The 57,671-nt window shown below is 52.1% G+C and carries 50 protein-coding genes and 1 riboswitch (1 of these 51 running past the window's edge); of the genes, 14 read left to right on the forward strand and 36 right to left on the reverse strand.

What is annotated here, in order from left to right; translation table 11 throughout:
• Positions 1-32 precede the first annotated feature (32 nt).
• From ACFQ03_RS07120 to ACFQ03_RS07150, 7 genes are all read right to left on the reverse strand, one after another.
• Positions 33-677 (reverse strand): M56 family metallopeptidase, encoded by a 645-nt coding sequence (locus ACFQ03_RS07120; protein WP_379287106.1) that lies wholly within the window; start codon positions 675-677, stop codon positions 33-35.
• A gap of 3 nt (positions 678-680) precedes the next feature.
• Entirely contained in the window at positions 681-1,058 is a 378-nt protein-coding gene (locus tag ACFQ03_RS07125; protein WP_144933729.1) for a BlaI/MecI/CopY family transcriptional regulator, read from the reverse strand.
• Positions 1,059-1,283: 225 nt separating this feature from the next.
• Entirely contained in the window at positions 1,284-2,015 is a 732-nt protein-coding gene (gpmA, locus tag ACFQ03_RS07130; RefSeq protein WP_144933728.1) for a 2,3-diphosphoglycerate-dependent phosphoglycerate mutase, read from the reverse strand.
• A 260-nt stretch (positions 2,016-2,275) separates the two neighbouring features.
• Positions 2,276-4,183: an ABC transporter permease gene (locus tag ACFQ03_RS07135; protein ID WP_144933727.1), complete on the reverse strand. Its 1,908-nt coding sequence runs from the start codon at positions 4,181-4,183 to the stop codon at positions 2,276-2,278.
• Entirely contained in the window at positions 4,158-4,928 is a 771-nt protein-coding gene (locus tag ACFQ03_RS07140) for an ABC transporter ATP-binding protein (RefSeq protein WP_144933726.1), read from the reverse strand. The genes ACFQ03_RS07135 and ACFQ03_RS07140 overlap by 26 nt, the downstream gene beginning before the upstream one ends.
• Positions 4,929-5,015: 87 nt before the next feature.
• The gene (locus ACFQ03_RS07145; RefSeq protein WP_379287110.1) at positions 5,016-6,113 is read right to left on the reverse strand and encodes a sensor histidine kinase; all 1,098 of its coding nucleotides are present in this window, start codon (positions 6,111-6,113) and stop codon (positions 5,016-5,018) included.
• Positions 6,110-6,817 (reverse strand): response regulator transcription factor, encoded by a 708-nt coding sequence (locus tag ACFQ03_RS07150; protein WP_144933779.1) that lies wholly within the window; start codon positions 6,815-6,817, stop codon positions 6,110-6,112. Before ACFQ03_RS07150 ends, ACFQ03_RS07145 begins: the two co-directional genes overlap by 4 nt.
• Positions 6,818-7,003: 186 nt before the next feature.
• Between ACFQ03_RS07150 and ACFQ03_RS07155 the strand changes: the two genes are divergently transcribed.
• From ACFQ03_RS07155 to ACFQ03_RS07170, 4 genes are all read left to right on the forward strand, one after another.
• Entirely contained in the window at positions 7,004-7,390 is a 387-nt protein-coding gene (locus ACFQ03_RS07155; RefSeq protein WP_144933724.1) for a VOC family protein, read from the forward strand.
• Positions 7,391-7,531: 141 nt separating this feature from the next.
• Positions 7,532-7,915 carry a hypothetical protein gene (locus tag ACFQ03_RS07160; protein WP_144933723.1) on the forward strand — a complete coding sequence of 128 codons (384 nt, stop codon included), beginning with the start codon at positions 7,532-7,534 and terminating at the stop codon, positions 7,913-7,915.
• A 31-nt stretch (positions 7,916-7,946) separates the two neighbouring features.
• Positions 7,947-8,369, forward strand: a complete 423-nt coding sequence (locus ACFQ03_RS07165) for an SRPBCC family protein (protein WP_379287112.1) — start codon at positions 7,947-7,949, stop codon at positions 8,367-8,369.
• Between the two features lies 1 nt (position 8,370).
• On the forward strand, positions 8,371-8,748 hold the full coding sequence (locus tag ACFQ03_RS07170; RefSeq protein ID WP_144933778.1) for an ArsR/SmtB family transcription factor: 378 nt from the start codon (positions 8,371-8,373) through the stop codon (positions 8,746-8,748).
• 101 nt (positions 8,749-8,849) lie between these two features.
• Here the strand turns inward: ACFQ03_RS07170 and nagZ are convergent, their stop codons facing one another.
• Positions 8,850-10,157 (reverse strand): beta-N-acetylhexosaminidase, encoded by a 1,308-nt coding sequence (gene nagZ, locus ACFQ03_RS07175; protein ID WP_379287115.1) that lies wholly within the window; start codon positions 10,155-10,157, stop codon positions 8,850-8,852.
• A gap of 158 nt (positions 10,158-10,315) precedes the next feature.
• Here nagZ and hfq point away from each other — a divergent pair, with 158 nt between their 5' ends.
• From hfq to ACFQ03_RS07195, 4 genes are all read left to right on the forward strand, one after another.
• A complete protein-coding gene (hfq, locus tag ACFQ03_RS07180; RefSeq protein ID WP_144933720.1) occupies positions 10,316-10,573 on the forward strand; it encodes an RNA chaperone Hfq in 258 nt (85 codons plus the stop codon).
• 200 nt (positions 10,574-10,773) lie between these two features.
• Positions 10,774-11,481, forward strand: a complete 708-nt coding sequence (locus ACFQ03_RS07185) for a response regulator transcription factor (protein WP_144933719.1) — start codon at positions 10,774-10,776, stop codon at positions 11,479-11,481.
• Positions 11,478-12,833, forward strand: coding sequence for a sensor histidine kinase (locus ACFQ03_RS07190; protein WP_144933718.1), 1,356 nt, complete (start codon positions 11,478-11,480; stop codon positions 12,831-12,833). Before ACFQ03_RS07185 ends, ACFQ03_RS07190 begins: the two co-directional genes overlap by 4 nt.
• A gap of 215 nt (positions 12,834-13,048) precedes the next feature.
• Complete coding sequence (locus ACFQ03_RS07195) at positions 13,049-15,397, forward strand: Ig-like domain-containing protein (RefSeq protein WP_379287118.1); 2,349 nt, start codon at positions 13,049-13,051, stop codon at positions 15,395-15,397.
• 79 nt (positions 15,398-15,476) lie between these two features.
• On the opposite strand, the gene ACFQ03_RS07200 is transcribed toward ACFQ03_RS07195, so the two are convergent.
• Positions 15,477-15,752 (reverse strand): DUF1294 domain-containing protein, encoded by a 276-nt coding sequence (locus tag ACFQ03_RS07200; RefSeq protein ID WP_144933716.1) that lies wholly within the window; start codon positions 15,750-15,752, stop codon positions 15,477-15,479.
• Positions 15,753-15,898: 146 nt separating this feature from the next.
• On the opposite strand from ACFQ03_RS07200, the gene ACFQ03_RS07205 reads away from it, so the two are divergent.
• Positions 15,899-16,399 carry a cation:proton antiporter regulatory subunit gene (locus ACFQ03_RS07205; protein WP_144933715.1) on the forward strand — a complete coding sequence of 167 codons (501 nt, stop codon included), beginning with the start codon at positions 15,899-15,901 and terminating at the stop codon, positions 16,397-16,399.
• A gap of 91 nt (positions 16,400-16,490) precedes the next feature.
• On the opposite strand, the gene ACFQ03_RS07210 is transcribed toward ACFQ03_RS07205, so the two are convergent.
• From ACFQ03_RS07210 to glnA, 8 genes are all read right to left on the reverse strand, one after another.
• Complete coding sequence (locus ACFQ03_RS07210) at positions 16,491-17,702, reverse strand: cation:proton antiporter (RefSeq protein WP_379287120.1); 1,212 nt, start codon at positions 17,700-17,702, stop codon at positions 16,491-16,493.
• A gap of 12 nt (positions 17,703-17,714) precedes the next feature.
• Positions 17,715-18,209, reverse strand: a complete 495-nt coding sequence (locus ACFQ03_RS07215; RefSeq protein ID WP_144933713.1) for a cation:proton antiporter regulatory subunit — start codon at positions 18,207-18,209, stop codon at positions 17,715-17,717.
• A gap of 331 nt (positions 18,210-18,540) precedes the next feature.
• Positions 18,541-18,891 (reverse strand): hypothetical protein, encoded by a 351-nt coding sequence (locus ACFQ03_RS07220; protein ID WP_379287122.1) that lies wholly within the window; start codon positions 18,889-18,891, stop codon positions 18,541-18,543.
• A gap of 158 nt (positions 18,892-19,049) precedes the next feature.
• Entirely contained in the window at positions 19,050-19,910 is an 861-nt protein-coding gene (dapF, locus tag ACFQ03_RS07225; protein ID WP_144933711.1) for a diaminopimelate epimerase, read from the reverse strand.
• Positions 19,911-19,929: 19 nt separating this feature from the next.
• Entirely contained in the window at positions 19,930-21,177 is a 1,248-nt protein-coding gene (locus ACFQ03_RS07230) for an LL-diaminopimelate aminotransferase (RefSeq protein WP_379287125.1), read from the reverse strand.
• Positions 21,178-21,288: 111 nt separating this feature from the next.
• On the reverse strand, positions 21,289-22,761 hold the full coding sequence (locus ACFQ03_RS07235) for a glutamate synthase subunit beta (RefSeq protein ID WP_379287127.1): 1,473 nt from the start codon (positions 22,759-22,761) through the stop codon (positions 21,289-21,291).
• A gap of 460 nt (positions 22,762-23,221) precedes the next feature.
• Entirely contained in the window at positions 23,222-27,856 is a 4,635-nt protein-coding gene (gene gltB, locus ACFQ03_RS07240; protein WP_379287129.1) for a glutamate synthase large subunit, read from the reverse strand.
• A gap of 304 nt (positions 27,857-28,160) precedes the next feature.
• Positions 28,161-29,501 carry a type I glutamate--ammonia ligase gene (gene glnA / locus ACFQ03_RS07245; protein WP_144933707.1) on the reverse strand — a complete coding sequence of 447 codons (1,341 nt, stop codon included), beginning with the start codon at positions 29,499-29,501 and terminating at the stop codon, positions 28,161-28,163.
• Positions 29,502-29,912: 411 nt separating this feature from the next.
• Between glnA and ACFQ03_RS07250 the strand changes: the two genes are divergently transcribed.
• Positions 29,913-30,236, forward strand: coding sequence for a MerR family transcriptional regulator (locus tag ACFQ03_RS07250; RefSeq protein ID WP_144933706.1), 324 nt, complete (start codon positions 29,913-29,915; stop codon positions 30,234-30,236).
• Positions 30,237-30,486: 250 nt separating this feature from the next.
• Positions 30,487-31,905, forward strand: coding sequence for an ammonium transporter (locus ACFQ03_RS07255; RefSeq protein ID WP_379287453.1), 1,419 nt, complete (start codon positions 30,487-30,489; stop codon positions 31,903-31,905).
• A 165-nt stretch (positions 31,906-32,070) separates the two neighbouring features.
• On the opposite strand, the gene ACFQ03_RS07260 is transcribed toward ACFQ03_RS07255, so the two are convergent.
• The 7 genes from ACFQ03_RS07260 to ACFQ03_RS07290 form a co-directional block, all read right to left on the reverse strand.
• Positions 32,071-32,574: a pyridoxamine 5'-phosphate oxidase family protein gene (locus ACFQ03_RS07260; RefSeq protein WP_379287131.1), complete on the reverse strand. Its 504-nt coding sequence runs from the start codon at positions 32,572-32,574 to the stop codon at positions 32,071-32,073.
• A 304-nt stretch (positions 32,575-32,878) separates the two neighbouring features.
• On the reverse strand, positions 32,879-33,073 hold the full coding sequence (locus tag ACFQ03_RS07265) for a hypothetical protein (protein WP_144933705.1): 195 nt from the start codon (positions 33,071-33,073) through the stop codon (positions 32,879-32,881).
• 317 nt (positions 33,074-33,390) lie between these two features.
• Positions 33,391-34,578, reverse strand: coding sequence for a phosphonate metabolism protein PhnM (phnM, locus tag ACFQ03_RS07270; RefSeq protein ID WP_379287133.1), 1,188 nt, complete (start codon positions 34,576-34,578; stop codon positions 33,391-33,393).
• Positions 34,579-34,856: 278 nt separating this feature from the next.
• A complete protein-coding gene (locus tag ACFQ03_RS07275; protein WP_379287135.1) occupies positions 34,857-36,509 on the reverse strand; it encodes an MDR family MFS transporter in 1,653 nt (550 codons plus the stop codon).
• A gap of 4 nt (positions 36,510-36,513) precedes the next feature.
• Positions 36,514-36,954, reverse strand: coding sequence for a MarR family winged helix-turn-helix transcriptional regulator (locus tag ACFQ03_RS07280; RefSeq protein WP_144933702.1), 441 nt, complete (start codon positions 36,952-36,954; stop codon positions 36,514-36,516).
• Between the two features lie 517 nt (positions 36,955-37,471).
• Entirely contained in the window at positions 37,472-37,705 is a 234-nt protein-coding gene (locus tag ACFQ03_RS07285; RefSeq protein ID WP_144933701.1) for a hypothetical protein, read from the reverse strand.
• Entirely contained in the window at positions 37,702-38,142 is a 441-nt protein-coding gene (locus ACFQ03_RS07290) for a GNAT family N-acetyltransferase (protein WP_379287138.1), read from the reverse strand. Before ACFQ03_RS07290 ends, ACFQ03_RS07285 begins: the two co-directional genes overlap by 4 nt.
• 375 nt (positions 38,143-38,517) lie before the next feature.
• Between ACFQ03_RS07290 and ACFQ03_RS07295 the strand changes: the two genes are divergently transcribed.
• Positions 38,518-39,102 (forward strand): hypothetical protein, encoded by a 585-nt coding sequence (locus ACFQ03_RS07295; protein WP_144933699.1) that lies wholly within the window; start codon positions 38,518-38,520, stop codon positions 39,100-39,102.
• A gap of 1,385 nt (positions 39,103-40,487) precedes the next feature.
• Here the strand turns inward: ACFQ03_RS07295 and ACFQ03_RS07300 are convergent.
• From ACFQ03_RS07300 to ACFQ03_RS07345, 10 genes are all read right to left on the reverse strand, one after another.
• Complete coding sequence (locus ACFQ03_RS07300; protein WP_379287141.1) at positions 40,488-41,354, reverse strand: MetQ/NlpA family ABC transporter substrate-binding protein; 867 nt, start codon at positions 41,352-41,354, stop codon at positions 40,488-40,490.
• Positions 41,355-41,390: 36 nt separating this feature from the next.
• Entirely contained in the window at positions 41,391-42,050 is a 660-nt protein-coding gene (locus ACFQ03_RS07305) for a methionine ABC transporter permease (RefSeq protein ID WP_379287143.1), read from the reverse strand.
• The gene (locus ACFQ03_RS07310; protein WP_379287145.1) at positions 42,037-43,053 is read right to left on the reverse strand and encodes a methionine ABC transporter ATP-binding protein; all 1,017 of its coding nucleotides are present in this window, start codon (positions 43,051-43,053) and stop codon (positions 42,037-42,039) included. Before ACFQ03_RS07310 ends, ACFQ03_RS07305 begins: the two co-directional genes overlap by 14 nt.
• A gap of 73 nt (positions 43,054-43,126) precedes the next feature.
• A riboswitch (SAM riboswitch) is annotated at positions 43,127-43,247 on the reverse strand.
• Positions 43,248-43,494: 247 nt separating this feature from the next.
• Positions 43,495-44,358 (reverse strand): MBL fold metallo-hydrolase, encoded by an 864-nt coding sequence (locus ACFQ03_RS07315; RefSeq protein WP_379287148.1) that lies wholly within the window; start codon positions 44,356-44,358, stop codon positions 43,495-43,497.
• Between the two features lie 31 nt (positions 44,359-44,389).
• Positions 44,390-44,869: a MarR family winged helix-turn-helix transcriptional regulator gene (locus tag ACFQ03_RS07320; protein WP_379287150.1), complete on the reverse strand. Its 480-nt coding sequence runs from the start codon at positions 44,867-44,869 to the stop codon at positions 44,390-44,392.
• Positions 44,870-44,983: 114 nt separating this feature from the next.
• Positions 44,984-47,113: an MMPL family transporter gene (locus tag ACFQ03_RS07325; RefSeq protein WP_379287152.1), complete on the reverse strand. Its 2,130-nt coding sequence runs from the start codon at positions 47,111-47,113 to the stop codon at positions 44,984-44,986.
• A gap of 78 nt (positions 47,114-47,191) precedes the next feature.
• The gene (locus ACFQ03_RS07330; protein ID WP_379287154.1) at positions 47,192-48,340 is read right to left on the reverse strand and encodes an NAD(P)/FAD-dependent oxidoreductase; all 1,149 of its coding nucleotides are present in this window, start codon (positions 48,338-48,340) and stop codon (positions 47,192-47,194) included.
• 40 nt (positions 48,341-48,380) lie between these two features.
• On the reverse strand, positions 48,381-49,094 hold the full coding sequence (locus tag ACFQ03_RS07335; RefSeq protein ID WP_379287156.1) for a methyltransferase domain-containing protein: 714 nt from the start codon (positions 49,092-49,094) through the stop codon (positions 48,381-48,383).
• A gap of 30 nt (positions 49,095-49,124) precedes the next feature.
• A complete protein-coding gene (locus ACFQ03_RS07340) occupies positions 49,125-50,255 on the reverse strand; it encodes a type III polyketide synthase (protein ID WP_379287158.1) in 1,131 nt (376 codons plus the stop codon).
• Positions 50,256-50,441: 186 nt separating this feature from the next.
• Positions 50,442-51,326, reverse strand: coding sequence for a metallophosphoesterase family protein (locus ACFQ03_RS07345; RefSeq protein ID WP_379287160.1), 885 nt, complete (start codon positions 51,324-51,326; stop codon positions 50,442-50,444).
• A 325-nt stretch (positions 51,327-51,651) separates the two neighbouring features.
• Here ACFQ03_RS07345 and ACFQ03_RS07350 point away from each other — a divergent pair, with 325 nt between their 5' ends.
• A complete protein-coding gene (locus tag ACFQ03_RS07350) occupies positions 51,652-52,725 on the forward strand; it encodes a M42 family metallopeptidase (RefSeq protein ID WP_144933688.1) in 1,074 nt (357 codons plus the stop codon).
• Between the two features lie 583 nt (positions 52,726-53,308).
• On the opposite strand, the gene ACFQ03_RS07355 is transcribed toward ACFQ03_RS07350, so the two are convergent.
• Positions 53,309-54,376 carry a hypothetical protein gene (locus ACFQ03_RS07355; protein WP_144933687.1) on the reverse strand — a complete coding sequence of 356 codons (1,068 nt, stop codon included), beginning with the start codon at positions 54,374-54,376 and terminating at the stop codon, positions 53,309-53,311.
• A 436-nt stretch (positions 54,377-54,812) separates the two neighbouring features.
• Between ACFQ03_RS07355 and ACFQ03_RS07360 the strand changes: the two genes are divergently transcribed.
• Positions 54,813-55,820 (forward strand): LLM class flavin-dependent oxidoreductase, encoded by a 1,008-nt coding sequence (locus ACFQ03_RS07360; protein ID WP_379287162.1) that lies wholly within the window; start codon positions 54,813-54,815, stop codon positions 55,818-55,820.
• An 855-nt stretch (positions 55,821-56,675) separates the two neighbouring features.
• On the opposite strand, the gene aroC is transcribed toward ACFQ03_RS07360, so the two are convergent.
• Positions 56,676-57,671, reverse strand: partial view of a chorismate synthase gene (aroC, locus tag ACFQ03_RS07365; RefSeq protein WP_144941804.1) — the 3' portion only. Its footprint extends 60 nt past the window's final position; the window shows 996 of its 1,056 coding nt (coding positions 61-1,056); the start codon falls outside the window, past its right edge; its stop codon occupies positions 56,676-56,678.

The following is a 57,671-nucleotide window of genomic DNA, read 5'->3' on the forward strand; positions in this document are numbered from 1 at the left end:
GAGGTTCCTTCGGGGTTCGCGTTCCAGGCATCTTAAATGACTGCCCACGCTAGCTTGACACTGACCCAAACATCTCCGCGTTTGAAATGAACCAGCTCGTGCTGCAAAATGAGCTCAAGCTGATCTGCCGGGAGATTTCCCGCCGGAAGCAAGATGACCGGACGGGCAAAGCCCATCAGCATCGGACTGGAAATGCCGGGACAGACCTTCAGCCCAATCTGCCGCCGGATTCCCAGCTTCGTTTGAACATCCTGCAGTGTGCTCAGGACTAGCGGAGCAGTGATCTCGTCGCTCCAGCGCTTGACCATTCTCAGAAAACGTCTGTGTCGAACGGCATGATAAGCGATAAATACGATCGCTCCTACAAGCCATAGGCTACCGGCAAGGACAGACCACGGAATGACGAGCGAGGTAACCGTCGCGGCAGAAACCGCATGTTCCCCGAAGGAACCGCTCGCCGCCTTCAGCCCGGGGATCAGCGTATTTATATTAATAGCCGATTCTTGCGGGTGGATCCGGAATGGAATAATCAGTCCGACAACAATGACTAGCCACGCATAGTAGAGTCCTTTAGCCGTAAATTTCTTGGAGAGCAGAGGCGCAATAGCCATATACACAAGAGCAATAGCCGACATGGCCAGCGAACTCTCAAGTAATGAAATCAATAAATTTTGCAAGAATTACTCCCTCCGTTCCTTGGCCCATTTCAGCAAATCATCCAGCTCTTTGTCCGAGAGCTGTTTCCCGTTGTACAGCGTATTGACAAAGCTCAGGAATGAATTCTCGTGGTATTGCTTCATAAAATTTTCCGTTTCCAAGGCAAGGTATTCCTCTTTACGGATCAGCGGATAATAAGTGCGCTCTTTCCCCTCCTTTTCGGTTTGCAGAAACCCCCGTTCCACCAAACGCATCATAAGTGAAATAACCGTGGGGGCTTTCCATTTCCGCTCGTTCCCGAGCTGTTCCATAATCATCGCGGTAGTGATAGGCGGTTCGTTAGCCCAGACGACCCTCATAATTTCAAATTCCGCATCGGGCAGCCTCTTTATATTTTTCATGTCTTCCAACTCCTTTTTTGACAATTGTCTTTTTTCATATTTTACACTTGTCAAAAATAATAGTCAATACGTTTGGCGAATATTTTCTACATTTGTCTAATATAAAGGGGCATAGGTGGTGTCACAGCAAATCCTGCTCTCCCTTCCCAACAAAATAAGAGAGGAAGATGGCTCGCGCCTCTCCCTCTCCGTTAAAACCTATACCTTTGTAAATAGGAAATTGTTTTAAAGACTTGCCGAAACCGTCCCTTCCGGGAGCTCCCCGTCAATCCCCAGATAATAGTGCCTGATCGGCCTAAGGTCCTCATCCAGCTCATACACTAACGGAACCCCTGTCGGAATATTCAACCCGACAATTCCATCGGCCGGGATATTGTCCAGATATTTGACCAGCGCCCTCAAAGTGTTCCCATGGGCGGAGATAATGACTCTCTGTCCTTCCCTAAGCACGGGGACTATCGTTTCGTGCCAATACTTCAGCACCCGCTCTTCCGTATCCTCCAGATTCTCGGTCAAGGGAAATTCCCCTTCCTTCAAATCCTTATATCGGGGATCGGCCGCTTCATATCTATCGTCCTTCATATCCAACTGAGGAGGTCTGACGGAGACCGATCTTCTCCACAACTGCACCTGCTCCTCCCCGTATTGAGCAGCCGTCTCCGCCTTATTGAGACCTTGCAGGGCGCCGTAATGTCGCTCATTCAGCATCCACGACTTGGCAACCGGAATCCACATGAGATTCATCTCATCCAGGATGATCCATAGGGTTCTAATCGCTCTCTTAAGCACGGATGTATAGGCCCTGTCGAATACAAATCCGTTCTTCGCCAGGATTCTGCCCGCCTGCCTCGCTTCCCTCAGCCCTTGTTCGGATAGATCGACATCAGTCCAACCGGTAAACCGGTTTTCCAGGTTCCATATGCTTTGGCCGTGACGAATAAGTACCATTTTTATCATAGCGGGTCCTCCTTCCATCCTTTTCCTTATTATAACCCTTTTTCATCCATTTTTCTTCTAAGCCCGACTTCTGGAAGACAAGAGTGGACTTTTCGCTGCTGGACTTTTGGTCCATAGCGAATGTCCAGTTACTCGAGACCGTTTGGGCTCCCAATCGCTGTTATCCTCGGACCTTCTCCAGTTCCAAAACGTTCTTCTTTGCTCCTTCTACACCTTACCAGGATGCTGTAGCTGCCGACAACCTACCACAAGATTTCCGTTCACACCAGCTTCTGGTACAAGTGCCCCAAATACCGCCAGCGGATGACAAAGAAATAAACCAACTGCACCAGGACGAAGGAGGAAAAAACGATCAAAGAATTGTAAGCAATGGAATAATCGACCAGAAACTGCAGAGCCATGAAGGCCACCCCGCTGTGAATCACAGCCAGCACAATCGGCAGGAAGAAGAGCAGAAGAAGCTGCCTTGTGACCATTCTTCTTAACTCGGATTTGCTCAGCCCAATTTTCGAAATCATCTGGTACTGACGCTCGTCTCTTTCCAAATCGGCATACAGCCGGAAGTAGATGAAGCTTGCGGCAAAAGTGAAGAACACGACTCCCACCAGCACACTGACAATGAGCAAAATGCCGTTGGATTGCTTGGAGCTCAGCCATTCGAATACCAGAGAGGATAAATAGTAATCCGCTTCCGGGTCCGGCGGGATCCGTTCTGCCAAAGCTAGGGCAACCCCTCTGGACTTCTGCCACTGATCCACTGCGAAATAGTAATACTCCTGAAGGCCGGATGATTCGGATATTCGGTCATACAAGGAATCCGCAACGACCACGATATTTCTGAAGGAAGGCAGGACCATGTAGGGCGCTGCTTTCTTGACGGTCAAGGAAATATCCAGTTTTCCCTGCATTAATGTCGCGGAAACCGGCAACCTGTCATTTTTCTTGAATCGGTCCTTCTCCGCTATCGTGCCCGGAACCAATATGGCTTCCTCTTCATTCAACGATTCGGCGGGATAACCGAGAGCGACCGCCAGCTGATTGTACTCGCTCAGCTTCAAGATGGTCTTTCCATTTTCAGTATAATCCGGAACGACCTTAGCTTCCCGATAGGACAAATTAGCGCCCTCCAGTTGGTCCTTGATTTCCTGAAGATGCTTCTCTTTCAAGCGGTTATCCGGACTGCTGGAATAGCTGTAGGCGAACGGGTTCGTCATCTCGGCCAGCCCCGGATCGGCGATCGCCAGGCTGGTGCCGATGCCGGTAAATGCGGAAGCTGAAATAACCGCTACGATGAAGAACATGACCGCATTGTCTTTCATCCGATAGCTTAATTCCGAGAGAGTCAGCAGATTGATTTTATTAAAGAACAACCGTTCCTTCTTCTTCAACGCCCGGATCACATAAACACTCAATTGAGTGAACAGAAAATATGTCCCCAGCACGACAAAACCTACCCCTGCCGCCAATAGGATCAGGGAAAACAATCTTTGCACCGCGAACAAAAAGACCATTGCATACCCTGCGCCAATCAGTAAAACAGCGAGCAGCGACAAGATCAGAGAAGCTTTGGGCTCCGGCTTGGGCTTCTCATCGGATCGAATCAGCTCCGTCAGCTGCACCCGCGTTCCCGTTCGCGAAGTGAACAGCGAAATCAGAACGAACAGAAGGAAGAACGCCCCGGCTGTCGTCCATACGGCTTGAATTGGAATATAGAAGGCCAGCCCTTTCTCAATATACAGAATGCTCGCGCTGATTAACAAAATAAGCTTGGAAAAGACGAGACCAATAAGTATTCCCGTAATGATCGCGGCCATCCCGATCATCATATTTTCTATGAAAACAAGCTTGTTCAACTGCTTGGGAGACATTCCGAGCGTCATCAGAATGCCGAATTCCTTCTTGCGGATCTTCAGAAATGCACTGACCGAATACAATAGGAAGAAAAAAGAGAAAATGAAAATCAGGTATTGGGACACTCTCATTCCCATCGTCGCCAATTGGCTCATCGTTTTACTTGTGGAAGCCAGCTCACCCTGCAGATTCGGATGGAACAGAAGCAGGGCATACGTAAAAAAAATCATGACCGAAAAGGCGCTGCTCAAAAAATGGGCCAGATAGGTGCGCTTGTTGCGCATGATGTTATTAAACGCGAATTGGCGAAAAGTCATGCGCATCCCCTCCCAGCAGCGATAAAACGTTAATTATTTTCTGATAGAAGGAGGAACGGTTGTCCCCGCAATGGATCTCGTTGAAGAACTGTCCGTCTTTAATGAAGACGACGCGATGGCAGTAGCTGGCGGCAATCGGATCATGAGTCACCAGCATCATCGTCGCTTCCTCCTCCCGGTTTAATTTGGCCATCAGCTCCATAACGTCGCGGGCGGCCTTGGAATCGAGATTTCCGGTCGGTTCGTCGGCCAGCACCAGCTTGGGGGAATGGATGAGGGCCCGGGCAATCGCCGTCCGCTGGGCTTGTCCTCCCGAGATTTCATAGGTTCGTTTGTCCAAGATGGATTCAATTCCCAGCTTTGCCGCCATCACGGCCACTCGCCGGTTCATTTCCTTCACATCTACCCCGTCAAGGGTCAGGGGCAGCACGATATTTTCTTTAACCGTCAAGGTGTGCAGAAGATTGAACGATTGGAAAATAAATCCCAGTTCACGGCGGCGGAAATACGCCAGCTTCTCTTTGGATAATTGGTGAGGGTTCTTGCCTTCAATCCGCACCTCCCCCGACGTAGGAAAGTCGATCGTGGAGACCAGGTTCAGCAAAGTCGTCTTTCCGCTCCCCGACGGTCCCATAATTCCGACAAACTCCCCTTTATCAATCGTTAAATTAATGTTGGAGAGGGCCTCATAAGGCACCTTGCCCGGATAAATTTTGCTCAGATCATGCACTTTTAATATTTCCATAGCTGTTAGATCTCCTTACCTTTTACCGTTCTGCTTACAGTTTACTCCAGCCTTGCCGTCTTTCCTATCGCATTGTCTTTCATTAATCTAACAACTTTGTAAGATTACGCGCAGTGAAGGCCAAATCCGCACCATTCTCTCCGGCAAAAAAAAGAACCCCGGCTCCAAAATGGACTGGGATTCTCTCCGACGGATCGGCTGTCCTCCAGTACCCCGGGCCTCCCTAATGGGAAGCATGGGGGAAAGTGATTCGGACCGGATGTCAATCTCATGGTTCAGCTTGTCTACCACCTGCTTCACGAGATAAAGTCCCATACCGGTCGATTCTTTAAAGAGCCGGCCATTCTCTCCGGTGTAGAACGGATAGAACACGCGCGACAGATCCGATGCCGGGATGCCGACTCCGCGATCCCTGATTTCGAGATGGACCGCCCGCCCCTCGGAGGAAGCGGCGACGGTGATCTTCTCCCGGCTGCCGGCCGAATATTTGATGGCGTTGGACAGCAGCTGCTGCAGAATAAAGCGAAGCCACTTGGCATCCGTTTCCACGATAAATCGGGAATCGACCTGGATTTCCGGATACACATAGCTGCGGATGAACAAACGTTTATTTTCGCCGATCACGTCATTGACGATCTCGCGCAGCGACACCTTGTCAACGTGAAAATCCTGCTCGAATGTTTCAAGCCTGGCCATGTACAGCACCATCTCCAGTCCCGCCCGCATCCGGTCCGTTTCCTCCGAAATACTTTCGAGCCGCGGGTCCTCCTCATTCTGAATGATCAACTCAATGACGGACAAAGGGGTTTTCATCTGGTGAACCCATTGATTCATAAAGGTTAGGTGGTTTTGCTGCTTTCTTTCCCACGTTTTTAATTGCTGCTGGTAGTTGCGGTACAAGGAATTCAGCAGCTGCCCCAGCGCCTCCGGCACTGGGGCAGAATCCAGTTCTTGAATAGATTCGCTCAGCGATGTTTCGGGACTCGATAACCGTTCATAAAACCTGCGATGGCTGTAGTACCGGAACACCAAGTAGCCCGTTAACAGAAACAATCCCAGAAAAACGGCATACAAGGCGGTGGACAGATGGTCGTAACCGTCAAACCAGTAGACAAGAAGGACAACGAACAATTGAACGATCGTGAAGCCGATCAGAGGTAGGTGCTCCCGCAAAAACAATCTCATGTCCGTTCTTGAGCCTCCCACGTCTTGTTCAGACGATAACCTACTCCGCGGACGGTTTCCAGAGCTTCCTCGATGCCGAGCTCCGTCAGCTTTTTGCGTATGCGCGTTATATTGACGCTGAGCGTATTATCGTCCACATAGGTATAGTCGTCCCAGAGCTTGTCCAGGATCATTTCCCGGCTAACGACACGCGGACAGCGCTCCAGCAGTGTTTCGACCAGAACCGTCTCCTTTCTCGTCAGCGGAACCATGCGCCCCTTCAGATGCAGCTCCATCCTCTCCGGATAAAGCACTAGGCCGTCCCTGTCCACGGTCCTTTCGCTCATCTTGACCGCATAATCGCCGTATACACGCCGAAGCTGGCTGCGGATTTTGGCCATGACGACCTCATAATGGAACGGTTTGGTAATATAATCATCCGCGCCGTTCTCTATCGCTCTGACCTGATCCATCTCCCCGTTTCGCGCAGAAATAAAGATGATCGGGCAGGTCGAGACGGTTCGGATCTGGCGGCACCAATAATACCCGTCGAAGCTCGGCAAATTAATGTCCAGCAGCACCACATGGGGCTCCGTCTCTTGAAATTGCTCCAGAACGCGCTGAAAATCTTTAACGACGATCCCCTCGTCCCCATATTTTTGAATATAGGACTGCAGAAGCTCGGAAATTTTGGGATCATCCTCCACAATCATAATTTTGTACATCATTTACTCTCCCTTCCCGACAGGGGCTTGGATGGCTAACCGGATATCATCCGGCTAGCCACAGCCGCAGCCAGACTTTAACACCCGAAGCAGAGATAAGCCTTCAGCCTTCTCCCTTTGGTTTCATTATAACGCTATGATAAACTTAGGAATAGCTGCAGCCTATATGAGAAAAGGGGATTGGCTATGAGCAGATTGAGTCCGTATATCTATTGCGAGGATGCCAGAAAACAAGCCGATTTTTATGCAAAAGCACTGGGCGGGGAAATTGTGAGCGTACAAACCTTCGAAAATTGGCCCGACGCTTCCCCGGAAGAGAGAAGCAGAGTGATGCACCTCGTGCTCAAGGTCGGCGAGCTGCAGATTTTTATGGCCGACTCTTCCCCTATCCGCTCCGGAAATCAGATTGATCTGGCACTCGAACTGCAGTCGGAAGCCGAAGCGAGAACCGTATTCGAGCGGCTATCCCGGGATGGAAGGGTCATTTTCCCTCTGAAGTTAATGCCTTGGGGCTCGATGCTGGGCCGCGTCGAGGATCCGTTCGGAGTCCGCTGGCAAATTGCAGTAAAATAAACGCTTTTTTTTGAAATACGCGTTCCCCCGCTTGAATGGATTGGTGCCCTGCCCATTAGGGTAAGGGCCTGAATTTTCCTTTGACATGAAACCAAAAGGTTTCATATAATGATTTTTAAGCCAATACAGGAGTTGAGCTAAATGAATGAAGAGCTGCTGAAGAAATTACGTTATAAAAGCGGACAAGCTGCCGCTGTTCTTAATTCCCCGCCAGGATTCAGTCTTGGAAATGAAGCGAGCGACAGCACGGACGGCATCTGTGATTTCGTGCTGCTGTTCGTGAACAACGCCCGGGATACGGAGGAATGGCTGCCGCGGGTTCTTCCGATATTGAACGAGGACGCCCTGTTCTGGATCGCCTATCCCAAGCAAAGCTCTAAGATCAAGACCGATATTAACCGGGATACATTAAACGCTATCGTACAGAATAGCTCCGAGTACAGAGCGGTCAGCAATGTATCGGTGGACGAAACTTGGTCGGCCTTGCGTTTTCGCCCGCAGAGCAAGGTAAACACCAGAAAGTAAGATACTTATTTGATGATGGGAGGACTTAAACATGACCAAAAATTCTAATGCCCTGCCCGATATCCGTAAAACACAGATTTTTAACGCGCCTATTCAGAAAGTATGGGAGGCCGTTGCGACTGCAGAAGGCATGGCCTCCTGGTTTATGCCGAATGATATGCAGCCCGTCGTCGGCCATAAATTTCAAATCAACGCGGGTCCGTTCGGCATGTCGCCCTGCAAAGTAACGGAAGCGGAGCCGCCCCATCGCCTTTCCTTCCGCTGGGGCAAGGATTGGACCCTAACCTTCGAACTGAAAGAGCTGGACGGCAAGACAGAGTTCACTCTGATCCATTCCGGGTGGGATACCGAAACCGTTACCGAATTCGGCGAATCCCACGCCTTGGTCCACGACCGGATGAGCGGAGGCTGGACCGGATTGGTTAAGAAGCTGGGCGAGTATGTCGAGGCTTGACATGACCTCTCCGAAAGTGGATGTTTTCCAAGCCATTGCCGATCCCACCCGGCGCAAGCTCCTCAGACTGATCGATGACCGGGAGATGGCCGTGACGGCGATTAGCGGACACTTTCCGATAAGCCGGACGGCCGTTTCCAAGCATTTGCGCATTTTGGCCGATGCAGGGCTCGTCAAGGAGAGGAAAGTCGGGCGGGAGACACGATACCGTTTTGAGCCGGAGCCGCTTCTCGAATTGAAGCGCTGGCTTGCTTATTTTGATCGGTTTTGGGATAACAAGCTGTCCGTGCTGCAGCATTATGTGGAGTCCGATGGATCCGCCTCCACCCCGTCCCCCGCACGGCTGCAAGCATCTACGGATAAGGAGAAGAAAGAGTAAACGGAAAAGACAGTCCACGCTTTCTACGGATTACCCGATAGTATTAGCGCCGGACTGTCTTTTTCTATCTGTGTCGTCGAATTATACGCCGCAAGCAAGCACTATTCTTTAGCCGTCTTCGTGCTGAATTGATTGGTCATCGTCCGGATCTGACCGTTAAGGACACTAACATCCGGCGTTTCTGCAGGTTTGTCCTCCAGGTTGTATTTAGCCTTCAACCGAACAATTCTCAGCACGCTCTCGTTGATCCGTTCCTCGGTCAGCTTGCCTTCGGCGACACTTTGCTTTATGGCGGCGATCACGGCATCGACATTGGCATACTCGTGGGCAACCAGCAATATATCCGTCCCTGCCTGGACAGAGAGAACGGCGGCTTCCCCGATGCCATACCGATTGACGATTGCCCCCATAGTGAGGTCATCCGTCAGAATTACCCCATCGAAGCCCAGCTTATCGCGCAATTGTCCCGTCACTACCTTCTCTGACAAAGAAGACGGATTCTGCCCGTCAATCTCGGGAAACAGAATATGCGCCACCATGACGGCGTCCGCTCCTTCCCGGATGGCCTCCGCGAACGGCTTCCATTCCAGACCGGCCAAATCCTGCTCGCTCTTCCTGATGACCGGCAGGTCGAGATGGGAATCGGTCTCTGTATCTCCATGCCCCGGAAAGTGCTTGACTACCGGGATGATCCCGGTCTCCGCCATCTTCTTCATTACCTCGAGCCCCATGCCGGTTACGGTCTCAGCGTCAGAACCGAAGGAGCGGTCTCCAATAACCGGATTCTTCGGGTTATTGTTAATATCCAGCACCGGGGCAAAATTCATATTCAACCCCATTGCTCCGACCTCTTCGCCCAGAATCCTTCCGAGCTCTCCGGCCGCTTCCGGGCGGCCCCATCGTCCCACCTCCTGAGCGGTCGGCAGTTGATCGAAGCCTGGAAGCCGGCTTACCCGCCCCCCTTCCTGATCAACGGACAGAAGCAGCGGAACCGGATGGCCCTCATTCCATTGCTTGAGCCGGTTGCCGAAGCTAACGACTGAAGCCGGGTCGGATAAATTGTTTTTATAAAAAATAATGCCCCCGACATGCTGCTGCTTGATCATTCTTTCGTCCCGGGCCGAAGGGACCGTCCCATCGACACCGGCAATGATCATCTGTCCGATTTTTTCGTCCAGTGTCATCCGGTTCACAATGCCGGCAAGCCCCTCCTCCTCTTCTGCCTCAGCAGAAGGGCCGGGTACGGGTTCGGAGCTGGGCTCGGGTACCGGGGACGAGGATGGTTCGGAGGATGGTTCGTAGGACGGTGTCGGCGGTCCGGAAGGGGCCTGGCCGGCTTGGGCACATCCCGACAGGAGCAAGATCATTATTAAGGAGGCCGCGCATATTAACCATGTCCGTTTTTTCATGTCAATCACCTGCTGTTCATAATTTTTATCATCATACCACAACAGGACTTCCTGTCCCAATCCAAGGTTGTATATAAGGCGTTAGACTCTTGTTCCGCAGCCTCCGTTCTATGGTATGATTAGATTAAAATCCTTAAAGAGAAAGAGGGATTAAACCAATGCAGGAACTTGATCAAAGAACCAGGCCTCTGTTTGACCAGAATCTTTATCTGAACACCTTGCGTAAAAAGAATACGAAATGCACCATCATCACCGTGAATGGGGTACAGCTAAAGGGAACGATCACTGCTTTTGACAAATATGTCATCGTTATCCACGACTCCTTCGGCAAGCAGCAAACCTTGTATAAATCGGCCCTGTCCACCATTATTCCGGAAGTTCCCGTCGAACTTCAATCCGGATCCGATTGCAGTTAATATTATACGCAGCCACCGGCAGAAACCTACCGGTGGCTGTTGTTTTTTCCGGCACGGTGACCTGGCTTTGAAAAGCTCCCCAATCGCAGAAGAACGATCAGATGTAGAAAAAGTGTAGAATTCGCCTCCAATCCCTCCCGCCCATTCTTCCATCTGTTACAATAAACATGATTTTACTGACTACGGAGGACTGAATAGGAATGTCTCAGTTTATTGCAATTGTTGACGACGAGCTTCATATTCGGCAAATTGTTGAAGCCTATTTGCAGCGGGAAGGGTATCGCACGATCGGTGTTTCATCCGCGGAAGAAGCGCTCCAGCTGCGTAAAGTAATGCCCCCCGATCTGTGGGTGCTGGACATTATGCTGCCCGGCATGGATGGCTATGAATTCTGCCGGCAGATCCGGAACGACGACGAGGTGCCCATCATCATGATTTCCGCCAAGGATGAGGAAGTGGACAAAATTATGGGACTGGAGCTGGGAAGCGACGATTATTTAACGAAGCCGTTCAGCCCGCGCGAGCTGGTGGCCAAGGTCAACCGACTGCTGTTCAGGTGGTCCATGCAGCAGGCGAATCCCGGCACGGGATGCGCGGCTTCCCCGACAACTCTGGTGGTTGGGGCTCTGCAAATCATTCCAGAAGAAAGAAGAGTATATTGGCACGGCTCCGAGCTCGAGATGACAGCGAAGGAGTTTACCCTGTTGTACATATTGGCGGAAAGACCGAACCATGCTTATTCCCGAAGCGAGCTGTTAAATGAAGTCTGGGGTGCAGATTATTACGGCAGCGACCGGGCGGTCGACGATTTGGTGAAACGGATACGCAAAAAAATGGATAATCTCCCGCTGGATACCGTGTGGGGTTACGGATACAGGCTGCGTTCCACAGAGGAGGAGCCGTCATGAGGCTGCTGACTCGCCTGAATCTAGCATTCGGTTTACTCCTTCTTTTTCTCCTTATCGTGACCGCTTGGTTAATGAGCACGTTATTGTTGGATATCCTGATCGACAGCCAACGGAAAGAAATGAGGGAACAAGGCCGGGCTGTCATGCTGCAGTATATGGGGACCGGGTCCTCCCACAGCAGCGGTACGAATAGAACCGTCGATTTGGTCACGCAGATCGTTTCGCCGAATGCCCATATGGCCTTCCTCTATTCCAACAATAATGCCATTTCCCTGCCCGTCTCCAACGAAGAGTACACGGAGATTATTCAGAATGCCCGGGAGCTGGCTCTAGGAGAAGGCAATGTATGGAAGGGCCAGCAGAACACATACCTGATTGAGACGATCCAGGCGAACGATTATTCGGACAAGCTGGTCGTCGCTGCTCCAATGGACCGGTTGAAATCGATCCAATTCAGCTTCATCCAACGAATGGTCCTCATCTTCGGGTTGGGTGCCTTGTTCGCGCTGCTGCTCAGCATATTCATTACAAGGCGGCTGGTCACTCCCCTGTCCACTCTGCGGGATGAACTGCACAAAGTGCAGAATCGCCGCTTCTCCGAGGTTCAGATGGTGAAGGCGGGCGGAGAAATCGGGGAGGTCGCCGCAAGCGTCCATAAGCTGGCTGCCGAGCTGGACGGGTATCATCGGACGCAGAAGGAATTTTTCCAGAATGCTTCACATGAACTGAAAACTCCATTGATGAATATTCAAGGTTATGCGGAAGGAATCCGGGACGGCGTCTTTAAAGAGGAGCAGGCGAAGCACGGATTGAACGTCATCGCGGAAGAGTGCGAACGACTTAAGAAAATCGTGACGGAAATCATGCTGCTGGCCAAGCTCGATATCGAGGACGGAATCTTCGCCCATACGGAAGTAGCGATCCATCAGGTCGTTGCCCGAACGATAGAAAAGCTCGATCCTCTTATCATCCAAAACCGGATTGCGGTTGAATACAGAGAGGATGATACATCGCTTGATGCTATCATCTATGCCGATCCGGACAAGCTAATTCAAGCGTTGCTGAACGTAATCGCCAATGCGATCCGGCACGCCCGTTCGTCTGTCGTCATCCGTTCCTTCTGCAAGGATGGCAGCATCGTCATTGAAGTGACCGACGATGGGGAAGGAATTCCGGAAGATATCGTTCCGAAGCTTTTTTACCGTTTTGTCAAAGGACATGACGGGGAGAACGGGCTGGGGCTCGCGATTGCCCGCGCCATTGTCGAACGGTGCTCGGGAAGCATCACCGCCGAGAACCGACCGGAAGGAGGAGCCTTGTTCCGTCTCTCCTTCCCCCTGCAAAATAAATAGGCGGATGTTTTTTTCCTGAAAGAGCACAGCGTCACCGCGGAATCATATGGGAGCGTTTTACACAGTTTTTACATGCATTTCCCATCTGGAAACCCCAATTTGTTCCTTCTCATTTGCCGATATAAACCATGATTCGGATTTCAGCTCCCCCGCCCGCTCCATAATTCCGAATCCTTATCCCGGCTGCATATTAATTATCAAGGAGGACAATGACGTTGAGGCAAGGAAGATTGCAAAAAATCGTTCAGGTTGTATTATGTATGACCATGCTTTTCTATTGCATGGGAGCAGGCAGCATAATGGCAGCGGAGGAAATCTCCCGGCTCGTTCTGTCCAAGAACGAGCTGACAATGGAGATCGGCGACACCCAATCGTTAACGGCTACCGCAGTCTATGTCAACGGCAAAACGGAAGAAGTGACGATCAAGACGGATTGGGAGAGCGAAAATCCGGAAGTGGCGTCGGTCTACGCCGGTACCATTACGGCAAAGGGCGAAGGAACCGCTGTCCTGACGGCGACCTATCAGGGGAAGACAGTCGTCGTCAAGGTAACGATTCACAAGAAGGTCAAGGCTTTGACGAAGGATCGTCATTCCCTGCAGCTTCGTACCGGCGTTAAAGAGCAGGTGGAGTTAACTGCTTTTTACAGTGACGGGACGAAGGAGGTCGTGACTGAGAAAGCCGAATGGAGCGTCGACAATTACGAGGTCGCGACAGTCGTCAACGGTACGGTGGAAGGACTGGGCTCGGGGACGGCCACCGTTGTAGCCAAGTTCGGGAGCCGTTCGGTCTCGATTCCCGTCAGCGTTGAGCTGGTCCGCCGGCTGGATGCGGACAAACCCCAGGTCTCCCTGCTTGTCGACGGCACGGAGAGAATAACGTTGCAGGCCACCTTCCCCGACGGCACGGTCGAGGATGTGACCGAACAGGCGGAATGGTCCAGCAGCAACGAAACGGTGGCCGACGCCATCCGCGGCGAGATTACGGCTTACGCTCCCGGCGAAACCGTTATTACGGCGAAATACGGAAGCAAATCGGCATCGGTCAAAGTCGATGTCGACTCGGCCAAGAAGCTCGAGGTGGATCGGCAAAGCTTATTTATGAGGGTAAACAATACCGAGCAGCTTACTTTAAAAGCCACTTATGCCGACGGTCGAGTCGAAGATATCACGAATGCGGCGAAATGGACCTCCAGCGACGAAAAGATTGCCTTTGTCAGCAAAGGGAAAGTCCATGCCTCTGCTCCGGGCGAGGTTATCATCACCGCCCATTTCGAAGCAAAGTCGATTGATATCGCGATTGATGTGGAAGTTCCGCGTCTTCTGGAGATAGACCGGGAGTTTCTTTCCTTGCAGAAGGGCCAATCCGAACCGTTAAAGCTGTTCGCCACCTATCAGGACGGAACCCGGGAAGACGTAACGAACAAAGCGGAATGGAAGTCGGATAAGGAAGCAACCGCATTTGCTGCAAAAGGCGTGGTTACCGGTAAACGCTCCGGAGAAGCTACGATAACCGCGAAGTATGGTAATAAAACGGCATCCATCGTCGTAGACGTAGATATTCCTAGAAAACTGACGACAGACATCGATTCCCTCGCCCTGCAAAAAGGAGATACCCATCAAGTTACGGTACATGCTGTTTATGCAGACGGCCGGATGGAAGAGGTTACCCATCAGGCTGAATGGTCGGCCGGCTCCGACTCCTCCGTGGAAGTCCGCAGAGGGCTGATCACCGCAACGGACAGCGGAGAAGCCAAAGTAACCGCCACATACAGCGGCAGGACGGTTACCATTCCCGTCTTTGTGGACGTCGTTCAGGAGTTGAGCGCAGACCGGAAAACCTTGATGCTGAATCAGGGGCAAACCGGTTATATTAAATTGACGTCCACCGATAAGGCCGGCAATGTCCGGGATGTTACCCGCGATGCGGAATGGTTATCCAGCTCTCCGAAATATGCCGATGTTAGCAAAGGTGCGGTTACGGCCTTCGAAAGAGGCAAAACGATCATAACCGCCAAGTACGGAGGCCAGTCCGTCACCATTGCGGTAGATGTCGATATCATCACGAAGCTGACCGCCGATACCCGGGCCTTGTCTCTGAAATCCGGCGATCAGAAGCAGATCGCCGTGACGGCTACATTCTCCAACGGATCCGAAAGAGACGTAACGGCAGAGGCAGACTGGAAAACCTCCTCTTATAAAGTTGCTGACGTCGACCATGCGGGGCAGGTCACCGCTGCCGGATACGGGAAAGCGAAAATTACCGCCTCATACGGCGGCAAATCTATCTCCGTTCAAGTCGACGTAGATACTTTGAAATATTTAAAAACAGACGTAGTGCAGCTGGAATTGAAAAAAGGCCAAACATACTCTGCCAAGGCCACCGCTACTTATGCGGACGGCACGGATGAGGATGTGTCCGTCGAAGCTTTATGGCAATCTTCAAAATTAATAGTAGCGGATGTTAAAGACGGAATCATTCGGGCGAACGGGCCGGGCAAAGCGACGATCACAGTGAAATTCGCAGGCAAACGGACGAAAATTATCGTGACGGTTACGGATTAGCGGTGAAAAAAACTCCCCTTCTCGCTTCGGCGGCAAGGGGAGTTTTGATGTGTATGAAGAGACCGGAGCTCCGGCCTAATCAAACGCTTAATATTAGCCTCCAGACTCCATAAACGCAAACAGCGTTCACCGCAATCAGCAGAGGAATCCCGATCACGAAGGAAGAATGCTTCGTCTTATGACGAAACCTTCTCATCCCCAACCACGACCCGACCGCACCTCCCGCCAGAGCCAGACCGAACAGCCTTCTTTCGGGAATTCTTCTCTTTCCCTTGCCGGCCAGAGCCTTGTCCCGTCCCATTGACCAATAGCCGAGCCCGTTGACCAGCAGCAAATAAATAATCAATAATTTCATTCTTCCGCCTCTCCCCCTTAACCCTCTCGCGATTTATGCTAATCGATTTCGCCGGGCCTTGCAACTGGCTATCGCTCGAATCGGCAAGCTCATGTATAATAGAAACCACATTTGTAAAGCAATAGGAAGAAAAGGAGGTCCAACCATTGAATATCAAAGAAGTCGATTTGCCGGGAATCGGCCGTAAATTTCAACTGCAAACCCGTACCGGAGATTCCGTGGTCGTCGTCATTCATGACAACGGACTGCGCGAAATATATCACTTTGGCGAAGATGAGCAGGAAGAATGCTTGTCCAACATCTCCCTAGAAGACGACGAAGCGAGGCAAATGGCCGCAATTATCGGCGGCATGAGCTATAAGCCCAAGGCTTTGGAAGAAATCGAGATGTCCCTGGAGGACCTTGTTATTGAATGGTTTAAAATCGAACCGGATGCCGCCTGCGTAGGCCAAACGATCGGCGAGCTGACGATCAGACAAGCTTCCGGTGCCGTCATCATAGCGGTTATCGATAAGACACGACATACCAAGGTAATCAATCCCGGACCCGAGCATGTGCTAACCGCTCATTGCACCCTCGTCGCTACCGGCGAAAGAGAGCAATTAAAGAAACTTAGAGCCCTGCTGCAGCTCAAGAAGCAGCAATAGCCCTGTCCCACGCCAAAAGGCCATGTGATGCCCCTATCCATTCCCGGGGACCGCATGGCCTTTGTTATTAGTTGTGTTATTCAACGGGTTGCTATTGCCCCGGCTGCTCTGTTTTATTGCCTCTGCCGAACAGCTTAACCGCCAGGTTGTAAATCCGTTTGGATTCCTTCGTCAAGAGCGGTCCAAGTATGGCCAGAAGCAGCACATACAGCACCGCGAACGATTGGACAACCGGAAGCAGTCCGCCCGCTTTGCCAATATTGGCCATAATGATGGAGAACTCTCCGCGTGAGGATAGGGTCAGACCGATATTGACGGAAGCTCGCGGCGAGATTCCGGCGATTTTGCCCGCCAGCATGCCGGCAACCAGATTTCCGATAATCGTCAGCACCACCGCCAATATTGCCATGCCGACCGCTCCGCCCAGGGATGCTGGGGCGATCGTTAATCCGAAGCTGAAGAAGAACATCGCCCCGAAGAAATCACGGAAGGGCAAGATGAGCTGCTCGATCCGCTTGACGTGAACCGATTCAGCCAATACGAGCCCGACCATCAGAGCACCGATAGCTTCGGCCACATGGAACGTTTCCGAAAATCCCGCAATGAGAAACAGTGCGGCCAGAATGACCAATAGGAATAACTCGGGCGATGATATATTCAGCCCTTTATCCACATACTTGATGACTCTGCGTCCTACAATAAGGAACAAGAGAATGAAGATAAGAGCCGATAACGATGTCAGCATCACCCCCAGGAAGGAGGTCGCTCCGCTTAACACCAACCCCGACAGAATCGAAATATGAACGGCAATAAACAAGTCATCGAACATGATCATTCCCATGATGATTTCCGTTTCCCGGTTGGCCGTCCGTTTAAGGTCCACCAATACTTTGGCTACAATGGCCGTGGACGAGCTGGTCATGATTCCCGCGATGACCAAGGTTTCCTTGAGCGGCATACCCATCATCCAACCGAGAAGAAGTCCGAACAGGAAGTTAATAATAATATAGAACAGCCCGCCAATGACAATCGATTTTCCGGATTTCATCAGCCGCCCCACCGAAAACTCCAGCCCCAGATAGAAAAGCAGGAACAGGACGCCAAGCCGGCCCATAAAATCAATAAATTCGGAGCTTTCAATAAACCGGAAATCAAAAATCCATACGTGGGGGGCATGCGGGCCGACAGCCATCCCGACCAATATATAGAAGGGAATGACCGAAAAGCGAAGCTTCGTTGCGATCAAACCTACCGTTGCCACCAATAAAATAGCCAATCCTACTTCAAAAATGATCGTATCCATAATTCCCCCCTGTTATTCGTCTCCGTTTAGCAAAAACCTCTTCAGCTTCTTGATATGTTGTCTTTCTCCCGCGACAATTAGAGTGGAATCTGCCTTTAGTGGATAGTCTGGTCCCGGATTAATATATTTATTATGATTCTTCTCTACGACCGCCAGGATGGATGCGCCCGTCCTCTTGCGCACATCGAGGTCTCCTATGCTGGACCCTACGCAACGGGCATCTTGCTCGATCTTGTACCACTCGATGACCAGATCGTCGAGTGCGACATCGATCGTTTCCAACGCACGGGGGCGATAAGTCATTCCTCCTATGATCCCTGCAATCATTCTGGACTCCTCATCATCCAATGTAACCATAGAGATACTTTCTTCGGGATCCTTATAGTCGAAGTGAAACAGTTCTCTTCTCCCATCGTCATGAATAATGACAACCAGCTTGTCACCGGAGCGCGTGTCCAGTTGAAACTTGCGGCCAATTCCAGGCAAATCAGATTCACGGATATTCAAAATGATAGTCCCTCCGCTTTCTTTATTCACAATATAAGTCGGGTTTCCCGGCTTCGTAAGGTGATTTTTTATAACGATCGAACTTTACAACACGATTCCATCGGATTTCACAAAATGGGTCTGTCCGACAAAATATGAATTAGATTCATTATTTCATTTATATAAAGGCCAAACTGCATAAATTATTCACAAATGTCTTAACTAGTTTTGAAAATAGGCGCACTTAATTAGCCCTCCCCTTATATCCGTCTACAGGCGGAATCGGAGGTAAAGAAAGCTTGACTGAAGTTTGTTTGGTTAAAATAATTAGCGAGGTAGATAGTTAACGTGATTAAACAACGTAAGTCGAGGTAAATTTAATAGGCATTAGAAATATGCCCTTTATAGCAAGGGGAATGAAACGAAACAAATAAATTATAGGCGGCAAAGCCAAAACCAGCAGCAATAGAGGGAATAGCGGAATCCAGGACAGCCATTTATGAACCCATAGGAGGCCGACCTTGGCGGTATTTCGGGTAGTTATAATCGAATGCTCTTTAATGGAAGAGACGAGTGTCGGAGATTCTTCAACCAAAGGATGGCTGGTATCCACAAACAAAGAGGAGGAAATAAAAGTAGTCAACAGGACGAATGCTAAGATCAAAAAGTAACTGCGGAAGCTGACTGTGGCGGTTGATCTCATTAGCGTACCTCCTGTTGGTCATTTTCATAGCTATCTGCAAGAACGGGAAAACGAATATCCCGTCCCCAATTCATTGAATTCTAATAGTAAAAGCAGGGATATGCACAGAACAAATAATTTCCCCCAATAATTAAAACTATCATGCATATTGCAACCAGTCAAGTCTTCTGCGCGGGAAAGAATTCGCCGTCCAGAATAAACTCCGCCGGTCCCTTCATATAAATATGTGAATTTTCAGACCACACAATTTCCAGATCGCCACCAAGCAGGTGGACAGTGATCGGGGTGTTCCGCTCCAGCAGCCCGTTCAAAATTCCGGCAGCAACCGCCGCACAGGCTCCGGTGCCACAAGCTTGCGTGATTCCCGAGCCCCGCTCCCATACCCGGTAATCGATCTCCCGGGGCCCCCTTACCTGAACGAATCCGACGTTAACCCGTTCCGGGAATATGGGGGCAAACTCAATCGAAGGACCGATTTCATGAATAGGCACTTCATTCACATCGGGGACGAACAGAATGGCATGAGGATTTCCCATGGACAAGGCGGTTAGCCGGTAAGTTTCGGAGACGATCGCTACTTCCTCATCGATTGTAGTGCTTGCTGGGTCCCCGAGCATGGGGACCTCCGCTTTCGTTAAGCGGGGCGCTCCCATATCGACTGTAACCTGCCTCACCTTGCGGCCGAAGTCCGCATCGACCTCTACCGATACTGTTCCCCCCAGCGTTTCGATCGTAAACTCGCGCCGGTCGATCATGCGGCGTTCATACACGTATTTAGCCACGCATCTTAGCCCATTGCCGCAATTTTTCGCTTCCGAGCCGTCAGCATTGAAGATTCGCATGCGAAAATCGGCGCATTCCGAAGGGCCTATGAGAATCAGCCCGTCCGAACCGACTCCGGTATGAACATCGGATACAACCCTTGCCAGCAGCTCCAGCCTCTCCTCCGGAATGAGCTCCTGCCATTGATTTACGTAAACGTAACAGTTTCCCAGACCATGCATCTTGGCAAACTTCATAGCTGTTCTCCCTCCCCCGTCAAAATAGGAAGTCGGCCTCAGCCAATCTTCGTCTGATTTCATCTATAATCCGCCGTTCCTCCTGCTCGCTGCCGGCCTGGAAAGTAACGGAAAAGCGGACATAGCGTTCTCCGTTATTGTCCCAGGGAACGGTAGAGATCAAGTGATGACGGATTAAATAATCACTGAATTGCTCGGCACTGCCAAATTCCGGTCCGCCTTTGACCGCTTTGGGTGCTTCGGTATACAGGAAGAAGGAGCCTTTCGGCTTGTGCGCCCGAAACCCCGCTTCGCGCAAAACCTGCACCAGCATATCATGCCGCCGCGAATACTTCTCGCTGATTCTGCGCGTGATATCCGGGTTGTTGAGAGCGAAAGCGGCCGCTTTCTGAATCGGGATGAACTGGCCCGAATCGCAGTTGTCCTTGATGGTGGCGAAAGCCTTCACCATTAACGGGTTGCCGGCGATAAATCCGATTCTCCAGCCCGTCATATTGTACGACTTCGACAAGGAATGAAGCTCCACCCCCACCTCCTTGGCACCCGGTAAGGACAGAAAGCTGAGGGGCTTCTCCCCGTCGAACACGAGAGCCGAATAAGCAGCGTCGTGTACGACCGCAATCCCGTTATGCTTCGCGAAGCGCACGACCTTCTCGAAAAATTCCGGTGTGGCGGAAGCACCCGTCGGATTGTTCGGATAGTTCAGATATAACAGCTTGGCCTTGCGCAATAGATCGTCCGGCAGGGCATCCAAGTCCGGTAAGAACCGGTTGTCCTCCGTCAAGGGCAAAGATACGACGCGACCGCCCAAATATTCGGTATGCGTGCCGAGAACCGGATAACACGGCGAGGGCATAAGAGCGACATCCCCCGGATTGATAAAAGCGTACGGGAGCATCGCCAAGGCCGGCTTGGAACCAATCACGTGGTTGATCTCGCTGTGCGGATCGATTCCGGCCACGCCGAATACCTGCCCCATATAGTCGCTGGCTGCCTGCTTGAATTCGAAGACGCCGTTATCGGCATAGAACCGGTTTTCCGGCTTGGCGGCTTCCTCGGCGAGCAGGCGGACGACCCGCAGATCGGCCATCTCGTCCGGCTCTCCAACTCCCAGATCGATCAATTCTTTCCCGGGATGCTGCCGCAGCGCCCATTGCTTGGCGCGTTTTATTTTTTCGAATTTATAAATTTCAGTCTCCTGGCCGAACCTCTCGCCGCCAATCCTGTCGGCTAATAATTTGGGAATGAACCCTCCTGATGGCTCCATGCGCTCCCCTCCTGACAAAGATAAGTTTCGATAATATAAAGCTTCATGCGTTCCAGTTCCAGCAAATGACAGAGAATCTTCGAGTCAAGCCGGCTCACTCCGCCATCTTACTCAACGTGCCCGCAAATACCGGTCACAGGCGGCTGCGGCCTCCCGGCCTTCACGAATGGCCCAGACGATCAAGCTCTGCCCCCGGCGCGCATCCCCTGCAGCAAAGACTCCGTCCAGGTTCGTCGCGTATTCTCCGAACTTAGCGTCAATGCAGGAACGCTCATTCGTACGGATGCCCATTCGCTGCAGAACATCCTGCTCCGGTCCGCTGAAGCCGATAGCAAGCAGAACGAGCTGTGCCGGCCAAATCTGATCGCTTCCCGGTACTTCCTCCCGAACCCGGCTCCCCGACGTTCCTTCCACCGTACGCAGACGGACGCTTCTCACTCCGGATACCCGGCCCTCCGAATCGCCGATGAACTCCTTCGTCAGAACCGCAAATTCGCGAGGATCGTCGCCAAATACCGCTTCGGCCTCCACTTGGCCGGAATCGCGTCTGTGCACAAGCGGCCACTGCGGCCAAGGATTGTCCGCTTCCCTTGCCGATGACTTGCGGGGATAGATATCAAATTGCGTTATGCTTCTGCAGCCGTGCCTCATGGCGGTCGAGATGCAGTCCGTAGCGGTATCTCCTCCGCCGATCACGAGCACATCCTTCCCTTTGGCAGAAATATATTGATTATCCCGATGCCCGGAATCCAGCAGGCTCTTCGTATTCGCGTGCAGGAAATCCATGGCGAAGTGAATACCCGCAAGCTCCCGGCCTTCGACCGGCAAATCCCTCGGGGCGGTCGCTCCGATACAAAGCACCACCGCGTCAAACCCCCGTCTCAATTCCTCCAGCGGATGATCCTTGCCTACCTCAAAGTCTGTGACAAAACGGATTCCTTCCTCCTTCAACAGCTTCACCCGCCGGTCAATGACGGATTGCTCTATTTTCATCTTGGGAATTCCATAAGTCAGCAGCCCGCCGATCCGGTCATGGCGTTCGAATACGGTAACCTCGTGTCCCGCCTGATTCAGTTGATCCGCGCAAGCGAGTCCCGCCGGGCCCGAACCGACGACAGCCACCTTCTTCCCGGTTCGCGTTCCGGGGGGACGGGGGACAACCCATCCTTCCTCGAAGCCTCTGTCGATAATGGCCCTTTCTATCGATTTGATGGCCACCGGGGAATCGTACAAGGCGGCGACACATGAGCCTTCGCAGGGGGCGGGGCAGGCCCTTCCCGTAAATTCCGGAAAGTTATTCGTCATATGCAGCCGTTCCAAGGCCTCCCGCCAATGCCCCCGGAACACCAGATCATTCCATTCGGGAATGAGATTATGGACGGGACATCCCGTGACCATCCCTTCTATCGCTCCCCCCGTCTGACAGAAAGGGACGGCGCAGTCCATACAGCGGGCTCCTTGCTCCCGCAGCGCTGTTTCAGGCAGAGACCGGTACAGATCGTTCCAGTCCTGCAATCTTGCCGCCGGCTCGCGTTCTGGCTGCTTCGCCCGGCGGTAGTCCATAAATCCTGTCGGCTTACCCATCCATTGCCCCTCCTATCCTTCTATTGGAGACTGTCGATTAATGGTATACAACCAAAGATCATGCGCAAATGCTGCACGGTTTGGTTTTAACGGACCTCAGAGACCTTATTCACTCCAGAAGGGCCTTTCGGTCATTTTAACGGACTTGGATGACCTTATTCTCAAGAAATGCATGCGAAAGCAGGAGAATTCCAAGCAATAAGAGCAACGGTGTCCGTTAGTCTAAAAAAACCGCCTGTTTTGACGAAATAGAGTCTCCCAGGTCCGTTACGTTTTCGCTGTTGGACTTTTCACTTGTACAACATCCTGTTTAACGCCTTTCCCGCAATGAATCGACAGCCTCTATTAATCCGTTATGGCTTAACGTTCTATAATTTCCGTCTGTAAGCGAGCTCCGAATAGATTGGAGCAGATGCTCGCCGGGTTGATCCAAGTTCAGCTTGGTTCAGCGGGCTCCTCCTTATTGAGCCTTCCTTCTTTCCTGAAACGCCGCCAAGGCCGCCTCCTCATGGGAAACCCCGGAAGCCCGGAAGCGCTCAATCGTCCGGATCATCCGCCTGTATTCCTTCGGAATGATGCGCACGAACCGCTTCGCCTCCCTCTCCCAATCCTCCAGAATACGCCGTGCAACAGCACTGTCCGTATAGCGAAGATGCTTCTCCAGCATTGCCCTGACTCGGCCTTCATCCTCCGTATCCGCGAGCATCTCCAGCTCAACCAGCTTCAGGTTGCACCTCGCCTCGACTTCCGCCATTTGCCGGCTCCATACATAAGCGACGCCTCCCGACATGCCGGCGGCGAAATTGTGCCCGACCCTTCCGAGAACAACGACCCGCCCGCCGGTCATATACTCGCAGCCGTGGTTGCCGACTCCTTCCACAACAACCTCGGCTCCGCTGTTGCGGACACAGAAGCGCTCGCCGGCGATTCCCCGAATATATGCCTCGCCGGATGTCGCACCGTACAGGGCCACGTTGCCGATAATGATATTGTCTTCCGCCGCGAATCCGGACTGCACCGGCGGATAGACCGCCAGCTTGCCGCCGGACAGCCCTTTGCCGACATAATCGTTGGCATCGCCTTCGAGCGTAAGCGTGATTCCCCGTGGGATAAAGGCGCCGAAGCTTTGTCCGGCACTACCGTGAAAGTGCAGCTGGATCGTGCCGTCCGGCAGCCCCTCCGCCCCATATCTGCGGGTCACTTCGCTGCCCAGCCGGGTTCCGGCCGCGCGGTCGGTATTGCGGATGGGAAGGATCGCCTGTATTCGTTCCCGACGATCCAGGGCGGCTGCACACAAGGACAAAAGCCGCATCGGATCGGCAGCGTCATCCGATTGGAGAAGCTGCGAGGGCGAGTCCCCTTTCACCGCCGTTTCCTCCGCCGGTTGCGTTTCTCCTCCATCTGGCCGGTGCTGATCCTCCGGTTCTCCCGGAACTCTGTACAGAAGCGGGGACAGGTCGAGGCCGGAGACTTTCCAATGATCCTGCGGCAGGTTGATCCGCAGGCAATCCGTCCGACCGACCATCTCTTCCATCGTCCGGAAACCGAGCCGGGCCATCCATTCCCTCACTTCACGGGCGACAAAATACATGAAGTTGACCAGATGGCCGGGATCGCCCGCGAAGGTGCGGCGCAGCTCCGGATTTTGCGTAGCAATGCCAACCGGACAGGTGTCCAGGTGGCAGACTCGCATCATTACGCAGCCCATCACGACGAGCGGTACTGTGGCAAAGCCGAATTCCTGCGCCCCAAGAAGCGAGGCGATGACCACATCGCGGCCGTTCATCATCTTGCCGTCCGTCTCCAGCCTGACGCGACTGCGCAGCCCGTTCAGCTGCAGCGTCTGATTCGCCTCGGCCAAGCCGATTTCCCACGGCATACCCGCATGCTTGATGCTGTTGCGCGAGGCGGCCCCGGTCCCCCCGTCATATCCGCTGATCAGAATCACATCGGCACCGGCCTTGGCCACTCCCGCAGCTATCGTACCCACTCCCGCTTCGGACACGAGCTTCACATTGATCCTCGCGCGCGGATTGGCTTCCTTCAGATCGTGAATCAGCTCGGCCAAATCCTCAATGGAGTATATGTCATGATGCGGCGGCGGCGAGATCAGCTCCACTCCGGGCGTCGAGCCCCGGGCTTCGGCGATCCACGGGTACACTTTATGGGCAGGAAGCTGCCCTCCCTCTCCCGGCTTGGCTCCCTGAGCCATCTTGATCTGAATTTCGTCCGCGTGAATCAGGTAATGGCTGGTGACCCCGAACCGTCCGGAGGCTACCTGCTTGATTGCGCTGACGCGATGGTCGCCATTCTCATCCGTTACATACCGTCCCGGATCCTCGCCGCCTTCACCGGAATTACTCCGGCCGCCTATCCGGTTCATCGCAATGGCCATCGCCTCATGGGCTTCCTTGCTGATGGAGCCGAGCGACATCGCTCCGGTCTTGAAGCGGGCAACGATCGCTTCGACCGGTTCGACCTCCTCGATCGGAACCGGCTTCCGCCCGGGAACAAGCTCAAGCAGACCGCGCAAAGTGCAGTGAGCTTTGGCATGTTGATCGATTCCGGCGCTATATTTTCTGAACAGGTCGTAATCGTTGCTGCGGCAGGCCTGCTGCAGAGCGTGAATGGTCTGCGGAGAGAAGAGATGCTCCTCGCCGCCCGGCCTCCATTGGAATTCATCTCCTGGCTGAAGCGGCTCAGGACGCTCCGAACGATAGGCCCGGCGGTGCCGCATCAGCGCTTCTTCCGCAATCTCTGCCAGGCCGATACCGCCGATTCGCGACGGTGTCCGCGGGAAGTAGGTATCGATCACGTCTCCGTGAATACCGAGCGCTTCAAATATTTGCGCCCCAATGTAGCTCTGAACGGTGGAAATGCCCATCTTGGCCATCACCTTCAGGAGCCCCTTCTTGATCCCGGCAATATAATTCCGAACCGCCTGCTCTAACGAAAGCTCCTCCAGTTGTCCCCGCGAGATCAGCTGCGCTGCGGTGTCAAATACCAGATAGGGATTAACCGCGCTGGCTCCATAGCCCAACAGCAAGGCGATATGGTGCACATCCCGCGGCTCCCCGGATTCCACCAGCAGGCTGGCTTTCGTCCGTTTACCGCTGCGAATCAGGTGATGATGCAACCCGGAGACGGCCAGCAGCGCCGGGATCGGTGCCTGTCCGCGGCCAATTCCCCGATCGGACAGGATAAGCAGCGATGCCCCTTCGTCTATCGCCGCTTCTGCAGATTGGAACAAGGTCTTCAGCGCTTCCTCCAGGCCGCGTTCCCCTTCCCCGACAACGAATGTCATGGACAGAGTATCGGCCCGCAAGCCCGGAAGCTTGCTGCTCCGAATGCGTCCAAGCTCTTCATTGGACAATACCGGAGCCTTCAGCCGGATGCGCCGGCAGCTATCCGGGCCCGGCTGAAGCAAATCTCCCTCGGCCCCTATAGTGACCTCTACCGAGGTAATCATCTCTTCAAGAAAAGCATCGATCGGCGGATTCGTAACCTGGGCGAACATTTGCTTGAAATAGCTGTACAGAAGCTGCGGTTTCGTAGACAGAGCCGCCAGGGGCGCATCATAGCCCATTGAGCCGACAGGGTCTTCGCCCTTGAGAAGCAGCGGACGCAGCCCCTTGGCAATTTCCTCGAAGGTATAGCCGAACGCATGCTGCAGCCTGGCTGGATCGGATGCCGGGCCGGATTCCCCCGACGGCTCGCCCTCTGCATCCGGAAGCTGCCCCAGATCAAGCAAATGCTCATCCAGCCATTGGCGATAAGGCTGTTCGGAGCTGACGCTGCGCTTGATTTCCTCATCGGGTACAATGCGTCCCTGCTCCAGGTCGACCAGCAGCATTTGTCCGGGATGGAGCCTTTCCTTGTACAGGATGTTATCCGGCGGCACATCGACGACTCCCACCTCGGAGGATAGAATGATCCGGTCGTCCCGGGTCACATAATAGCGGGTCGGACGCAAACCGTTGCGGTCCAGACAGGCGCCTATCTGCTTACCGTCGGTGAAGGCCAAAGCGGCGGGGCCGTCCCAGGGCTCCATCAGGCAGCTATGATACTCGTAGAACGCCCTCTTGCCTTCCTCCATCCCCGCGTCCTTGGACCAGGGTTCCGGAACCATCATCATGACCGAGTGGACCAATGACCGCCCGGATAAGTGGAGAAACTCCAAAGCATTATCCAGCATCGAAGAATCGCTTCCGGACAGGTCGATGACCGGACGGATTTGGGACAGATCCGCGAAAGGTCCGCCGCTGCAGGCCGCCTCGCGGGCCAGCATCCAGTTGACGTTGCCCTTGATGGTATTGATTTCCCCATTGTGGATCATGTAACGGTTCGGATGGGCCCTCTCCCAGCTTGGAAACGTATTGGTGCTGAAGCGGGAATGGACCAAAGCGAGGGCCGATTCATAGTCCGCATCCTGCAAATCCGTGTAGAAGGCAGGCAATTGCTCCGGAAGCAGCAGGCCCTTGTAAACCATGGTCCGGCTGGACAGGCTGGCGAAGTAGAAGGTCCGGCCCGCCTTGGCCTGCGCAAGGCCGATTTCCCGTTCCGCCCGCTTACGGATGACGTATAGCCCTCGCTCCAGGGCACCTTCCCCTATCTCCATCCCCTGTTCCGGGGTGATGAGCCACTGCCGGATGTACGGCTTGGAATTCGCCGCTGTCGGCCCGAGTACAGCATCCTTCGTCGGCACCGTCCTCCAGCCGAGCACCTGATAGCCTTCCTCCTCTGCAATCCGCTCGAGTCCTTGCTCGCATTCGCGGCGGGCCTTGTCCTCGGACGGCAGGAATATCATGCCTGCCCCGTACCTGCCCGCTTCGGGAAGCTTCCATCCGGCCCGGCTGCTCTCTCTTAGCAGCAGCTTGTGGGGGATCTGGGTCAAGATACCCGCTCCGTCTCCACTGGCAGGGTCTGCCCCCTGTCCCCCGCGATGAGTGAGGCGGCATAAAGTTTCCAGCGCCTGTGTGACAATGTCGTGGGATGGGACCCCTTTGATATTTGCTATTACACCGATCCCGCACGCATCATGCTCGAATGCAGGATCGTATAGTCCCTGTTTGTTTGGAAATGCGCTGTCTGTCATCTTTATCCTCCTCCTGTCTACTGTAACGATGGTACTAATCGTAAACGGGATGCCGTTATGCATCCATTGGTTTGTCAGATAATTTGCCATAAGCAAATTTTTAATTGAGATAAATAAAAATGATCTATCCATCATGAGATGATTAAAATAATGAATTGGTTTCATTCTTCAATCGGCATCTTTCCCACATTTTGGAACACCCGAACAAAACGAGACACATATAAAAAAGCCGCTTCCGACCAACCGGAATCACGGCTTGTGACAAAATAAGCCCCTCCTACCATAATGGAAGGAGGGACTGAGCTTAATAGGCAGTCATATACTGCTCCCGCTCCCAAGGATGTACCTGCAGCCGGAACAGATTCCATTCGATTTCCTTCGCCTCGATAAAGTGAGAGACGATATGATCACCCAGAGCGGACACGATCACTTCGTTGGCGCGCAGCTCCTCGATCGCTTCCTTTAGCGAAGAAGGAAGGCTGTCGATTTTGTGGCGCTTTCTCTCCAGGTCATCCATTGTGTATATATTTTGGTTCGTAGGGGCACACAAGGTATAGTTGTTCTTTATGCCGTCCAATCCCGCAGCCAGCATGACAGCGAGAGCCAGGTACGGATTAGCCGCCGGATCCGGGTTTCTTAATTCGATCCGGGTGCTCAAGCCTCTGCTGGCCGGAATGCGGACTAACGGACTCCGGTTCTTGGCCGACCAGGCGACATAACAAGGCGCTTCATAGCCCGGTACCAGTCTTTTGTAAGAGTTGACAGTCGGATTCGTAATGGCCGCGAATCCTCTGGCGTGCTTTAACAACCCCGCCAAATACTGCTTCGCCGTCAGGCTCAAGCCCAAGTCGTCGTTGGCGTCATAGAAGGCGTTCTCCTTGCCGCGGAACAGAGATTGATGGCAGTGCATGCCGGATCCGTTGATCCCATATAGCGGCTTAGGCATAAAGGTAGCGTGAAGACCGTGATTTCTCGCAATCGTCTTGACCACCAGCTTGAACGTTTGGATGCTATCCGCCGCCTCTACCGCGTTGGAATATTTAAAATCGATCTCATGCTGTCCCGGCGCCACTTCATGGTGGGAGGCTTCGATTTCAAAGCCCATGCTTTCGAGGGTAATGACGATATCCCGGCGGCAGTTCTCTCCCAAATCGCTGGGCGCCAAGTCAAAGTACCCTCCCTTATCGTTCACTTCCATCGTCGGCTCGCCGTTGGAATCTGTTTTGAAGAGGAAAAATTCCGGTTCCGGACCGACGTTCATCGCGGTAAAACCAAGCTGCTCGGCCTCTTTGAGCACTTTCTTCAGCACGCTCCGCGGATCGCCCGCGAACGGGGTGCCATCCGGATTATAGACGTCACAGATTAAGCGGGCCACCTTGCCGTCCCCTGTCGTCCATGGGAATATCATCCACGTATCCAGCTCGGGATACAGGTACATATCGGATTCTTCTATCCTCACAAACCCTTCGATCGAGGATCCGTCGAACATCATTTTGTTGTCCAGCGCCTTCGGCAGTTGGCTGACCGGAATTTCCACGTTCTTGATCGTTCCGAGCATATCCGTGAATTGCAGGCGGACGAACCGGACATTTTCTTCCTTGGCCATCCGAAGAATCTGTTCTGCGCTAAATCGATTGGTTTTCATCATCGAACCCTCCATCGTTGTTAGTTACAAGGGCATTTTTTCACAGGTTCGGGGGTCCGGTCCACAAATGTGTTAGATAATATGACATAAAACTTGAGGTTCGAGACAGTGTACGAAAATACAGCGGCCTTTTTATATATGTAACCCTGGATTTGCCGACAATTAATATAAGTTATAGACCTTATTCATACAATTGATGTCAAATAATATAACAAACTTATTCCTCTCACGGGAATGCATGTGATAAATTGAAAAAAACTCCTTATCGGAGCCGTCTCAAGATGAATAAGCCGGTATTGAAGGCAGCTTGTATCCCATTATAACTGTCCAATGCGGCAAATAAACAAAATCTTCAAGCTGTCATGAGTGGAATATGAAAGGTGATGATCGTATAAGAAGGAGGGAATAACCATGGTATCGTACAGAGAAAAGAAGGTCATCCCGATCGGCACGGTCAGCGAGCTAACGGGATTGTCCGTCAGGCAAATCCGCTATTATGAAGAACGAAAACTGGTCGTTCCCGAACGCTCCAAAGGCGGAACCCGCAAATTTTCCTTCGAGGATGTCGATATGCTGGTGGAAGTGGCCAATAAAATGGAGGACGGGATGCAAACGTATGAGATCCATAAAATGCGGGAGCGGGAGAAAAAGCAGATCAGCAAAGAAAAAATGCGCGAGGAAATGCTTAAAGGACAGCTCAACGTCCAATTTAATCGCCATCGGCCGCCAAGCTGACCTTTGTTCAGTCCATGACCATCTGCAGATCCAAACGGGGAGGAACCATAGCCGGTCAACCGGCGTCAGGTTTCATCCTTTTTTATTTTCAACCTCTTTTTATAGGACGCCCTCCGCTTAATCACCCCTAACTTAAAAAAGCTCGTCACATTACCTTACAGGTTTGTTGCACCATGGTCTAATCTCCTTTTATCATTTGGCGTACAAGTGGGATGAAGTAAGAAAAAGTGACAAAAGGAGCTGAAGCTTGATGAAACAATGTCATTCTCTTGTCAGAAAAGCGATAGCGGGAGCATCCGCCGTTTGCTTCGGATCGCTGCTTCCGTTAAAGGCCATGGCTGCGGAGGAAGCAGCGGGCGTTTCCTCATTGGCCGTCGGGTTGGACACATTATGGGTGATGGTGGCAGCCGTTCTGGTTCTGTTTATGCAAGCGGGCTTCGTCCTGCTGGAGACGGGCTCGACCCGAATGAAGAATGCCGGACATATCGCGGGCAAAACCGTTATAACCGTAGGCTTGTGCTCGCTCGTCTTCTGGTTTGCCGGCTACGGCTTGATCTTCGGGGAATCGGGAAATTCCTTCATCGGCTGGGGCCAATTCATGTTTGCTCCTGCCGCCTCCGACTCCCTTCCACCCGCCGTGTTCTTCCTGTTCCAGCTGGCCTTCGCCGCCGTCTCCCTCTCCATCGCCTGGGGAGGTTTTGCCGAACGTGCGAAGCTGTCGGTTTACGTCCTGTTCACCCTGCTGTTCTCGATTTTGGTTTACCCGGTAGTGGCCCACTGGATTTGGGGAGGGGGTTGGCTAGGCGAGCACGGCAAGCAGGATTTCGCCGGTTCGACTGTTGTCCATCTCACCGGAGCTATGGCCGCTTTGGCCGCCACCATTTTACTTAAACCGCGGCTGGGCAAATATAACCGTGACGGGTCTGCCAACGAAATCCCCGGCCATAACCAGGTCTACACTACACTTGGTGTATGTTTTCTATGGATAGGCTGGTTCGGATTTAATGCCGGCAGCACGCTGTCGGTCGGAGACGGGTTCTTCGCTTTCGTCGCTATGAATACGCAGATCGCCGCGGGAGCCAGTGCCCTGTCCGCTATGGCGGTATCCTGGATACGGCACAAGAGGGCCGACATTCCCGTCATATTAAACGGCTATCTGGCCGGGCTTGTCGCCATTACCGCCTCCTGCGCCTTCGTGGAGCCTTGGGCCGCAATTTTGATTGGAGGGATTGCCGGAGGGCTCGTCTTCGTCAGCGCCCAATGGCTCGAAAGAAGACGGATCGATGACCCGATCTCCGCGCTATCCGTTCACGGAGCGGCCGGCATCTGGGGAACGCTGTCCACCGGCTTCCTGGCTTCTCCCGAGCTCGCCTCCAAGGTTGGAGTCGGCCAAGGAGGATGGTTGTACACCGGGAGCCTGGAGCAGCTATGGGTGCAATTTTACGGGGTCGTGGCAGCAGGAGGCTATGCCTTCGCCCTCTCCTTCCTCTGTCTGTATGCTATCAAGAAATGGTTCGGGCTGCGGGTAACTCCCCAGGAAGAGATGGAAGGCCTGGATCTCAGCGAGCATGGAAGCTATGGGTATCCGGAGCATATCCGGACAACTAACGATGAAATAGCCGCTCACCGCACCTCCCCCTCCATCGGCGGGTTCCGGACGGAGCCGTGAACCCTCTCTGCCATGAATCGCGAGTCCGGCAAGGTATAATTTACACGTTAAAAGGGGTTATCCCCGGCAGATTTTATCCGTTAAGGTCAGCCCCTGGAAGATTATCAAAAACGCAGGATCTCCAGGGAGGTCCTGCGTTCTCTCATTGCTGTCAAATGATTTGGGCTAATGGTTGAAATGAATAGTTTTATTGATCTCCTCGTCATCCTCCGGCGGTTTTCCCGCCATTTTTCTAAAAAAAGCTTTTACGGTTTTCATTTTATTTCCCGTTTCCCAATATTCCGCCGTTTCTGACCGAACTTTGATCAATACGATATTGGGGTCTTCATATGTCGTATCCAGAAACTTCTCGTATCCTTTTTTCCACAGTTCTTTCTTCCGCTCAAGATCGTCCACAATTTCTGCTGTACCGCGAATAGACACATAGGATTGGCCTACGTACGCGATATTGACGCTAGGATTCTCCATAATTTCACGGAACTTGGTCGTATCCTTCTTCGTCAAAAACCACAAGTCCCCGTCAAATTCAATATCCTGCGTCTGCATCGGCCTGGAGTTGATGCCCCCCTCCGATATGGTGGATAACATCGCCGTTTCGATATCTTTAATCATCTCCTTGACCTTATCCACCGCTTCATGATTGACGTCGGTCTCCATTGTTGTCGGCATCGTATCACCTCACTTCTGCAATACTCTTTATATAATCTTCCCATTATTCATCTAAATGATCACATTTTTGACAAGGCCGAAATCAACCGGGATTGTAAGCCAGGGAACAAGTGCAGGGGGAGGAGATTTACCTGTCGAACAACTCCTCAAATGACAAACAGCCGAAGAACCTGCGTCTCTGCGCAGTCCTCCGGCTGTTCATTTCGTAGATCCGTTATTCAATCCTCACTGAAGCTTCTGTCCGACCGGGCTCATATGCAGCCCAAGCTTCGCATTGTCACATTCGGCATTCTCCATCTTGAGCTTATTCAGCGTTACGAACCTTAAGGAAAAGCCTGCGAAGCCCCTCCACCGGGCCTGATCCGTATGCTCTGACGGTACTTGCCTTCTTCTTGCTGAATTGCGCGCTTACCCGGCGATCATGCTCTATTGCCATAAACAAACAGGCGCTCCCAAGCAGGACCAGGATGATGGTAGTGATCGGAAGTAATAAACTCATATCTAAACGCTCCTCTTAATCATGGTCAATAAGTAACAATGATAATCATTATCATTATTGTAGTCGACTCTTCGTCAAATTTCAACCCTAATTTAATCTTATGCTGAACTTTTTGGAATGCTATTATTCATATTCTTCTTCGTTAATAACTAAGGAAATCGAATCTGTTAGCATTTCTTGGACCATAACGCCCGGGCCTTCTGCAGAAAACAAAAAACCTGATCCGGTTAATGAAGAACCAGATACAGGTTTTATCGACTCTTTCTGCGAATGGACGCCTTTCCCCATCAAAGTGAACGGGCCGGCCACTCATTCGCCTAAAATCTGTTTTCTCTTTCGCGATAATAATTGGCTTCATAAACCAGGCTTCCGTTGACCCATGTTTTGCGAACGAGCGGGTATCCGTCCTTAACCTGGACCAATAGCAGGTCTGCCTGTTTGCCGGCCTCAATCGAACCGAGCCGATCATCAATCCCTACCGCCCTTGCAGGATGCAGACTGGCCATGGCCGCTGCTCGGGGTAAACCGATTCCCGCCTCATGCGCAATCAGGAACACAGCCGACAACAGGGATGAAGGATAATAATCGGAACAGAGAATATCCACCACACCGGCCTGGATGCCATCCATGGCCTTCATATTTTTATCGTGAGACCCTCCGCGGACAATATTGGGGGCGCCGACACATATTTGCAATCCCTGGCGTTTGGCATATTCGGCCGTAGGCAAATTGAGCGGAAACTCAGAGACTGAAGCCCCGAAGCTTAATGCTGTATTGACCGTTTCTTCGGTATCGTCGTCATGGGATGCAACCGCTATTCCGCGCCCTCTGGCCTCTTCAGACAGTTGCCGCAGTCTGGGCCAATCTATTTGTGCTTGCTTCTGCAGCGCGTTCTGGGCAATGAGGCGGACCTCCTCTTTGGATACCCCCTGATTTTTCATCACATAAGCCTCGAATGATCCGGGAGCCCGGTACTGACCTTGGCCCGGGGCATGATTCATATAGGACAGATACTCTACCGCGCCGGAGCGAAGCAGCTCTTCAGCCAGAGGCAGCCCTTCCAGATGAATGACTTCGTAGCGCAGATGAATGCGGTGGCGGATCATCGCCCGCTCTTCCCTATACTTCCGGATTAGCCGGATCATCTCCGTCATCAGATGATCCCCTCGCAGGCTAAGCCCGGTTCCTAACGACAAAGAGTGGTACATGGTTGTAATTCCGTTGCCCGCCAGCTTCTTCTCCAGCTCGAGTAAAGCCATTTCCATGGGAAACAAAGTATTCGGCCTCGGCTGGACTTCTTTCTCAATCGCATCGCAATGCAGATCGATCATGCCCGGGAGCAGATACAATCCGTCCTGCACTTCAAATGATTCTCTTGCCGCCCCCTGGCCGCCGTGCGGCTTGATTTCTGCGATTCTGCCATCTTCCATTCGCAGGCTTCCCTGCACAACCTCCTCCGGAGTGACTATGGATACATCCTCTATCCAACCTTCTAGACGTTCCAACTCCATTCCTCCCCTTACTATTCGTTACTTTTATCTGCATCTCTTTAACGAGTCAATGGCATAAAACTGGATAAAGTCCATTATAATTCATCTGGCCGGAAGAGCAACAGCAAATTCCTCTCTTCTCTCTCCAAACCCGGGCATGGCAGACCAACCAATAAGCCGGAAGCTCGTAAAAAGAATAGGTTGGTCAATCCGCCAAGAGAAAAAGGACACCGAAGTGGTGTCCTTTTCTACGTGCTTAACGATATCCGCCAATATGAGATCAGATATTCGGATCAAGAATCAGTTCTTGGCTTGCTGAACCCTGCTCTCTTGCCCTCTGCCGCTTCTTTGGCAGCCGGCTTGGCATCTTTCTCCGAACGGAGCGGAATTTCCTTCAGGAAGAACGTCAGCACCACCGCAGCTACGGTGACGATGGCACCAGCCAGGAAAGTACTGGTTACGGCATAGCTCAAAGCTTCGCGAACCTTCTCCAGGAATTCATTGAACAAGGCTTGCATATCGACCGGCAATCCGCTCATAAATTCCTCCAGCTTCGGCTGATCCAGCAGAGCCTGCGGGTTCAGGAATTCCTGCATTTGCTCGGCCAGCGCCGGGTCCATAGGAACTTGCTGAGCTGTTCCGGCTGCGGGTGCGAAGAGCTCCGTCATTTTGGAAGTCATCCTCTGCCCCATTATCGTACCCATTACAGCAATCCCGATAGTTCCTCCCAAAGACCGGAACAACTGCGAAGAAGCGGTAGCGACGCCAAGCTGTTTCGGCTCCACGGCATTCTGAACCGTCAAGGAGAAGACCGGCATGCTGATCCCGAGGCCGAAGCCCAGAATACACATATAGATGATCGTGATGTAAATTGGCGTGTCTACACCCATGAAATGAAGCAGCACCATTCCGGCAGCCATAATAATTAATCCTACAATCGCCTTGGCTTTATATTTTCCCGTTCTGGCAATCATTTGCCCGACCACACCCATAGTAACGATCATCGCTATGGACATCGGCATCGTGACATACCCCGAATAGGTGGGAGAAATTCCTTTAACCCCTTGAACGAAGAAGGGAACGTAGATGATCGCGCCCATCATTCCGGCATTCAGCACGAAGCCGGACAGATTGGAAACCGTAACAACACTGTTCTTGAACAAGGATAACGGCAGAACAGGCGACTTGGCCTTCATCTCCACCAGAAGGAAAATGATCAGGGAGACGGCGGTAACGGCAAACAACCCGATAATTTGCCAGGAGCCCCAAGCATATTTGCCTTCACCTTCCCCTGCCCACGAGAAAGCCAGCAGCAGCGGAACGATGGTTGTCGTCAGGAACAAGGAACCTAAATAGTCGATGGATTCGCCGGGTCTGCGTTCCACTTTTGGAAAAAGGGTCATGATCATAATAAATGCGACGATCCCAAGCGGCAGGAAGAGCCAGAACACCCAGTGCCAATCCAGATGGTCTACAATATAGCCTCCGAGCGGCGGCCCCAGCACACTGGATAAACCGAATACCCCGCTCATTAAGCCGGTCCAGCGGGCCCTCTCACGAGGAGCGTACAGATCCCCGACTGCGGTAAACGCGGTTGACATGATGATCCCTGCGCCGACTCCCTGGATTCCGCGGTATATGATCAACTGGATAATATCCTTCGAGAAGCCGGATAAGAAAGCTCCCAGCATGAATACCCCGATACCGACCAGCACAAACGGCTTTCTTCCATAAATATCGGACAGCTTGCCGACCAGAACAGTGGCTACGGTCGAGGTCAATAAGTAAATGGTTATCGCCCAGGTGTAGTAATCCATTCCTCCAAGCTTGGCAATGATCCGCGGCATGGCTACTCCGATAATCGTCTGGTTGATAGCCGAGAAGAACATGGCCGCCATGATCGCGATCATAATCGAAACTTTTCTCTTGTTTGAAAGATGCTCCATACTCCTACTCCCTTCGATATTTATCTATATTTATTAAAATGGTTTCGTAAATTCGAATTAAATGGTGTATGTCTTCTTCAGGCAATCCGTTAAAGCATTTATTAACTACAATCCTGGCTTCCTCTTTGATTTCTTTCAGCATTTTCTTACCTTTTGGAGTTATATCCAAGTATACGACACGCCGGTCAACTTCATCCCGGCATCGGACAATTAAGCCGGCGGCTATTAATTTATCCGAGATGCTGGAAATCGCTCCGGGAGTGATATCCAATACTTCCGCCAGGTTTGTAATCTTCTGCGGACCTTTCGAATCCAGGTGAATTAAAATATAGGCCTGGGTATTGGATAACTGCTGTTCAAACTTTTTTTTCCAAATGGATGACAAGCCTCTAGATACCCGCCAGAATAATTCCACCGATCTAGACAACTCATCGTTCGTAGGCATTGGATCACTCCTTTAACGATAAAGTATTATGCAAACTAAATAGTTTACTAATTAAAATAAAATACATTACTATATAATAAAGGCACTCATTCTTTGTGTCAATATTTTTTAAATATATTTTTGGGAGGGACAAGCTTAGTTTTATCGATAAAAAGAAAAATGAAAATTGGTAAAGATAGGCACGGCTGCATTATCGCAGGCTTTTCACCCGAGTGTTCAGAATCACTTCATAAAAACTGCAGAATCGCAGGAATTTGTACGGCTTTACAGGCGGCTAAACCCTTCCGCTATTCGCGGTCTCTCTGCATGGCTTTACTTCGATAAAGGTTTATGCAGTACTTTGCGAGTAGCCTTGGAACTGGATAGGAAAACCGATATTAGCGAAGATTTTTATGCCATAGGCACCTTCGCCTCTGCACCACATTAACATAATAAAGAACTCTAAGCTGTAAAAAGACGCCTTTCGGCGTCCTTGTAGGGTGAAATAAGGGAAGCGTACCCCAAGTATCTATAGTAGCTATTCAGAACTAACCTTGGAATCGGTTTTATCCGGGCCCTGCTTGGCCTCTACCGCCCGGACCAATCGAATCAGCCAATAAAGAGCGATCCACGGCAGAATATACTTGGTAGCCCACTCCGCTATCGGAATGAAGTCAACGTCATAACCGGACAGCTTGCCCACGGTAGCCAATGAAATAAATACAAAGAACACGATAAGCCCGCCGGTCACAAAATTATAGACTGTCTTCATCCTTCGTCCTCCACTTGCTCATGAACCGAATAGGTGCAGCGAAATTTTTCCTGCCCGTCTTCTTCCTTGAAGCTGACAATCGTGAATCCTACATTCCGGAAGAAGTCCACCGATTCTTCCTCCACTTCCGCTATAATGTGGTCCGGATTCCGCAAGGAAATCAATTCAAGCAGCTGCGCCCGTCCAAGCCCATTCCCGCGCACTTCGGGCTTAACATATAAATGCCGGATGAGAACCGTATTATCCTGACGGCTTCTAATTCCCAACAGCCCCACGATTTCATCTTCCACATCCAGGCCCAGGATCGACAATTCCGGGTCTGACCGGTATTCCTCTACTGCTCTGTCCAACAACTCAGGGTCATATTGAACGCAAGCCTCCAGAAGCTCGCGGATTTCTTCCTCACCGAGCTTCGGCTCCAAATCAACAAGCTGCATATTCTATCCAACTCCTTCCATTAACTGCACCTATTCGAAATCAGCCCGCCTGCTGTCATTCTCTTATCCTTCATAAAATAAGTCGTTATCCATTATCCACTATTTGCCGGCTTTTGAGAAGTCTTGTTAAATTGCTTAGGTTAGTTATTCTTCTTTTCATAAGTTTGCACACTGAAAATATGGTCCGACGGACCTTAACTGCCACCTTTAACTTCATTCTTCCGCCGCTGTCCATCCACATCTTCTTGGCTTCTTCCCGCTGCAGGCTTCTTTCTTTATTACACCACCTCTCGAATATCAATTTGAAAATATATAAATAAACCTTGTGATTTATCCGATAAACTAATCCTAGAGTAAATATTGGAGGATGGGAATTTGGAATTTTATCACTGGGGGCTTGTCATATTGGTTGCTGCCCTATTTCTGTATCTCTTTAGTTCATATCTAACTTTCAAAAGAAATATCGACAAATTGGTTAAGAAAAGAGTTATAAGGTTCAATTTATCAAAGCACAAAACTCATGAAAAACTTTACAGAGCCTACAAATTAATGAAGCCCGAAGAATTAATGTACGCTAGAAGAGAAGTAAATTCACATTACTTCGACACCCCTATACTACAAATAGCTGATTTATTGATAAAACTTTCTTTTACAGTTGGGCTCGCTGCGATTTCAGTCTTGGCTACTTCGGCGGCTTCTATTTTAGATTTTTTGAATAACAGCGATAAAATTATTGTAGACTCAAATTTTAACCCAGCGGAACATTTAGTCGGTATCGTGAATGTTATGACAAAAGTTGCTGCAACTTCTAATGTCATTTTATGGTCAGGACTAACCGTCTTTATTATCATTTCAAGCCATCTATTTTTCTTGCATTTGAAGAAAGAACTCCAAAAACGTCACTTAGATGCCATAAATGAAATTATGGAGGAGCGCAAAAACAACTTATACTATCAATAATAAATTAAAAATCAGGCTCAACCTAGAAATCAATACCAGATTTTCTACCTCCGGAATAACTACCTTGAGAATCCGTCAAATTCACCGTCTGCTGGCATCGTTACAAGCGGAATGGCACGCATACCTTGAAAAAACCATCTATTTTCATCATCTGATGGTGCCGCGGCGAGACGCATGGATGGTCATCTGCCCGGCTCCCCTCCGGTTTTAATCTCGCTAACGAATCTGGGTAACGTTATTGCCTTAAAAACGATGCCATTAACAAATATAACGAAACTCTCAATCGTTATATGGCTGAAATCCGGCTCTGTGATCTTCAATTTTGATGAATTAGCGATATACAGTTTCATAAGAAAATGGATTAGTTATGTTTTGCCCGAATAACGTTTTCAGGTTTCGTAATATTACCCCGCCACATCCTACCTTGAAAATCCGTCTATTTTTCATCATCTGATGGTGTCGCAGTCAGCGGCATGGGGTCTAAATGGATTTCATCCAGTTAGATTTCTACATTCGGGAGAAATAGTAATATTAAATGGAAAACCTACAGTTAGTTTGCGCCAAAACGGTCGTTTCGCCCAAAGTTGCCCATTTTAACTGTAGTTCCAGTTAGCTTGATTATTTTCGCTCATTCGCTTGAATTTAACTGTACAAAATACAGTTAGACGCGCTATTTCGCTTGCAACGGTGCCGACAGGCACCAGCAGACGGTGAAACAGACGGATTTCAAGGTAGTCGTTATTTGGTCATGGAGTGGGAGCGACTCAAGATAACTATGAGTAATCACTTGACGGTCTGTTCTTCCTCTTTTCCGATGAAGTACGTGATCTCGATTTAGTTACAGCACTGCGCCAACTGATGGCATTTTTCATGGAGATTGCCGCGGCCAAAACCAAGCGGAACAAACCAGAAGTTATTCGTCTACTTCTCTGATTGGATTGCCGGTTTCCCCAGCTATAACAAGGCTTACTTGTCTATTTCAAGCTGCAAAGTTTGAGTTTATATAAAAAAGCTTCTATGCGAAGCCTTTTCAAAGAAGAATAACCCGGTTTTAAAGGTAGCTTTTTTATGCCAATAGGAATCTAGATTTTCTTCGTATTAACGCTGTAAAGAACTTAAAGATTCCTATGTGGTAAAAAAGCACCCGCCGGGTGCGTTACTATCAATGACAGTGAATATTAGCGCAGAAAATGAAAAAACCATCAAATATACAAATCAAGCGAGAAGAGTTACGCTCCGGTTCATTTGCTGCGTTGCAGCCGTGCGTGTCATTCTCACCTGGTTTAAATACCCATTCCAAGGAAGAATTATTCTCGTATATAAAAACGAAAACTGCCTGCAAATACAGACAGTTTCCAATTGCTTTATTTCTATTCATTCGAGACTTAGAAAGCCGGAATGATCGATCCTTCGTATTTTTCCTCGATAAATGCTTTGACCTCCGGCGATTGCAGAGCTTTCACCAGCTTCTGAACGGCTTCGGAATCTTTATTGTCTTCCCTTGCGGCAATGATGTTAGGAAACGGGGAATCCTTATCTTCCATGAAGAGAGCATCCTTGGTCGGAACAAGCTTCGCTTCCAAAGCGTAATTCGTATTAATCAGCGCCAAATCCACTTCATCCAATACACGAGGGAGCATGGCGGCTTCAAGTTCATTAATTTTCAGCCCCTTGGGGTTCTCCACGATATCCTTGGCGGTTGCTGCGATGCCTACCCCATCCTTCAGCTTGATCAAGCCGTTTTCCTCGAGAAGCACAAGAGCGCGTCCTCCATTGGAAGGGTCGTTAGGAATGGCGACCGTGGCCCCATCCTGCAATTCGTCAATGGACTTAATCTTGTGAGAGTAGGCGCCGAACGGCTCCACATGAATGCTTCCTACACTCACCAGCTTCGTTCCTTTATCTTTATTGAACTGCTCCATATAGGGAAGGTGTTGGAAAAAGTTTACATCCAATTGTTTCTCATCTACCTGTACGTTCGCTTGAACGTAATCGGTAAACTCTTTAATTTCCAGAATGACGCCTTCTTCTTTCAACTTATCCTGAACCAGCTTCAGAAGCTCGGCATGCGGCACGGCAGATGCTCCCACCTTCAAGGTAACCTCCTTGGCGGCAGGCTCGGAGCCTTGGGAGCCGGATGGCGAAGCAGAAGGAGAAGACGACGGCGTAGGAGCCGCGTTCTTCTGTCCGCAGCCCGCAAAGGCGACTAAAGCGATAATAAGAAGAAATGCAAGTACTACCTGTTTTTTCATTAGGTTTCTCCCCTTTTCTTTAATTTATCTATTGCATTATTTGCGGATGAATCGGAGAACGAGACGATCCCCGACCATCTGCAAAACTTGCACCAAAATAATTAATATAAGTACGGTGGCGATCATGACTTCCGTCTGGAAGCGCTGATATCCATATCGGATGGCAAGATCCCCCAGCCCCCCACCGCCGATCATGCCCGACATGGCGGTATAAGATACCAGCGTGACGGTGGTGATGGTGATCCCTGCAATCAGGCCCGGGAGCGACTCCGGCAGCAGCACCCGCAAGACGATCTGGGCGCGTCCCGCCCCCATGGATTGGGCAGCTTCTATAACGCCGCGGTCCACTTCCCGCAGAGCGGTCTCTACGAGGCGGGCGAAGAACGGAGCGGCCGCAATGACAAGCGGAGGTATCGTTCCCTTGACACCCATAGAGGTCCCGACCATCAGCTTCGTTAACGGAATAAGTGCAACCATCAGGACAACAAATGGCACGGAACGCAGCACGTTAACGATGAAGGAAGTGATCAGATTGACAGCCCGGTTCTGCAGCAAATTTCCCTTGGTTGTCAAATAGAGCAGAATACCCATCGGCAAGCCGATGATAAACGTGAACAGAGTGGATAGACCCAGCATGATCAGCGTCTGCTTCGTCTCCCGGGCAATTTCGGCCCAATCGATACTAGCCCAATCCATGCTCGTACACCTCCACATCCAGCCCGCGTTCTATAAGCAAGCTTACGGTATCATCCGCGGCCTGCCGAGGCCCCTCAATCTTAACAACCAATTGCCCGTACGGGGTACTTTTCATCCGGGAAATCGTTCCCTGCAGGATCGAGAACGTTACGCCCGTTTCCTGCACCACGCGGGACAAAATTGGCTCGTAAGTAGATTCGCCAAGAAAATTGATCTTTAAAATCGTGGAGTCCGGAGAGAGCTTCTCGTCCCGGAAATCGATGCTATCCGCTACTTGCTCAATGAACTGTTTGGTCACTTCATGCCGAGGCTTCAGGAAGACCTCTGCCACAGGGCCCTGTTCGATGATCCGGCCCTGATGGATGACCGCCACCCGGTCGCAGATCGAACGGATAACATGCATCTCATGGGTAATCAAGACAATCGTGATCCTTAGCTTGCGATTGATATCCAGCAGCAGACTGAGGATCGAATTCGTCGTCTGCGGGTCCAGGGCGGAAGTTGCCTCATCGCAAAGCAGAACATGCGGGTTAGTGGCCAGAGCCCGGGCGATGCCGACTCTCTGCTTCTGTCCTCCGGACAATTGGGCCGGATATTTCCTGCTCTGCTCCGTCAGGCCGACCAGCTCCAACAGCTCCCGCACGCGTTGGTTCACTTCCGCCTTCGGCGTCTTGATCAGCTTAAGCGGGAAAGCGACATTCTCCTCTACGGTTGCCGAGGACAGGAGATTGAAATGCTGGAATATCATTCCGATCCGCCTCCGCTGCTCCTGCAGCTGCTTCGTGGAAAGTGCCGTAAGCTCCACTCCGTCGACGACAACGGAGCCGGCTGTCGGACGCTCCAGCAAATTTATACTTCTGAGAAGGGTGCTCTTCCCGGCACCGGAATGCCCGATGATTCCGAAAATTTCCCCTTGCTCAATGCTCAAATCGATGTCATGCAAAGCGTACGTCGTATGGGAACCGCTTTGGTATTGTTTTTGCACATGGCGCAATTCAATCATGGATTCACCTCAATATAAGAAAAAGCCCTCATGCAGAGCAAAAAGGGCTTTCCGATCTAATCGAAACCGTCCTTTCTCATCTGCCAGAATCATTCGATTCTGAAGGAATTGGCACCATTGTCACCGCACGCTGCTCGCGCACGATCGGTTGCCGGGCTTCATAGGGCCTGTCCCTCCGCCTCTCTGGATAAGAAAATGCCGTATTCAGTTTTGTTGTTCCTGAGAAATACAAGCCTCAGTATACCCCATCCCGGTTTCGTTCGTCAATCCTCTTTCCTAAATCGCCATGATTCATCCATACGCAGTAAAACGTGGTAAATTTTGCTTCACATCACAACAAAAGAACAACTAATCCATACTAAGTTGATTGGTTATATATGTTTTTACAAAAATAGCATATATTTGAGGCCAATGCAATACTTAAACCCTTTTTAGTTTCAATTATTTTGCAGTCCAGCCGTTAACAAAGCAGTGAATCGCTTCAAGCTCGATTTCCCCGGGCTCTTTCCCCACCCGACGGGTATATTCTTGGAGGATTCGATGAAGCTCCCCTTCCGCTTCCACCGTAATAGAACACAGCAGCTTTAACAAACCGCTATATTCCAGGTACTCGTTGCGGGATAAGGGCATTTCATGCGACAGCACATAACAATCGGCGTCATACCGATCCAGCTTTTCCAATAGATCAAGAACAGCCTGGACCGTATATTTTCCGCCAAGATCGGGGTACATACAGTCTCCCAAGAACAGAACTCCTCCTGCCCGGCCTTCCTCCGCCACATAAATAACGGTGGAATCCGATGAGTGGTCTCCCCCTACGTGTTCAACGGTACAGCGGACGCCGCCCAGATCGATGTCCAGCTTATCGGTGAAGGTTTGATCCGGCAGCCGGATAAGGATATCGCGGTTGTGGGCGAATTCCTTCTTAATCATGTCCGCACAGAAGAGAAATTCACTTCCTTCCCGCACCCTCTCATCCAGAGCTTCGTCCGTCCATGAAAGCTTCGCCATATTCTCCAGTGCCTGCTTCGTCTGCAGATGGGCAATGACCGGCAGATTAAGCCGATCCGCACCGAAAACATGATCCCAATGGCAATGGGTTAGCACAACCGCGTGAAGCTTCGTGATTTGCCGTTCCGCCAGCGCCTCCAAAAGAAGCGAGGCATGCGACGCAGAATTTCCCGCATCCATAATCAATGTCCGCTCCCGGCCGCAAATTGCGGCGAGAACAGGCCGGTCGGTTTCCTCCTCAGGCGGCATAAAATAGACGGCATCCGTCAGACGCTCGAGCTTCTTTTCCTTCATTAGAATAGTTCCCCTCTCTTAGACTTAATCGCTAGCTATCCGCTTCATTGCCGGATTGCGCCGTTCCCGCGTCCTCTCTGGACGCAACTACCAGACGCTGCAGAACGTCAAGCACCTGCCGGAGATCCTCGAGCGGGACCTTGGAATAAAACCGGCGCACGAGCCATTCGTCAATCGATTGAAGCAGCGCGGCATATTCCTCTCCACGCTCCCCCAGCCGGATGAACGACTCCCTTCGGTTGTCGGGATTCGTCCGGCGCGTAATCATCCGCCCTTCCTCCAGCTTCGGCAGCACCTGACTGACCGCGCTTTTGGAAATTTGAAAATGTGCGGCAATCTGGTTCGCCGTAACCGGCTGATTGCGGATAATATAATACATGAACAGCTCCTGCTGCGGTGTCAGGTGATAGCTCTTCAGACGCTCCGCTTGCTTCGTATTCTGCCAAACCAAGGACTGAAACTGTTCGAAGGACTGATTAATTTGATCCATTACTTTCAAATACTCGTCCACCCTGTCACCTCCCAGAGGTTTATGCAGTTTAGTTTATTAAACTTAACTATATAAGTCAACCATTTATACCTGCCCAATTACGAATTCTTATTCAAATATACACGAAAATTATCGTTAGGGAGCCCACCAGTTCCATCGGCCGAGCAGCTTCATCAAAGACGGGACGAGCATCATGCGAACAATAGTGGCATCGATTAGGATGGCCGCAGCGATTCCTATGCCAAGCTGCTTAACCCCCGCTACCCCTCCCCAAGCGAAAGGAGCGGTCACTGCGATCATTATCGCCGCCGCAGAGGAAATTATTTTACTGGTGATTGTCAATCCTTCCAGTACGGAGCGTTCATTGTCTTTAGTCCGGAGATAGATTTCATAAATTCTCGACAGCAGAAACACCCCGTAATCCATGCTGATACCGAACGTCAGGCCGAAAATAAACACCGGTATCATGATGGCGATGCTGGTCGGCTCCAACCCGAACCTGCCGTCTTGGAATATCCATACAAGAATGCCGAAGGAAGCTCCGAGGCTTAACAGATTCATCAGAATCGTTTTGAGCGGTATCCACAAGGAGCGGAAAGCGAGAAACAGAACAAGGAAGTTGGACCCGAATACAAATAAGAAAACATATTTAAGCTTGGTCCTGATTTCATCATAGACCTCCTGCTGATATTTCGGCTCCCCGCCAACCTGGATGGAGAGACGGGATGACAGCTCCTCCTCCGCCCCCCATTTTCGGGCCCAATCGATGGCTGTCTTGGAGGAAGGGCCGCCATTCAACGTCACGGCAATGAGCATGCGGTTTCCTTGAACGAAGGGCTCTAATAGCGGGCCGAACCTTTTCTTCAACTCGGCGTTCTGAGTAATCATATGAAGCTGCCCAGGGGTCAAGGAAAGCCGGTCGAAGACAGTTTCGACTCTTAATACGCCGGGGCTGAGCCGCAATCGCTCCGCCAGATCATAGACGGCCAGCCAATCGTTTCGGTCCGGGTGAATTTGTCCGGCTTCCGCTACCATATACACTTGCGAGACAGTGGGAGGGGAAAAATATGCGGCGAACCGCTCCGCAGTTTGACGGGATTCGTAATGACGGGGCAAAGAGGTGGCATCGGGAACGGTCATTTCCATCCGGGCGAGGGGCAGGAGACAGACAAGAAGAGCCACAGAGGCCAGCGTACCCATTAGGACCGGCCGCCGCATGACATAAGCGGATAGAGCGGCCCATAAGCTGCTCCGGACAATCCGGCGCCCTCGGCCTTCCGCCTGCAGCCGTCCTCCTGCCAGCACCAGCAGAGCCGGGACCAAAGTGAACGTTAGCAGCAGCGAAACGGTAAGTACGATCATGGCGCCGATCGCGACCGAGTTAAAAATGGGCATCCGGATGAACAAAGTGCCCGCCAGTCCCAGGTATACGCATAAAGCGGAAAAAAATACAGCCCGGCCGGCTGTGGACATGGCGATGCCCAGCGCCTTCGGGAGCGGATGCCTACGAAGCTCCTCGCGAAAGCGGCTGACCAGCATCAGGGCGAAATCGATGCTTAACGCCAGCCCCACCATAGGAATGACGTTCAATACGAATATGGACAGCTCCAATCGGGTTCCCAGCCCATACATAATACCCATGGTCCCTATCACCCCGATCAATCCTACAACAACGGGGATCATGGAGCTGATGAAGCCTCCGAAAGCGATCCAGAGGATGATGAACGCCAGCGGTACCCCTATCATCTCCGCCTGGGTCAAATCGGCATGGCTGGTCCGGTTGACATCCTCCTGAACGACCGGCTTCCCGGTCATTGAAACCGCCAACCGATCGTTATCAGGGAATAGACTTCTAATGTCGTCTAGAACCTTTTGAGTCTCGCGGGCAGGGGTATCCAGCACCAGCAAAGCATAAGCTGCCTTTTCCTGCAGCATTCCTTCCCTGGTCCATGGGGAGATCACCTCCCGGATGCCGTTCACCTGCTCCACCCGCCGAAGCATACCGGCGATTTCCAGATGAAACCGCTGCGGAGAGAGCGGATTCTTGTTCTCAAAGAGCAGGATCACCGGCTCGTCCGGTATATGAAAATCCGCAGCTAATATTTGCTTCGTCCGGGCATAGTCCCCTTCTACCCTTAGCCCGTGATCCTGCAGTACGGCAGGGAGCTTGACGGCGAAGCTTCCGCATACCACAAGAAAGACAAGCCACGCGGCTACAATCGCACGAGAATATCGGACCGCCAGTGTGGCAAACCATTGCAGCACAACATTCTCCCCCAGACGCAAAAAAGTTTATCTCACAAGCCCCTCATTTTAACCGCACAGCTGCGCATGCCTCCTCCTCTACCGTTCTCTCGGGTTCACACAGGTTATCCGGGTCCTTTCGACCATCCGGCCGGCCAAACCGGGAAGCCGATATCCTAAGCGGAACAACAGAGGAGACGCTACCCGGCTGCCAAGCATCCTTTGCAGCCATCTGCCCCATCGCAGCGGAGGCATGCATTCCTGCCGCAAGGCCCGGGTATACTGCTGCCTCCATTCGTCCAGCCCGAGGCTCCCCCGCAGAAATTCGTCCGCCCACCGCGAACATAATACGACCGTGCGCAGAGCTACCGCCATTCCGTCCCCGCATAGAGGAGGAATCATCACAGCAGCGTCTCCGATGAGGGGCACCTGCCCCCAGGCGGTTGGTTTTCGGCTGATGACTACAGGGTATACGGCCGCTTGTGTCTCCGCAAGCGGCATTCCGCCAACAAGTCTTCGCTGCAAGGCGGGATTGCGTTCGGCCGCCCATTCTATAGCGTTTTGCACGGATTTTCCCGCGTGATAGAAGGCTTCCCTGGTCATCAGCGCGGCCACGTTATGACGATTTCCTTCAATCGGGGCTATGCCCAAATAGCCCCCCGGAAACAGGTACAGCTCGACCCGGTCTCCTCGCTCCATGCCGGAATAGTGGGCTTTCACCCCGACATACGATTGGTGAAGAACGGATGCGGCCGGAGCCAGTCCGGTACGGGGGCGGCGCCCCCAGGCACCAATCACCGCACGGGCTTCCACGATTTGCCGCACGCTCCGGCCGCGAAGCTCTAACCGGTGCCCCTCCCCGTTCCTGCTGCCTATCGAAATAACAGCGGTGCCGCTTATGAGCTCCGCCCCCCGCTCCTGGGCAGCATGCTGCAGCGCATGATCCAGAGCGAAACGGCTGATCCCGAGCGCCGTCCCCGGCAACGGAATGTCCAGCGACCATTCATTGGCCGCAGTAAGCCTGACCGTTCTCATCGCGCTTGGCTGCAGCGGCTGGAGCAGTGGCAGCAGACCAAGGACAGACAAGCTGTCCAGCGATTCCGGAGACAGAAATTCCCCGCACACCTTATGTCGGGGACAGGTATCCTGATCAATTAAGACGGTGCTCCAACCCATTCCGGCCAGAGCCGCCGCCATGCTGCTCCCGGCGACTCCTCCGCCGATTACTGCCGCATCGTACCTTCGCATCGTCCCCCCCTCCTTCCCGACGGCCGGAGCCGGCCAATGCTTAGTTGACCGGCTTTTGAGCGGTCACCACGTATCGGAACAACGGCCGCCAGGTTATGGACAGGTTGGGGACCGGCAAGGTGTCCCTCAGACGCTGCCACTCTTCGGCCCGGAACCCTTTGGCCACGGATAGCGGGCCGTCGTTGCGGATATAGCGGTTGCGTGAAATCGACCGGGTGACCAACCAGACAGCCAGCCAGGCGAGCCAATGCCGGTGAATATCCTGTATGACAATGCCCATTCTTGAAGCCTTCAGCATCTGCCGGACGACCCCCGGCAATTGTTCGGATGCGAAATGGTGGACAAACTGGGTGGCGGTCACAATATCCGCGCAGCCTTCCGGCAGCTGGAACAAATCCTGGCGGACGACACTCACTCTCGGTTCCCGGCTGAATAATTGCCGTGCTTCCGCACACGCCTCCTCCGTAATATCCGAGATCGTGATGGTCAGATCGATCCGCTCACGGTCCGCCCAGCGCAGAAGCCGCCGGTTGACATCCCCCGAGCCTGCACCGATGTCCAATATCGAGAATCGCTCCGGCTGTCCCGCTGCCGACCAGATCTGCCGGACTCCATAGAGCGTCGGCCCGGAAGCGGCAAAAATCCGGTTCAACCGGCGCAAATGGCGCAGCGCTTCACTCAAATCCGGGCCTCCGGCTGTCAAATCGTCCATCAGCTCCGGCTCCGCCGCTCTCCGCTTCAACGATGGAATCAATGGAGTCCCTCCTTTACTCCGCCCTTCCGCTTATCCGCGGCTTGCAGGCGGCACATAAGCCATTTGCATAATTTCCGCTGTAAGGCCGGGTCCGAAGGCTAAGGCGATTCCTTCTTTCCGGGCGGTTTCGGCCGTTTCCATAGAACATCTTATGGCTTCCAGCACGAACAGAATCGTCGCCGACGAAAGGTTGCCATATCGCCGGAGAATCTTTCGGCTGGCGGCCGTCTGTTCCTCGCTTAAGCCATATATCGTTTGCAGCGTATCGATAATGCCGCGGCCGCCGGGGTGAATCGCCCAAAATTCGGGGGCGGGGCCGCCTTCCAGAAGGCGCTCCACTTCGGGAGGCACATACTCACCGATCCGCTGCGGAATGAGCGGCGACAGATACAAGTTAAAGCCGTAGTTTCCAACCTTCCATATCATCTCGTCAGCCGATTCGGGGAAGAGCACCGTTCGGCTGCGGCCCAAGGCCAGCATTCCCCGTTCAGAGGAATGCGCGCCACCGACCACGCAGGCCGATGCCCCGTCGCCGAAGAACGCTGCGCCGAACAGCGCCTCCCGGTCTGCTGCGTGTTGGATATGCAGCGTGCACAATTCGACGCAGACGATCAGCACCTTCGCCTGCGGGAGGTGCTCGACCATGCGGCGGGACAGCCGGAGTGCCGTCATCCCGGCAGCACAGCCGAGGAAAGTCAGCGGAATCCGCTCGACGTCGGCGGGCAGGCCAAGCTGCTGGACAAGGACGGCATCCAGCCCGGGCAGGAATAAACCCGTACAGCTGACCGTAATCAAATGGGTAATGTCGCCCGGACTTATCCGGCTGTCCTTCAACGCCAGGCTTCCCGCCTCGAAGCCAAGCTGCGCCGCCTCTATTCGGAATTTCTCCATCCGCTCCTCGGTGGAGGGCACCTCTTGGGGGCGCGAATAGGCTACATAACGGCAGCGGTCACCCCGGTTTAACAGCTCGGGCTCACAGGTGTAGCGCGTTTCTACGCCGCAGTTGCGAAATATTTTACCGGCCCAGCGCGCCGCCTGCCGATGCCCCGACTCGACCAGGGCATCGGTGAGCTTGCTTGAGGCTTCCTCCTGTTCCAGCCGGTAAGGTGGCACGGCAGTGCCTATGCCCAATATAGCTATGTCCGGCCCGTTGCTCTTCATCTGCTTCTTCCTTTCTCTATCGCTTTAAAACGATCTATAAGACCGTAGTGACGCAAGAAAGCTATCATCCATTCTCGGCAGGCATGTGGTATGTGGGACAAGATCCGCTATAGAATAGTATGAAGGCAGCTAGTGAATTATGTTTAAAACAAAAGGCAGGCCCAAGTTGGCCTGCCGTAATTTCTTTTATGGAAGCTCAGAACGATTTCCCTTCTCATCCGGACTGGCAACCGGATATTTCACCGAATACTCGGCGGATGCGAGCCAGGAGCCGGAGGCGAAATCCCTGCCTCTAACCACCACCTCGTCCCCATACACTTCTACATAATAGCCCTGGCTTCCCTTCTTGTAATCCTCCGTATCCGTCGACAGGTAGGCCACGGAAGCCGTATTCAGCATAGTCCCGTATCGCGACAGGTACATGGTGCGAGCGGAACCTAATTCCCAATGAGAATGCCCGGTGAACAAGATCGTTTGCGGGTATTTGGCCAGAATGCTCTTCATCTGCGAATCCTGCACGACTCCATGCCAATCCCGCGAACCGGCCACCCCGTCCTTCAGCGGTTGATGAAGAAATACGAATACGGGTTTGCGGGAATCCGATCCTTCCGCCAGCTTCTCCTCGAACCAGTTCAGCTGAACGTCTGATAAATAAGCATCGTCCTTCAACCCCTGCTCCGTTCCCAAAAAAATAAAATGATATCCTTCCAGCCAGTGGTCATGATAAAGGCCTTTCATTCCCGTCTTGCGCAAAAAACGTTTCCTGCGGTCGTCCCAATCAGCCCAGCGCACATCGTGGTTTCCCATCGTAAACAGCATCTTGGGCCGACCGTTCTCCTTCCATATTCTCAGCATTTCATCATATTCCGGCTCCGTTCCGGAATCCGTAATATCTCCGACCAGCATGATCCCTGCGCTGTCCGGACAATGCTCCCGGATATCCTTCAACGCTCGGTCGAAGTTCCGGTTGAAATCGTGGTTCTCGTCCGTTGTTACGTGGATGTCGCTAATTACCTGAAAGCGGATGAGCGGCTTAACGGCGGATGAAGGCGCTTCCGAATAATTTGTCATTGACAGCCCTCCCGAGCTCTTTTTCTTCTCCTTCATTCTAACAGGATTTTGCAGGAAATTGACCCCTGTCCCGCAAATAAATTATCCCCCATGGCTTGTCCGCACTTGTCAGCAGTCCTGCCGGACGGGACGACAGCGGATGAGCCCTTTTTACCGTAGTAATAGCGATTATCGGCATCACTTCGCGGCAAGCTTCCGTTAATTTCCTGTCAACCTTCGCTCTATAATCCTGTATTGTTTTTCCAGCAGAAACCATCTTATACTTAGGAAGAGATAAAATTAAAAGAACGGTCCGTCATTGCAGCGGTCCGGAAGGAGGTACCAGATGAATCGCGATACGCTGGAATTGTTTCGCACTTTGACAGAGCTGCCGGGGCCTCCCGGTTTTGAGCATGAGGTGCGCCGATTTGTCCGCGCTGAATTGGAGAAGGTGACTACGGAAGTGATCAGCGACCACTTGGGCAGCATCTTCGGCGTCCTGCGGGGCGACGATAGCGGACCCAAAGTGATGGTCAACGGCCATATGGACGAGGTCGGGTTTATGATCACAGGCATTAAGGACAATGGCATGCTTAAGTTCAAGCCCTTGGGCGGCTGGTGGAGTCAGGTGCTGCTCGCCCAGCGCGTTCAGATCTTGACCAAGCAGGGAACGTTATTCGGAGTCATCGGCTCGACCCCTCCCCATCTGTTGGATGAATCGCAGCGCAGTAAGCCGGCGGACATCGGCACCATGTTCATCGACATCGGGGCCGACAGCCAGGAGCACGCAATGGAGCTGGGCGTTCGTCCGGGCCTGCCTGCCGTTCCCGTCTGTCCTTTCACCCCGCTGGCGGACGGCAAGAAAATTATGGCGAAAGCCTGGGACAATCGCTTCGGCGTCGGCCTTGCACTGGAGCTGGCCAAAGAGCTGAAGGGGCAGCACTTCCCCAACGTCCTCTATACCGGCGCAACGGTTCAGGAGGAGGTCGGGCTTCGCGGCGCACAAACGGCGGCGGCGCTTATTGAACCCGACATTTGTTACACGCTCGATGCGGGCCCGGCCAACGATACGACAGGCGACCGCCAAGCCTTCGGCCATTTGGGCAAAGGAACGCTTGTCCGAATTCTGGACAGCTCCATCGTCCCGAACCAGGCATTGATCGAGTTTATTCTCGATACGGCGGAAACCCATGATATTCCTTATCAATTCTTTGTTTCTCCTGGAGCAACCGATGCGGGGAAGGTCCATCTGTACGGCAAGGGCGTACCTACCGCAGCTCTGGGGGTATGCGCCCGGTATATCCACACTTCCGCTTCCATCCTGCATATCGACGATTATGCGGCGGCCAAGGAGCTGTTAGTCCGTCTGGTGCAGGCCACGGACCGGACCCTGGTGCGGACGGTCACCGAGCAGGCGTAGGAGTTTATTCTATGGAAAAGAGTTCCTGACTTTCCCAGTAATTAAGATAAGCGTCCATTCCGTTCCGAAGGTACACGCCCTGAAGCTTCATACAACAAAGAATCAGTGACCGGCGCATGCTGAAATGGATTCGTAGGGGGCTAACTCCCGGGGCAGTGAAGGAAAACATCCTTGTCGCGAATTCATTCCGTGGGCCAACATAAATTCCTGCGATAATACATCAATTATGAAGCGAATGGAGATGTTCGAAGGAAAAGCCTGCAACAATACATGAAATCGAACTGGAAAAAAGATGCACTTTTTCAAGCTTTAATCCAATAAGCGGGGGAACACATCAAAAAAGATGTACTTTTGCGGGCTTTAACTCGACAGCTATCGATAGTGATCAAAAAGATATACTTTTGCGTTTTTTGCCGCCCCAGCCGCTAGCCGCTACCAGCTATCGTGAAAAAAGCTCCTGACGGAGCCATTGCGAAGATGAAAACCGCTGCCGCCTCTAAAGCCGCAGCGGTTTTACTATTGCCGATAAAAAACATCCCAAGCCGCAGCCGCTCTTCCTTGAACGACAGCGGTGGAGTTTTTTCTATTTATCCCGGTTGGTGAAATAAATGACATGCGGACCGGGCGCTCCGCCGGTCAGGCTGATCTCGGATTTATAAGTATTTCCGTTGGCCCCCAGTATGAAGTCGGCAAACGGCCAGGCTTGCTCATAAGTAATAAAATCAGACAGCTTCAACCGGTTCCCCCACTTCACCACATAATGCCCAAATCCTCCCGAAGGATTGTGATAGAGCGTTACCGCGCGGGGATGATGGTGACCGTTCTCGATGACCACTTGAAGCCGGTACATGACTCCGTAGTTTCCGTTATTAACCACGCTGCCGCCATCTACCGCGTTATATCCTGTCTCGTATTCCCCGGGCATTTTATCGCTCCATTGACCGGATTCGGCGCTGGAGATGCGGATCAGCGCATTTCCCATGGCGGTGTTGTATTTCAGAGTCCCTACGCGGTCATAATGCGGGAAGGTTCCCCGCGTATGCGAATCGCCAGGCAGCACGGGAACGGTGACCGGATTATCCGGGCGGTCTTTATAATTCAGCACGGTTACCGTCACCGCTGCAGGCCGGTTACCCTTCTTGGTTTTGGCCAGGAATTGGGCGATTCCGCTGTTCGTGTATGTGGGCGCCGTAGGAGATTCGATATAATAGCTTTCTCCGGGGGCAAGCGTCGTAAGAAACTGTTTGTTGAAGTTACTTGCCATGAAATCGGCCAGAGCATCCTGTCCGGCAACGTCGACATAATAGCTCGTTCCGACCCCGCTGCCTTCCGTAAACAACTGCACCGCTTCCTCCGACTCATTCGTGACGGCCACCGCCACCGTCACCGTCTCATTCCCTGCATTCTGATGGTGCCAGAACACGCGGAAGGAATCGCTAACCGAATCCCTGTAGAACGCTCCCTGATTGGTAAATGATTCCGGGGAATCGCTGAGAATCAGCTTGCCTCCAACTCCGGTAAGCTGAGGCTTCTCCAGAGGCACAGCCGGCTTCAATTCGGATACGGGAATAACTCCCTGACTTGCAAAGACGGTGCTGGCACTCAGCAGGCCGATCAACATGAAAGCTAACAGAATTCTGACCCGGTTCATCGAACATCTCCTTTACACAATTGGTTGGAAGAAGCAGATCTTCCCTGCTCAGCGGCATAGCTAAAGTCCTTCGTAGTCTTAACAGGCCCTGGAATAGGCATACCAAAGCAAATCCGTACCGCGCCTCCGGGCCGTCTTCCCGACATCGCTCCCCCCTTCCAGGATTCAGTATAAACTCGCCGCCTATCCCCCATTCTATTCTTCAAGCCATTAAACTTTCCTCATTAAACGCGGAGGATGTCCGATCAAGGGCCTGATTGCCTGCCATGCATTACAGCAACGAGGCTTCCCGGGAAGGAGCGTTACGAATAGAGGGGGAGCCGTCGCCTGTTTCAGCTCCCATGCATTTCCTTCGCGATGGAGCGGAATGATAAGAATCTACAGACTTTTGACCCGCGCAGGACTATTTGGTACAGTCGGTATGGAGGTGATCTTAATGTTAAAATTGGGCGTTCTTGACCAATCTCATATAGGCGAAAACCGAACGGCCGCAGATGCGTTGAAGGAAACGACTCGGCTTGCGCAGGAAACGGAGAAACTCGGCTATACCCGATATTGGGTATCCGAGCATCATGCCTCTAAGGCGCTGGCCTCCTCTAGCCCTGAAGTGCTGATCGCGCATCTGGCGGCGGCGACCTCCCGTATCCGGGTCGGCTCGGGAGGAATTATGCTGCCTCATTACAGTCCGTATAAAGTGGCGGAGAACTTCCGCCTGCTCGAAGCGCTTCATCCCGGAAGGATCGATCTCGGGCTGGGACGCGCCCCGGGAGGCTTGCCCCTGGCGACAAGGGCTCTTCAGGAGGGGAAATATACCGGCATAGACCGCTACCCTCAACAGGTGGCAGATCTGACCGGCTATTTGCACCAAAATTTGCCCGAGGAGCATCCTTTTGCCGCACTGCAGGCTGCTCCTCTGATCTCTACGGCACCCGAAATATGGCTGCTGGGCTCCAGCAGTGAAAGCGCGCGGATAGCCGCTCAACTGGGAACGGCCTATGCCTATGCGCAGTTTTTCGGCGTGCCGGGCGGAGAGAATGCGATGCGGATTTATCAGGAGCAGTTTCGCCCTTCCTTTCTGAATGAGAAGCCGAAATCGATCGTAGCCGTGCTGGTTATATGCGCCGATACGGAAGAGGAAGCGGAACGGCTGGCCTCCAGCACCGATTTGTTTTTCCTGCGTCTCGAGCTCGGCATGGAGCTGTCCTTTTTTCCGTCGGTAGAGACCGCCCTGAGTTACCCGTACACGGAATTCGACAGGGAGAGAATCCGTCATGGGCGCGAGCGCCGGATTGTCGGGTCCCCGGAGCAGGTCAAGGAACGCTTGCTCGCGGTCAGCGAACAATATAGCACCGATGAAGTGGTCGTGATTACCCCTACCCACGATTTCGTGGCACGCGTCCGCTCGTACCAATTGCTTGCCGAAGCGTTCGGGCTGGGCGATTAAAAGGCAGTGTGATGCAGAGTGTTTGCCAATCCATTCAATAAAAAAGCTCCTAACGGAGCCCTGTAAAATTCCCGCATAGTGACGCGTTGCCTTCGAAGCGTATTCCGTCCGCACACCAACGGAGTCGGCGTCTAAACCTTCCTCTAATCGCGGTCGCTCTTCATGAATTTGCTACGATACTTTGCGGGAAGCAAATGATGAGCAAGGGAAAGCCACTTTTCGCGTCCGGGTAGATAAGGACGTCGCAAAGACGAGCAAGGGAAAGCCACTCTTCGCGTCCGGGTAGGAGGACGTCGTAAAGACGAGCAAGGGAAAGCCACTCTTCGCGTCCGGGTAGGTAAGGACGTCGCAAAGACGAGCAAAAGTGCATTAGAATCCGCCCCATTTCCCAAAAAAGAGCGAAAGACGCTCAAATGTGCAGTTCTTTTGGACCAAATGAGGGCATTTCGCAAAAATCACTCCAAAGACCTGCACTTTCGCTCTAGAATTAGGCATTACGCGACTTTTTCAAAAAAAGACCTGCACTTTCGCTCTAGAATTAGACACTTCGCAGCTTTTTCCAGAAAACACCTGCACTTTCGCTCTAGAATTAGACACTTCGCAGCTTTTTCCAGAAAACACCTGCAGTTTTGATTGTCTTTTACACAATTCGGCGGACGACCGGGGCTGTCCAAAAAAGTGAAACTATCCGGTGCTGAGCGGTGCTGAAAAATCGCAAACCGGATTTGGGGACAGCCCGCTGATTGAAAGAGGCACTATCCGCTAAAAGCGTTCGGTTTTAACTAAGGAACTGAATAAGCTCTCAAAACTTAAAAAAGAGGAAGCCTAAGCTTCCTCTGATTCAATCCATACCCATTATTGGTGAAGAGCGGCCTGGCGCTTGAAATGATCCTCAAGCACAATACAAGCCATGGCCTCGACCACCGGAACGATCCGCGGGCAGATGCAGGGATCATGTCTTCCCTCGGTGCGGATGATCTGCTCCTTGCCCTCAACGTCGATCGTTTTCTGCGGAACGGAGATGGAGGAGGTCGGTTTCACCGCCACACGGAAAATAATTTCCTGTCCGGTGCTTATTCCGCCAATGATGCCCCCCGAATTGTTGCTCAAGTATCCGCTGCTGTCCATTGGGTCGTTATGCTCGCTTCCCAGCATCTGGGACGCTTTGAAACCGGCTCCGAATTCAATCCCTTTGACGGCTCCGATCGACAGCATTGCCTTGGCCAGCTCCGCATCCAGCTTATCGAATACAGGCTCGCCCAGCCCGGGCATAACCCCTCGGATTCGGCATTCGACGACCCCGCCGCAGCTATCTCCAACGCGGGCGAGCGATTCGATCTTGTCCACCATCGCCCCCACCACTTGCGGATCGCAAGCACGAACGACGTTGTTCTCGATTTCGCTCTCCACAAAATCTTTGCACTGGATGCCGCCAACCTCAGTCGTATAGGCTACGACACTGACGCCTCTTCTTTCCAGCATCTTCCGGGCCAAGGCTCCGGCAGCGACCCGTGCGGCGGTCTCCCTGCCCGATGCTCTCCCGCTCCCCCGGTGATCTCTGATCCCGTATTTCTTCAGGTATGTGAAGTCCGCATGCCCCGGCCGGAAGGAATCTTTAATGGAATCGTAGGCGGACGGCCTCATATCTTGATTGAATAAAACCATGAACACCGGAGTGCCGGTCGTCCTCCCTTCGAAGGTTCCCGACAGAATCGACACGATATCGTACTCCTTGCGCGAAGTCGTCACGGAGGATTGCCCCGGCTTCCTTCTATCCATCTGCTTCTGAATATAGCTTGTATCGATTTCCACTCCCGGGGTCACCCCATCGACGATGACGCCGACCGCCTC

It is taken from the genome of Paenibacillus residui (assembly GCF_042677205.1).
Classification (GTDB): Bacteria; Bacillota; Bacilli; order Paenibacillales; family NBRC-103111; genus Paenibacillus_L; species Paenibacillus_L residui.

Excerpts from the sequence above, each read along its gene's own strand:
- ACFQ03_RS07125 (WP_144933729.1), bottom strand. The coding sequence starts at position 1,058 with ATGAAAAATATAAAGAGGCTGCCCGATGCGGAATTTGAAATTATGAGG.
- gpmA (WP_144933728.1), bottom strand. The coding sequence starts at position 2,015 with ATGATAAAAATGGTACTTATTCGTCACGGCCAAAGCATATGGAACCTG.
- ACFQ03_RS07135 (WP_144933727.1), bottom strand. The coding sequence starts at position 4,183 with ATGACTTTTCGCCAATTCGCGTTTAATAACATCATGCGCAACAAGCGC.
- ACFQ03_RS07140 (WP_144933726.1), bottom strand. The coding sequence starts at position 4,928 with ATGGAAATATTAAAAGTGCATGATCTGAGCAAAATTTATCCGGGCAAG.
- ACFQ03_RS07145 (WP_379287110.1), bottom strand. The coding sequence starts at position 6,113 with ATGAGATTGTTTTTGCGGGAGCACCTACCTCTGATCGGCTTCACGATC.
- ACFQ03_RS07150 (WP_144933779.1), bottom strand. The coding sequence starts at position 6,817 with ATGTACAAAATTATGATTGTGGAGGATGATCCCAAAATTTCCGAGCTT.
- ACFQ03_RS07155 (WP_144933724.1), top strand. The coding sequence starts at position 7,004 with ATGAGCAGATTGAGTCCGTATATCTATTGCGAGGATGCCAGAAAACAA.
- ACFQ03_RS07160 (WP_144933723.1), top strand. The coding sequence starts at position 7,532 with ATGAATGAAGAGCTGCTGAAGAAATTACGTTATAAAAGCGGACAAGCT.
- ACFQ03_RS07165 (WP_379287112.1), top strand. The coding sequence starts at position 7,947 with ATGACCAAAAATTCTAATGCCCTGCCCGATATCCGTAAAACACAGATT.
- ACFQ03_RS07170 (WP_144933778.1), top strand. The coding sequence starts at position 8,371 with ATGACCTCTCCGAAAGTGGATGTTTTCCAAGCCATTGCCGATCCCACC.
- nagZ (WP_379287115.1), bottom strand. The coding sequence starts at position 10,157 with ATGAAAAAACGGACATGGTTAATATGCGCGGCCTCCTTAATAATGATC.
- hfq (WP_144933720.1), top strand. The coding sequence starts at position 10,316 with ATGCAGGAACTTGATCAAAGAACCAGGCCTCTGTTTGACCAGAATCTT.
- ACFQ03_RS07185 (WP_144933719.1), top strand. The coding sequence starts at position 10,774 with ATGTCTCAGTTTATTGCAATTGTTGACGACGAGCTTCATATTCGGCAA.
- ACFQ03_RS07190 (WP_144933718.1), top strand. The coding sequence starts at position 11,478 with ATGAGGCTGCTGACTCGCCTGAATCTAGCATTCGGTTTACTCCTTCTT.
- ACFQ03_RS07200 (WP_144933716.1), bottom strand. The coding sequence starts at position 15,752 with ATGAAATTATTGATTATTTATTTGCTGCTGGTCAACGGGCTCGGCTAT.
- ACFQ03_RS07210 (WP_379287120.1), bottom strand. The coding sequence starts at position 17,702 with ATGGATACGATCATTTTTGAAGTAGGATTGGCTATTTTATTGGTGGCA.
- ACFQ03_RS07220 (WP_379287122.1), bottom strand. The coding sequence starts at position 18,891 with ATGAGATCAACCGCCACAGTCAGCTTCCGCAGTTACTTTTTGATCTTA.
- dapF (WP_144933711.1), bottom strand. The coding sequence starts at position 19,910 with ATGAAGTTTGCCAAGATGCATGGTCTGGGAAACTGTTACGTTTACGTA.
- ACFQ03_RS07230 (WP_379287125.1), bottom strand. The coding sequence starts at position 21,177 with ATGGAGCCATCAGGAGGGTTCATTCCCAAATTATTAGCCGACAGGATT.
- ACFQ03_RS07235 (WP_379287127.1), bottom strand. The coding sequence starts at position 22,761 with ATGGGTAAGCCGACAGGATTTATGGACTACCGCCGGGCGAAGCAGCCA.
- gltB (WP_379287129.1), bottom strand. The coding sequence starts at position 27,856 with ATGACAGACAGCGCATTTCCAAACAAACAGGGACTATACGATCCTGCA.
- glnA (WP_144933707.1), bottom strand. The coding sequence starts at position 29,501 with ATGAAAACCAATCGATTTAGCGCAGAACAGATTCTTCGGATGGCCAAG.
- ACFQ03_RS07250 (WP_144933706.1), top strand. The coding sequence starts at position 29,913 with ATGGTATCGTACAGAGAAAAGAAGGTCATCCCGATCGGCACGGTCAGC.
- ACFQ03_RS07255 (WP_379287453.1), top strand. The coding sequence starts at position 30,487 with ATGAAACAATGTCATTCTCTTGTCAGAAAAGCGATAGCGGGAGCATCC.
- ACFQ03_RS07260 (WP_379287131.1), bottom strand. The coding sequence starts at position 32,574 with ATGCCGACAACAATGGAGACCGACGTCAATCATGAAGCGGTGGATAAG.
- ACFQ03_RS07265 (WP_144933705.1), bottom strand. The coding sequence starts at position 33,073 with ATGAGTTTATTACTTCCGATCACTACCATCATCCTGGTCCTGCTTGGG.
- ACFQ03_RS07275 (WP_379287135.1), bottom strand. The coding sequence starts at position 36,509 with ATGGAGCATCTTTCAAACAAGAGAAAAGTTTCGATTATGATCGCGATC.
- ACFQ03_RS07280 (WP_144933702.1), bottom strand. The coding sequence starts at position 36,954 with ATGCCTACGAACGATGAGTTGTCTAGATCGGTGGAATTATTCTGGCGG.
- ACFQ03_RS07285 (WP_144933701.1), bottom strand. The coding sequence starts at position 37,705 with ATGAAGACAGTCTATAATTTTGTGACCGGCGGGCTTATCGTGTTCTTT.
- ACFQ03_RS07290 (WP_379287138.1), bottom strand. The coding sequence starts at position 38,142 with ATGCAGCTTGTTGATTTGGAGCCGAAGCTCGGTGAGGAAGAAATCCGC.
- ACFQ03_RS07300 (WP_379287141.1), bottom strand. The coding sequence starts at position 41,354 with ATGAAAAAACAGGTAGTACTTGCATTTCTTCTTATTATCGCTTTAGTC.
- ACFQ03_RS07305 (WP_379287143.1), bottom strand. The coding sequence starts at position 42,050 with ATGGATTGGGCTAGTATCGATTGGGCCGAAATTGCCCGGGAGACGAAG.
- ACFQ03_RS07310 (WP_379287145.1), bottom strand. The coding sequence starts at position 43,053 with ATGATTGAATTGCGCCATGTGCAAAAACAATACCAAAGCGGTTCCCAT.
- ACFQ03_RS07315 (WP_379287148.1), bottom strand. The coding sequence starts at position 44,358 with ATGAAGGAAAAGAAGCTCGAGCGTCTGACGGATGCCGTCTATTTTATG.
- ACFQ03_RS07330 (WP_379287154.1), bottom strand. The coding sequence starts at position 48,340 with ATGCGAAGGTACGATGCGGCAGTAATCGGCGGAGGAGTCGCCGGGAGC.
- ACFQ03_RS07340 (WP_379287158.1), bottom strand. The coding sequence starts at position 50,255 with ATGAAGAGCAACGGGCCGGACATAGCTATATTGGGCATAGGCACTGCC.
- ACFQ03_RS07345 (WP_379287160.1), bottom strand. The coding sequence starts at position 51,326 with ATGACAAATTATTCGGAAGCGCCTTCATCCGCCGTTAAGCCGCTCATC.
- ACFQ03_RS07350 (WP_144933688.1), top strand. The coding sequence starts at position 51,652 with ATGAATCGCGATACGCTGGAATTGTTTCGCACTTTGACAGAGCTGCCG.
- ACFQ03_RS07355 (WP_144933687.1), bottom strand. The coding sequence starts at position 54,376 with ATGAACCGGGTCAGAATTCTGTTAGCTTTCATGTTGATCGGCCTGCTG.
- ACFQ03_RS07360 (WP_379287162.1), top strand. The coding sequence starts at position 54,813 with ATGTTAAAATTGGGCGTTCTTGACCAATCTCATATAGGCGAAAACCGA.